We start from the raw sequence: 57,671 nt of genomic DNA on the forward strand, positions 1-57,671 counted from the left end.
TCAGGTTGCGAAAGATGTACCACCTCGCATAGAGGAGAGCAATGAGACTGTCGAGGTAGCTTATGACACCATCGACTGGAACGGAGCGGGCCGCGAGTTAGGAGAGGGAATCTATGAAGCCTACGAACCGCAATCCATTAAGATTCACCGTGCAAAACCGCACCCGACACCGCTCGTCCAGTCCGCTGCTATGGCCTCCATTGCGCCACCGAAGCCTACTTACAAGCCACTCTTGCCGAAGCGCGTCATCACAGATGGTCTGTTATCTGATGCACAACTTGAGACAGTTATCTTCGCAGGCAACGCTCACGAGCAGTTCCTCGCAGGTTGGTATCAAATTGACGGCACCCTCGATGAAATGAAGCCAGCGTCAGAACAGACTGAAGGAGCAGTACGGATGCGGCGCGGCTATTTCAATGGTGACGGGACAGGAGTGGGTAAAGGCCGCCAAATTAGCGGATTTCTCCTCGATAATTGGCTTAGAGGGCGTAAAAGGGCAATCTGGATCTCCAAGAATGAGAGCCTCCTCGAAGATGCTCGGCGTGACTGGTCAGCCCTCGGTGGCGATGAGAACCAGATCGTGCCGCAGTCGAAGTTTAAGCTAGGGGAGGCGATCGCCCTCTCCGAAGGTATCCTGTTCACCACCTACGCCACCCTGCGAACCAATGGCAGGGAGGGAAAGGCATCGCGGCTGGAGCAGATTGTAAGCTGGCTCGGTAAAGGAAGTGACGCGCCCATTGTCTTCGATGAGAGTCACGCGATGGCAAATGCAGCCAGTGAGAAGGGAGGGCGGGGAGTCAGGAAAGCATCCCAGCAGGGAATTGCGGGACTGCGGCTGCAACGGGCACTACCCAACGCCCGCATCCTCTACGTTTCTGCAACGGGAGCCACTAAGCTAGAGAACTTGAGCTACCTGGAGCGACTAGGACTTTGGGGAACGACAGATATGCCATTCCGCAGCAGAGAGCAGTTCTTGAGCCAAGTGGGTATGGGTGGAGTTGCTGCCCTCGAAGCGGTGTCGCGGGATCTCAAGGCACTTGGAATGTACGTGGCCCGCTCGCTTTCCTTTGAGGGGGTGCGATACGAGATCATCGAACACGAACTCACTCCAGAGCAGGAGGCAATCTATGACCAGTACGCCGATGCCTATCAGATTATCCACCAGCACATTGGCGAAGCGTTAGCTGCCACCAACGTACTCTCCGAATCGGGTAAGGCGCGTAATGGGCAGGCAAAATCCGCAGCCTATTCTGCCTTTGAGGGAGCCAAGCAAAGGTTCTTTAATCACCTCCTCACCTCGATGAAGTGTCCCTCCCTGATAAAGGCGATTGAGCGGGACTTAGCCCAAGGACACGCGGCGGTGGTGCAACTGGTCTCCACCGATGAGGCACTGCTCGACCGGCGCTTGGCAGAGATACCGACCTCCCAATGGAGTGACCTCCAGGTGGACGTGACTCCCCGAGAGTGCCTCTTTGATTACCTGCGCCATGCCTTCCCCGTCCAGCTTCATGAGGTCTGGACTGACGATGAGGGGGTGGAGCGGACGCGCCCTGTAGTTGATGCAGATGGAAATCCTGTCTTGAGCCGAGAGGCGGTACGCCAGCGCGATGAGCTAATCGAACGGCTGGCACTTCTCCCACCAATCCCTTCCGCATTGGATGAACTGATCCAGCACTTCGGGCACGAGGAGGTGGCAGAAGTAACGGGGCGCAGTAAGCGCATCATCCGCGAAGTTCGCTCTGGAAGCGACCGGCTCGTCCTCCAGCGGCGTAGTGCTACTGCCAACCTCGCTGAGACGGATGCCTTCCAGAGTGACCGCAAACGCATCCTTGTCTTCTCCCAAGCAGGTGGGACAGGGCGCAGCTACCATGCCGATTTGAGTGCTGCCAATCAGCGGTTGCGCCGCCATTACCTGCTACAAGCCGGGTGGCAGGCTGATGTAGCGGTACAAGGACTCGGACGCACTAACCGGAGTAATCAGAAGCAACCACCCGTCTTTTGCGTCATGTCAACCAACGTCAAGGGAGAGAAACGCTTTACCAGTACCATTGCACGCCGCCTCGACTCCCTCGGTGCCCTCACCAAAGGGGAGAGGAAGACCGGAGGGCAGGGGCTGTTCCGAGATGAAGATAACCTAGAGTCCCTCTACGCCAAAGCTGCCCTGCGCCAACTATATGGAGCGATCTACCAAGGGCAGGTTGAGGGCTGTTCCCTGGAGCGGTTCCAGACAATCACGGGTCTGGCGATCGCTACCGAGGAGGGGAACTTCAAGGATGATCTACCGCCGATGTCCCAGTTCCTTAACCGTTGCCTGGCAATGCGGCTTGATGACCAACGACGGCTCTTTGATGAGCTGGAGGTGCGGATAGCCACCAAGGTTGAGGAAGCGATTGAGGGTGGGGTCTATGAAGTTGGTGTCGAAACCTTGCGAGCAGAGAGCTTTAGTATCCTTGAACGAATGGAGATCTACCGCCATCCAACTACAGGGGCGATTAGCTATGCGGTCAAGATTGAGCGCAAGCAGAAGGCTCAGATACTCAGTGGCACGACAGCTATCGAGAGGGCGATTACCCAAGGAGGCATCCTCGCCATCAACGAACGCTCTGAACGCGCTGCCGTAGTGCTGCCCACTAACAGCCGTATGGCAGACAGTGGCGCTCTTATCCGTCGTGTCAACCTGGTACGCCCTAGTAGCAATGAGAAGGTGTCAAGGCAGGACTACGAACGCTCTCACTGGCGTGAAGCACGGCAGGATGAGTTCTTAGCGATTTGGAATGAGGAGGTGGGCGAAATACCCGAATATGTCACTGATACCTTCTATCTCATCACCGGCTTATTGTTACCGATCTGGAACAAACTCGACCCGAGCCACATGAAGATCTACCGCTTGCAAACTGATGCAGGAGAACGGCTGCTCGGACGCATGGTGCCGCCAGAGGTCATGCAATCGGTCGCTGAAACCTTTGGCATGACTTGCCAGCTCACTGCACGAGAAATCTTCCACGCAGCGTGGGAGCGTCAGGAATCGGTACGGCTCACCCAGAAGCTCAGTTTGCGGAGTTGTACCGTCGCAGGGCAACGCCGCCTTGAGATTGTTGGATTCCTCGGTCATAGCGAATACCAGTGGCTCAAGTCAGTGGGTGCATTCGGCGAATACATCCAACACCGACTGAGGGCTTTCGTGCCTGCCAATGAGGAGGCAATCAAGGTAATAGAGCAGGTTCGGCAAGCGGGATAGGACAGGAGAGAGGAGCAGCATCGCTCCCTCCTACCGTCCTTTTTTGCCGCTAGCGCGGTGTTGCTCTACATCGAAAAGGAGCAGAAACCATGCACGTCCGACAGACTATTGAAGCGTTTGGCATACCCTACGTTGAGTATGGTCATGATGAACCAGAAGTAGAGCAGCGCATCTGTATTGAGTTCACACCGCGCACCCACCACCTTGATGATTACGGGATTCCAGAACCCGCCTTCAAATTCTGCGATGAGGTAGCCATGAGACAACAGTATGACCACTGTGGGTCGAACAACATCGACTTCTCAGAGGAACTCGATATCTTCCGCATCTGCGCGATGGAACTCGTTGAGTACCGTAGCCAAAGAGGAGTACTCACCGACGCTCCCTACTGGCGCTATGGCATTCGCTATGCGCGGGGAACGCGAGAGCTGATCTGGTTCGAGGAAGATGAGTTAGTGCGACCCGTGCCGCCATCGGAAGGGGAGTTTTAAGACATCACGAGCGATGAGGATGGATCACTTGATGCTTATGGATAGAAATCGCTATATAGCAAAAAATGGGTTATTTAGGACGCTTTCAATTTTCAAACTCTTATCAGTCAAGGGTTTCAGCGATTGATTGTCCTAACCACCCCGATCTTTGCTATAGGCATCCATATCTATAGTTAATTTTATCCCCTAGTGTAAAAGGAAGACTGGCAATTCTAAGAAGTGCAAGGAGGGACGATCGCTCTTTCTCAACCCGTAAATCCCCGATCCACCAAAACGCGCATGACCCATTCGGAGAGGGTTAGCTGTTCGTTTTGAGCAGCCTCTTTCATCTTCTCTTTAAGTTCGTCTGGGACGCGGATCGTGATTATAGACGTGCGAGTCCCTAACCCCTTGCAATCCACATACTGATTCTTGCCCAAGGGGTTGCCCACATGGCCTTTAGGCGCACCTCTTTTTTTCTCCGTCATCTTTCCTCGCAGGAACTCTTGAATCCAATTTTAGCAAAGTCCATCGTTAGCCAGAGAAGACAAGGTAAAATAATGGCACAGGATACGCAGTGAGGTTTGAGGTTTTTTTAATGCCAAGACAGAGAAAGGTTCAAGAAGTAGTACCAGTGCCAGAAGATGTGCAGGTCGTTGAAGTAGAGTCTGTTCCCACAGAGGTGGTTGTTGAAGAAGTGGGCGAACTCGTGGCTGAAGAGCCACAAGAGCTTTCAGAACAGGAGCAACAGGAACGAGACCGGCTCGAACAGCAGATCGTCAATTCATTTTACCAGGCGGGGATGGCACTGCGGGAGCTGCGAGATAAGCGGCTGTTCCGTAGCACCCACAAATCCTTTGAAGAGTATGCCAAGGCTATCCTCGGATTCACGCGCATCCGCCTCTATCAACTCATGGGTGCTGCTCGGGTCTATGAGAATATCCGACGAAATGTTAACGCGCCGTTAACATCACTGCCCACCACCGAGTATCAGTGCCGCCCCCTCGTGAAACTGAGCGAAAAAGAGCAGATTAAGGCGTGGCAGATCGCCCTGGAGCGAGCGGGAGAGAAGACTCCAACTTCGGTAGCGGTGAGGCAGGCTGTTCTGGAGATTGAGCAGCGGGCAGCTAAGAAAAAACCAATACCGTTTGCGGTCAATGATGTCGTGCGTATTCGCGTCAAAGAGAATCCAGAGTTAGCTGGACTGGGCGGACATCTCGCCGTTGTCAAAGAAGTCAAGTCATTTAGCTGCGTCATTGAATCCGCTTTAGGTGAACGGGTCGTACACCCGCAACATTTGGAAAGTGCCGGTCTCAAACCCGAAGTAGAAGAGGAAACTCGCCAGATCGTCCACCGACTTGCCAATCTCCACGAACAGCGTTTAGAGGATGCTTTGGTCGGGTACTTGCTCCGATATTACGCCATCAGAGAACTGTTAACCGCCGATGAGGAGGAGGTGCTAAAGGTATTAGAGGGACAGGGCAATAGCATGGTGAGGGCTGATGAGAAGACGGAAGAGGGCGAGATTGAGCGGTAACTGAGTACCTTTCGTGGCCAATTAAGAGGCCAATTATGTCCGATTATGTCCAATTAGATCGCTCCTAGTGGATACGGACTACACTCAACGACTCCATTGCACTCCAGGCGCGTTGACGGATGCTAGCGCATCGCTGGGATAGCCATAGCATACCGGAGCAAACCTATGACCCAGTTCATTCCCTGGCACCTCAAATACCGACCCCAAGTCCTCAAGGATCTCTACGGGCAGGAGATCGTGCAGAAGAGCCTGTCCAAACTGATTAGTTCGGGCAAGATGCCTCACGCCTTACTTTTCTCTGGGCCGCGAGGGACAGGTAAGACCTCCACCGCCCGCATTGTTGCGAAGTCTCTCAACTGCCAGGACGGGCCGACACTGTCTCCTTGCGGGGAGTGTCCAGCCTGTAAAGCCATTGAACTAGGCAACAGCTTTGATGTCATCGAAATTGATGCTGCATCCAATAACGGAGTCGATCAGATCCGTGAGTTGATTGCTAGTTCGATGCTCTCCCCCATCCAAGGCTGCTTCCGCACCTTCGTCCTCGATGAAGTTCATATGCTGACGGCGCAGGCGCAGAATGCGTTTCTTAAGACTTTGGAAGAACCAGCACCGAATACCCTATTCGTGTTGGCGACGACGGAGGAACACCGATTACTCGACACCATCACCAGCCGCTGCCTGCACCTGCGGTTCAAACCGATGAGCGCAGGCGATATCGAAGCGAGTCTCACTGACATTGCCCACCGTGAGAGGATTGCCGTAGAAGATGGCGTGTTGCGCGCTATTGCTGCCAGCAGCAGGGGCGGGATGCGCGATGCCATTCAACTCCTCTACCAACTGTCCACCACCAGATCTGAAGGCAAACCAGTCGGCATTGCTCAGGTGTACGAAGCCCTCGGCGACCTCTCCCCGCAACAACTGCAACTCATCGCCCAAGCGATCGCTGGTAAGGATGCTTACAAAGTAGTTGCCTACGCCCAGAAGATTCGCGAACGGAACATGGAGATCTATCGTTGCTTCGAGTCACTCCTCGCCCTCTGGGGGGACTTGATTGCATTGAAGCTGGGATGTTCTAGTGACAAGTATCAGGGCAACAGTTCCTTGCAAGGAACAGACCTCGTAAACCTTGCCGGAAACTTTGAGTTAGAGTACCTCAAGCAGAGCCTCCACTATCTCGAAGATGCAGAGCGGCGCATGGCTACCTCGCACAATAGCAGCCTGTGGTTTCTGACCACCCTGTTGGCACTACTCTGATTGGGGAAATGACACTAGCAATGCTCTACTTAATCACAGGATCGGATCGCTTCCGCGTCCAGGAAGCCACCACCGCCATTCTCAAACAACACCAGGCGCAACGGCAAACCTTCGGAGAGGGGGAATTGAGTGACGCAGTTGCAACGGCGATGACACCCGCCCTCTTTGGCAAGATCGCTGCCGTCTGTACCGCGAAGTCCCTGAAACCAGAGTCCGAGAAGCTGCTGAAGCACGCCAGTCCAGACTTGCCCAATCCGCTCATCTTGGAAGTGGAATCCCTCGACGGGCGGACGAAACTAGCCAAGGCTCTTAAGGCTAAAGCGCAGTGCTATCAATTCGACCTAATTCCCAACTGGGATCGGAAGACACTCTCTGCCGAGGTACTGCGCCGCTCTCGTTTGTTGGGGCTTACCCTGACATCGGATTGTCTCAACTATCTCGTTGAAGCTGTCGGCAACAATCTGGGGCGGATGCAGCAGGAACTCGAACTGCTCGCCACCTATTCTCCTACCATTACCCTCGAAACGCTCCAGGTGCTAGTACCGAACCTCGCCCAGAGTGCATTCCAGATGGCGGACTCACTGCGGACAGGGGATGCTGCCAGCACGATTGAAATCTGTCGAGGGCTTATAGAACGCGGCATCCATCCCCTCGAAATCCTTGGTGCGCTCGCCGCTCAGTTTGAACGCTGGCTCAAGGTCAGAGCGGCACTGGATGCAGGGAAAGCTGACCGCCATGAAATTGCCACCTTCGCCGGAATCGCCAATCCCAATCAGATTTATTACCTGAGCCAAGAGGTTGCGGGCTTAGAATTCGAGTACCTATCGGGGTTCCTAGTCGCCCTGCACGACCTCCAACACCACTGCAAGCGCGGGCTGGAGCGGGAGCGCCTGCCTCTGAAACTCGCAGTGCTGGCGAGCTTCAGAGGCTCCTGATTTCCCCAATCATCTCGCCCCCTAGCGGTGGCATTGCCACAGAGAGCGACAAACCGCCCATAACCATTAATACAGTCGCATAGGGGTAGAAGAAGGTTATGTTATCAGTCTTTGTAAACGGAGCCTGTAGTGGCAATCCGTCCGTTGGCGCATGGGGCTTTATCCTCCAACGCCAAGAACAGACGCTCTTGGAGTACTTCGGCGTTGCTGAGGAAGAAAAGACTACCAGCAACCGCATGGAACTGGTCGCCGTCATCGAAGGAGTAAAGTCAGTCCTCGATTTCCGTACCGACGTTCCCATTCGCGTCTTCAGTGAATCGGGATATCTCAGGAAGACCGTCACCGGTAAGTGGGCGAGAAAGAAGAACGGAGATCTGTGGGAGCGGTTCGAGTGTCTCACTGAGAACCACAACATTGAGTGGAAGTGGGTCGAAAAGCGAGCGAGTTGTGAGCCACACAAGCGAGCCAATTCGCTAACCAAGCTCGCGCTCGAAAGGCGTGAGGCTCTTGAGTCCGCCAAGCGCGTTCAGTTCGACCGCACCGCGCTCATTGCTCCCACACTCCACTTCCTCGCTACCCGCAAAGGTGGGTATGCCAAAGGTGCCCAGCACGAGATCTGGTTTCCAAGCAACCACGTCCTCACCCTGCGCCGCATCGGTGAGACATCGGCCTGCCTGCGAGCCAAGTTAGATGGCGAACGATGGAAGCCGCTCCCGGTCAATCTCAATGTATCGGCGAGTTCCCTTGAACCGACCCTCACCGGAGAGGAGGTGGCTCACTTCCTTGCTGTTGCCAAAAAGCTGGTCATCAAATAGCAAAAGTTCGAGTGAGCGCACAACTTCAGCCGCGTTCGCTCACCATTTCACCTCGCTAGGAGTCGGCGGACGCTTCAATGACTCCACTCATGTTCACATCACAAAGATAGAGGTTTTTAGATATGTTTGAGCAGATAGTTTTAGAAGTATTTCTCTTCTTCGCAATCTTCTCCTTTCTGTGCTGTCTTCAGTATCGTCCAGCACCACAGGAAACGCCAAAGCCAATCGAGCAGCAGATTAAGGAGGCGTTCGCTCTGATGGACGAAACAGCAATCACTCCTGCTGACGCTCCTGTCGTAGAGAGCCAGCCACCAACAGTCGAAACTAACCCAGATATCCAAGACCACTCTTCTGCACCAACTCGCCAGAAATCCACCGGACGGGCGACTAAAAAGGTTGGCAAATCAACCAGCACGGCACATCTGGCAGCCATTGAAGGGATCGATCTCGATAGATTGCCCCTGCGCCCCGCCCGCAAAGTGTGTCAGGCGGTTGGTTTGCCTCAAAAGGTTAGCGGCAAGAACCTGCCCGTCGCCACCCTGCGGCGGAACATCCAAGCTCGGTTACAGGAAGAGCCAGGATTGGTACAGGTTGTCGCAGAGGTGCTGTCGGCTTGAAGGTAGCTGATAGTCACGAGGTTGTTGAAAGGGTTGTTGTTCTTTAGGGGAGTGCTTGTTTGGGCATTCCCCTATTTTTTGTGCGCCAGCTAGGGCGCGAATCTAAAGGGTGAAAGTCCCAAACGGGCTGAAGTGAACTGGTCCGTATAGCCGAATCCAGGGTGTTGTCAGTCGCGATGCGGAATCTGAAAAGGAGGAGTGCGAAAGCCTGGCCGAACACACAGAAACCCGATAATCATTCCCGGGAGTGTTGGCGACTCAGCGATGGATGAGGAAGCCTGCGTTCACTCTGAACACCTAGAGTCTGGGCGACGAAGTCTCGTCGTCCGGTATTGGTGGGGGATGTAGGCTTGCTTATTTTCGTATCGGGAGCTGAATGCCCCCTATGAGCGCAATACCACGAGCATAATCTCTACTTGTCCCCGACGTACGTTGTGGAACCTCGTTATCTGCTGGTGCCTTATCTTGTCGGATGAGCGAGGGGTCGTCAAACACTGCGGAACCTATTGCTCCCAACCCTCCGAACATTGACCCTAGTGCAGGAATTGATACATCAAAACAAGAAACAACAACGTAAGCATTCACACCCGCCACACCTGCACCTGCAACTGCGAGTAAGGCCCGACCAATTCCTTTTATAAGAATACCAAACGAGTTATCCTCATGTCTCAGAATGAGTCCTGTATCGCTCAGGTTAGAACTGCTTTGGGCATTTGCATGCTCTTTGATTTGAGATGATAACCTTTCGATATTTCCTCGTGTTTCTGTACCAAAATTTTCTAACGTAATTTCACTACTGGGTTGTATTTGAACCCGATTTATGAAATCGATCGCAAGAGCATTAGGTAAAGTGTGACCAGGGTAAATTACGGGGTGCATACCAGTAACCAATTCATGCTCGAACGCCAAGAAATTTGGTTCACCAATGTTCTTCATACCCTCTCGGACTTTGTCTAGAGGACACTTGCGCACAAGGGTATCAGCAGATTTCCAGAAGCGGTTTGAAGCCGACAACTTTTCAAGAGCTATGTGAAGCGTATTGGCAGCTTCACCTATTTCGCCAGCATTTAAGTATTTCTGGGTTTTTTCATAGTCTTCTACCAAATTCGCACCATCAGTAAGACCTTCAATCGTCTCAACCTCAACATCAATCGTCTCAATATCTGACATAACGACCACCTGACATTATTTTGATAAACACTTGGGGAGTCTACTCTATTTTAGTGTGTTTTCTTCGGAACGAGCTTGGGTAAAGTTCCCCTCTCTTTCAGCGCGTCCCGGCTAGCGCCGCCCTCATGGACGAACCATCATCATCGAGGTTTATCCATGACACAAACGATCCAACCGACACACCCCAACACCTTCCGCGTCGGCATCAATCCGAAGCTCCTGGAAAAGGCCAGGAATTTCTTCAATGCCAGCCTCACGGACATCTTGAACGAGTTGCTCCAGAATGCGCGACGTGCGGGGTCCACCCATGTGGCGATCGCCTTCAACCCGACAACTATGACGATGACCGTCGAAGATAACGGGAGCGGCATCTTCCGCCACGGCATAGCCATCGACTTAGGCGGCAGTGGTTGGGATGGCGCGATGCAGGCGAGTGAAGACCCCGCAGGCTGCGGGTTATTCTCCCTGGCAAGTCGCACCTGCATCATTGAATCCTGGGGCAAGAAGATCGCCCTCAACGAGCGCAAGTTCTGCGGACAGGAGGACGTGGCGATCGCGCAGGGTGATGACATCCAAGGGACTCGGATCTCCTTTTCCCTGACGGAGCAGGAGGCCAGGAACTATCAAGCGATCGCCCAATCGTGCGCCCTCTACTATCCGCTTCCCGTACTGGTCGATGGGACGGAACTCCCTCGTCAGTCGTTTCTCAAAGACTCGCTCCACCAACACTTGTGGGCAGGGCTTACCCTCGGTGTGGTCGAACATCACTGGAAGAATCAAATCAACTTCCACGGACTGGTCATCGATACACACTTACCCAAGGTGGAGTGGCACTGGAAGCGCACCCTCACTGTATGGATTGACGTTAGCGATTGCCCCGACCTGCAACTGGTGCTCCCCGCCCGCAAGGAGGTTGTCAGAAACCAATTCTTTGAAGATATCCAAAGAGAATGTCACCAAGCTATCTACCAGTACATCGCCCTCCAATGCGGCAACGGAATCCCTCACCAACTGCCCTATCAGGATTGGCTGCGGGCGAAAGAGTTGGGCATTGAACTGCCCGAAGCGGCACGAACCCTCAGCGCATACGCCCCAAGAACGGCAAACCCAGATGATCGGGAGTCAGCGGAAGAGGTATCAGTGGCAGAGCGCGCCATCGTCTTCGATGTCGATTTAGAACCACTGGATGCCCAAGCCTTCTGGCGCGGCTTTGAGAATGCCGGGCTGCCGTACTGCCTCGTCGCTGCTTGGGATAAATACCGAGGGTACTCCTGGTACGAGCAACTTCCGAAACTCTCTGACGTTACGTTTCAGATCCAGCTCGGCGAGCGGGTATTGACTCCCGAAGAGGCAGCCACTGAAGCTGGACACCTAAGACCAGATGGGATCATCGTCACAGCAACTATCGCCCATTCAGACGGCACTAGCGAAACAATCTCGTTCACTACCGATGTAGCCTTCTATGTTGAAGAGGTATTCTACTGGTCTGAAATGGAATGTGTGACACTTTTCGTAACCAAGGGCAGCACCATTGAGGTGGAGTGCCTAGTAGAACTGCTCAAGCAGAGTTTCTTCTATCCGTCCGACGACAGTAGCTCAGATAGCTGGACGACCCAGGAAGAGGATTTCACGGAAGAGGCGACTTCAAGAGCGCACAAAATCCTCTCCTGCGAGGAGGTGGCTCGCCAAGAGCGCATCCGTCTGGTGGTTGACCGCCACCTGCGCTGGCTCTTACCGCGAGACAGAGAGACGGCGATTCGCGTAATGGCAGATGGAGGGGTGGCGGTTGAGTTTCGGGAATAATGTTAACGGCGCGTTAACATTACGAGCAGGCAAGCTGCCAGTTAGAGGGAGCAGCGAGCGAGGGTAGGAGGAAACCGTTTGGTGCAATCCGTCTTTATGTCATAATCGACGGCAGACATACCCGTAATCCCGTCTGCTTAGTGCCATGCCCAAACAGCCCCCCTCTCTTCCTGACAACTACGAAGCCTTTGTTCGAGGGCTTAAAGAGCGCATTCACACCGCTCAAATTAAAGCGGCTCTCGCGGTGAATAAGGAGTTGGTAATGCTGTACTGGCAACTAGGGAGAGACATCCTCCAGCGCCAGGAGCAAGAAGGGTGGGGGGCTAAGGTCATCGACCAACTATCGAAAGACCTCAAACGGGAGTTTCCAGATAACACAGGGTTCTCTCCCAGAAATCTTAAGTATATGCGGGCATTTGCCGAGGCTTGGCGGGATGAAGCAATTGTGCAACAACTTGTTGCACAAATTCCCTGGGGACATAATGTACGGCTGCTCGACATGGTTAAGTCTCCAGAGGAACGCCTCTGGTACGCCCAGCAAACGATAGAGAACGGCTGGAGCCGCAACGTCCTGATCTTGCAGATCGAAACTGGTCTTATCCACCGCTCAGGTCAGGCTGTTACCAACTTCTCGCGGACTCTGCCAAGTCCCCAGTCCGACCTGGCTCAAAGTCTCCTGAAAGACCCCTATAACCTCGAATTCCTCACCATTAGCAAAGATGCCCAAGAGCGAGAACTAGAACGGGCGTTGGTGAACCATATCCGAGATTTTCTCCTCGAACTCGGCATGGGGTTCGCCTTCCTCGGCAATCAATATCCGATAGAAGTAGATGGCAGGGAATTCCGACTGGATTTGCTCTTCTACCACGTCAAACTTCACTCCTACATCGTTGTAGAACTCAAAATGGGCGAGTTTGAGCCAGAACACTCCGGCAAGATGAACTTCTACGTGGCCGCCGTCGATAACATTCTCCGTTCTCCGAACGATAACCGCACCATCGGCATCATCCTGTGCAGGAGCAAGAGCAAGACAATAGTCGAGTATTCCCTCCAAGGGATGGAAGGGCCCATTGGTGTCTCAGCCTTTACACTACCTGCTCCCCTAAATGAAAACCTCCCCACTGTCGAACAGCTTGAAATGGAGCTAAACGCTGTTGAGATGCCGCCCGAAGGAGACTCTTCACCCATCGAGCCATAAACAGAGGTAGTGCTCGTTGCTACATTCAAGAGAGACAAAAGAGGAACTCATTATGGCCATAGAAAAACACATCGCTCTATTGGAAGATATATTGGATGAATGGAAAGATAGAATTGGAAATGATTATTTAGGGTATAAAAACCACGTCTATCGCGTGATTCATTTCTGTTTTGCCTTGCACGACTGTGACATCGAAGACCGAGAGAAGATCATCATTGCTGGCTGTTTTCATGACCTTGGAATCTGGGTGGACAACACCGTTGATTACCTTCCTCCCTCTATTGCTCTGGTAAAAGAGTATCTAAAGCAAAGGAATCTAGAACATTGGAGTCCTGAAATCGAGCTGATGATCGATATGCACCACAAGCTCAGAAAGTATCAGGGCGATCGCTACCCACTGGTTGAGGTGCTCCGCAGAGGCGACTTGGTGGACTTCTCGTTAGGGATAATCAAATCGGGACTGCCTACCTCCTACATCAAGAGCGTCAAAGAGCATTTTCCGAACGCAGGCTTTCATAAGCGACTTCTGCAACTAGCGCTCGGATGGTTTGCTAAGCATCCACTGAGTCCGCCACCATTTATGAAATGGTAGCGCCCGCCATCACGGACTAACTCGGCTAGCGCCGCTCCAGCGCGACATTATGCCGATTAGGATCATGCACAAAACAATACCCGATCCCCTCAAGCTCCTCCTCTCTAAACTGAAGGCGATGGGAGCTACCAAGATTGTCATCGAATACTACGGCGAGGGCGACAGCGGGGACATTGACCCTCCTGAATATGACCCGCCCACTCTCGCAAGGCATATCTCCGCGCAGGAGGAGAACCTACTCAGCCGATTCGTTGGGGAGCGGCTCGAACCTGGCTGGGAGATCGACAGTGGCAGTGAAGGGTGGGTCACCTTTGACTTCACCAACGAGCGGATCGTCCACGTCCACAATTCCCGATATACCGAGTATGATACGACCAAGCTGTGTTGGGATTTCAGCGGGGATGCGGTCGAGAACGATGCTGACATTGAAGAAGAAAGCGATCTAAAGCCGGAAATGCCCATCATCCAACTCCCCTCGACTGTCCATGACTTGAGTAACCTTCTCAATCGAACTGAGACGCAGCGCACCCTGCTACAATTCTGGCTCGACTTCCCCGAAGTAGAGAGCCTGACCTTTCAAGGTAACTTTGAGTACGATGACGAGGGCGGATATGTCAGGTGCATCTCCCTCGCCGATATCTCGTTTGTCAGCGATGAGGCGATGGGGACACTCAGAACAAGGCTGAACCACAGCAATACAGACAGCGATGAGAATCCCGATTGGGAAGAGCTAATCTTCCAGAGTTGCCTACCCGATATCGAAGAGGCTCTCTGGTGCGAGAAACTGGTGCGGCCCGCCCATCTTGAACGGGAGATTACTGCCGTTAACGCCAAGATCCGAGATGCGGTACTGTCAGTAGCCAGAGAGCTGGGAGGACGGGCATGATTGGACTGAGTACAACAGCGATCGGGCAGCGCCCGCTATCTGAATGCCTCGCCATCTATGAGAAACTCAAAGCAGAACTCTCGCTCGACTACCTCGAACTCGCGGTAGGGACCCGCTGTGACCTCTCGCTTATCCCGCCTGACATTCCGCTCGCCCTCCACGACCGCTGCTTGTACGATGGTTCCTACAAAATCCCGTTCTCCATCGCAGAGCCTGAAAGCTGGGAAGAATATCGACAGCGCATCATCGGGCGAGACGTGCGGATCTTCTCGGTACACCCGCCTCGGCGGGGTGAGCTGTCTCTCGACGGGCTTAAACGCCACTGCGATGCTCTTGAAGCGTTGCTTGGGATCCCCGTCTGTCTGGAGGTAATGCCCGCCCCTAATTACTGGCTCTCTGCCGAGGATTTCCGCAACCAGCCCGATGCTCTGTCAGACATCCCTCTGCTGCTCGATATTTCCCACATAAATCTCTGGACAAAGGGACGAGAAGCAGAGGTCAAAGGCTGGGTTGAACGGCTGCTGCCGCAGGCGCACCGCGAAGCGGATCCCTGCGGGATCGCCATTCACCTCTCCCACAATAATGGGCGCACCGACTCTCACGACATCATCCCTTCAGGCATCTGGTTTGAAAAGTATGTAGCAGAATGGAACGCCCGCGGCCTCTTCATCACCTATGAATCCCTGCCGGAAGCATTCGCCAAGTACGAGCGGATGGACAAGCAGCAGTGGAAGAAAAGGAAAGCGCAAAGAAGCGAATAGACCTCGTTTTGACTGCTATTTCCAGGGGCCGGGAGCCTCCCAGGTTGTAACAACTGAATTACGGTCTAAGATGGGGGCAATGAATTCAGCGATCGCCTTCACGACTTCAGGCAGAGAGGTAGCTGTCGATTCTTCGATTACTCTCTTAAAGAAAGCGTTCCATTGTGTTACTTTGAGAGGGTTGTTGGCGAATGTTCCGGTAAGTCCGAGAGGAAGGTTCGTCAACGGTGAACTGCCCCGCCTCTTGAAGGTTGCTTCTATTGCTAACTTAAGCGATTCACACTCGAAGTTAAAGTGCCGCAAGAGATAATAGATGTCGAAGTAGTCCTTCATGCGGGTGTTCTGCATTCCGTGGATGGCCATCGCGTGGAGCTTTTCAGCGATCACCGTCTCCATTCGATAGGCTCTTAGTCTGGGAGCCGGTTGGTCAAGAAGAGTCGGATAAATAACTTCTTCCGCTGGCGGTACTACAGCATCGCCAATACCAATATCGACCTGCAAAGGAAGCCGTGCGGTTCCTAGGTATGCCGTGAGCGTAACTCTGGCTCCGACATATTCATCAAGGGACTTGATCTCTTGAGACTTCACAGATGCTTCGTCAAATCGAAGGCCATCATCTTCGACCTCGAGATGGCAGATATCCCTGAAGGTTTCAGCTAATGCGCTGAGCGAGGAATTGCCAAAACCAAGAAGGTCGAGGTCACGAGTACTTCGATGGGGCATCTCGCTCCACAGGGCAAATAGGGAAGCCCCCTTGAGAACAAACCGAGAAGAATGCTTGGAGCATGATAGACGGTAGAGAAGCCGTTCGACTCCATAGCGGGAGAGGATTAAATTGAACTGCATTCCTCGCTCCCGAGCCAGATTCAAAAGTCTGGCGTGGACTGATGCGGCGACGTTCCTTCCCTCACTCATACTTGAATGGCCTCAACATACGGTCGAATCACGTTAGTGATCCGGCAAATTTCTGAGTATCTCCACAGAGCATCCACATTCATGCGCCGACCAACCCACGCTTCCTTGAGTGCTTCAAGTGCGACATCGAGGCCGATCTTGTTTCGGTACTTGAAACAGTCAGCAATCGTCTTTTCGAGGGAATAGATAGCGACTCTACGTCCTTCGATCTGATGGTACTCAATCCCTGCGCTCAGTGCTGCACCAGAAGCTCGCATGATGTGGAGTGGTGGATAGGTTAGGCGGGGTTTGCGGGCTCTCACGTCAATAGTGATCCATACTTGATGTGGACTCTGGGTTCCAATCCCGTGAAACTGAAGTGCTGAGAGCAGAGACACGACAGCGTGAGGGATGCTCACCGAAACTTCAACCAGAGAATGATGCTCAGAAACTTCGAGTGATGGTAGTTGATACAGTCCCCAACCTGTGCGTTCAAGCATCCCCTTTCCGACCAGTTCCAGAAGCACCGTTCTCGGCGCATTAACATCGCGGGGTCGAATAACCCCGAGTTTCTTTGCCTTTGAGATAATGTGCTTCTCGTAATTCATCCTTCTATAATACAATATGTTGCTAGTTATTTACAAGTATCAACATATTGTATTACTTCCTGCTTCCTATGTAACGAACATCTTGAATTTACTCACCTTAACCTTATGTATCAACTCTCAGACCGCGACAAGGCGACCATCTTTGCCGCCCTACGCCACTGGCAGGCCACAGTGAACGCTGACGAACGGAATGCGTTCCCTCACTTTGCCGAGGACATCGAGCCTCTCTCGGATGAGGAGATAGATGCCCTCTGCGAACTGATGAACACAGAGACGGTTGCTTTGAGCCAATAGACAAGGCTAGCGCCACTATCTCTGACCTTCTCGGAGTCAGATACCGTGATTTATACAGCAAGCTACTTCGAGCCACATAACCACCACGGCTCACGTATTTCAATCTCTCGCTCCGAACCGCACAAGATAGCAGTGGATGAGAAACTCGCTATCTTCGTGCCGGAGCAGAGAATTCTGTCTGACTACAAACGCGGGAGCATTGACATAGAAGGCTACATCAATCGCTATCGAGAACAGATGCGCCGCTCATTTCCACATATCCGTGCTTGGTTGGACAGCCTCGACCCCAGTGTTGATATGACACTCCTGTGTTGGGAGAAACCCGGTCAATTCTGCCATCGAAATCTGGCGATCGCTTTTGTTGAACGTTACCGGCTGGATTGCTTCGGCGGACGGGACATTGCCCATTGAGGCACTGGTGGAGGATGCGGATAGATATTACGTTCCGCATCTGCTTCCTAAGAACTCGCTAGCGCGAGAGGACTCGAGCAAATCACTTGGAGGACTCTCATGTCTCAGAACAACAAGACCACAGCTAACATCATCAACTCCGTTACCTTAGTGGGGCGGGCTGGAAGCAACCCTGAAACCCGCTACTTTGAATCGGGCAGCATTGTTACGAAAGTCAATGTGGCAGTACGCCGACCAGGGAAGAATCAAGACCCTGATTGGTTCCCCGTCGAAGCATGGGGCAAACAAGCTGAGGTTCTGGCTAACTATGTCACTAAGGGCGACCAAGTTGGCGTTATTGGTGAACTGCGCTTCGACCGCTGGACGGACAAGAGCACTCAACAGGAACGGATCAAGCCGGTCGTCCGTGCCATTCGCATCGAACTGTTAGGAAACAGCAAGGGTACTACTGCTGAAGCTCTTCAGGGACAAAACCAAAATTCACCCAACATGGATAGCCTGGAGGACATTCCGTTCTAGCGCGTACCACAGAGGCGGGGGCAATCGTCCTCGCCCTTACCCGAACTAGCGTTCGCATAAGTTGCATACACCTAGGAGACATTCATGAATTACGCACATTTCAAAGCTCGCGTTCGCACCGTTGAAGAAGGCAAAGAAGGGCTCCTCACGGGCTTGCTGACAATCCAGTACTTGAATGGCACTGAGGCAAATGGTGCAGTGGCAGGAGCTGTCACTTTGCCCTATGAAACCTCGGGGCGAGCAGCCGAAACCATTCGAGATCGCTGCGCTGAAAACTACCTTCTTGTGGAGGGCGCATTGCGAGTCGAACCACCAACCACCGATGCTCCCAACCATAGCGTGTCACTGAAGATATTTAGTGCCGCACCAATGGAACCTCTGCCAGTGAAGGCGGTGGCTATGGCGGCTTAAGGAATCACAGCTCTTTCCCTACCAAGAGAAAGGGCTGTTTTTTAATTAATTTCTGACTAATAGTGAACATCTCTATGTATCTCTAAACAAAATTTCTCACCACTTGTACTTTTTACGCGGAAGATGGGAATAATTAGAGTAGGGTTGTTGCTTTGAGGGGATGTTTTGCTGACGAAGAGAGTGCCAATGAATCTTGAAAATGGACAGATAGTCCGAGTTCGTTCTCGTCAATATATTGTCGAGGAAGCTATTCCCCCCACCATTCTAGGGGGAGATACTTTGGTAAGACTCTCCTGCTTAGAAGACGATGCACAAGGACAACAACTTGAAGTGTTTTGGGAACGAGAGGTTGATGCCAATCTGGTAGGAGCTTCATCTTGGGAGTCTGTGACTCAGAAAGGTTTCGACGATCCTCGCTATTTCTCGGCATACCTGCACACCCTCAGATGGAACTGCGTTACCTCTACAGACCCAAAACTCTTTCAAGCCCCTTACCGAGCAGGGATTGAGGTCAAATCGTACCAGCTTGAACCGCTCCGCAAGGCACTGCTCCAACCGAGGGTATCGCTCTTCATAGCTGACGATGTTGGGCTAGGAAAAACCATCGAAGCGGGACTGATCCTGCGTGAAATGCTCATGCGGCAGAAGATTAAGCGTGTGGTGATTTCCTGCCCTCCCTCTGTAGTACGCCAGTGGCAAGAGGAAATGGAGAGTCGGTTTGGTCTTCTGTTCCAAGTCTTTGATCGCGATTATGTCGCTGCCAGAAGGCGGGAACGGGGCTACGGGATTAACCCTTGGACGACTCATACCCGCTTCATTATCTCTCATGCGCTCCTTCGAGATGAATCCTATGCAGCACCGCTTCGCGATTGGTTAGGGGACTTCAATTCTACTTCGATGCTCATTTTGGATGAGGCGCACAATGCTGCCCCTGCCAGTGGCTCTCGCTACGCCATTGACTCACAACTTACCCGCACCGTGCGAGACCTAGCCCCCCGCTTTGAACATAAGCTTTTCCTCTCGGCAACGCCTCACAATGGGCATTCTAATAGTTTTGCCGCCCTGCTTGAAATTCTTGACCCCCAACGGTTTTGTAGAGGAGTACCAGTAACATCAAAGCAACTGTTGGATGCAGTAATGGTACGGCGGCTGAAGCAGGATCTACGAGAGATCGGCGATGCCGACTTCCCCGAACGTCAGATTATCCCCATCATCATTGATGGACTCCATCAAGATGCCCCCGAGCTAAAACTCGCTCGATTACTCCAAGAGTATCGAGGCTGTCGTGAGGAACGCTTGAAAAATGCAACGAAGTCTACCCAGGCAGCAGCGATGCTGGTCATGACTTCGCTCCAGAAGCGTCTCCTCTCTTCAATTGAAGCATTTGCCCGTACACTGAGCGTACACAGGAAGGCGATCGAACGACAGGCTGATAAGCAACGGAGCAAAGCGAGCCGCAACCTCTCGCTTCTCAAGGAGTCTCCAGGGTGCGATGATGATCGCGCCGAACTCTCAGAAAAAGAGGTAGAAGCCGAAGAAGATTCCCAGATGGCGGCGGCCACCCAGTTGTCTGCCGAAGCTGTATCGGAGCGCGAGCTAGAACTTCTTGACGAGATGGCGAGGATTGCAGGATTGACGCGACATCAGCCCGATAGCCGTGTCAAGGAATTGGTTGAATGGGTTCGTGTCAATCTTTGTCCCGATCTGGGCAAGGGAGGTGCGGTGTGGAATACTCGTCGAGTGGTCATCTTTACCGAGTACACCGACACCAAACGCTATCTTGAAGAGCAGTTAGGGCAAGCGATCGCATACTCCGACAGGGAGAATGACCGGATTGATACTTTTACCGGCGGAATGGGAGATGAACGCCGTGAATTGATTAAAGCAGCATTTAATGCTGATCCAGAACACCATCCACTCCGCATTTTGATCGCCACCGATGCAGCACGAGAAGGAGTGAACCTTCAGAACCACTGTGCTGACCTCTTTCACTTCGATGTGCCCTGGAATCCGAGCCGTATGGAGCAACGCAACGGCCGCATTGACAGGAAACTTCAGCGCCAGTCGGTGGTGCGGTGCTACTATTTTCACCTACGACAACGTCCTGAAGATCGGGTGATTGATGTGCTGGTCAAAAAGACCGCAACCATTCAGCAAGAACTGGGAAGCCTCTCGCCGGTCATTGAGAAAAACGTCGGAAAACTCCTCGATCGCGGCATTCGTGCCAATGAGGAGCAGAGTCTCGTAGCTGCTATCCAGGGAGCAGATAACGCTAATGAAGAATCACAACTGCGCGGTCGTTTCATTCAGGAAGAGCTTGAAGCCGTTCGCATCCGTAAGGAAAAGCTCATTGAGCAGCAGACACTACTTGAAGCGATGCTCCATGACTCCAAGCTTTGGCTGGGTCTGGACGATCGCCATTTTCGAGATGCCCTCTCCGCCTCTCTAGAGATTTTGGGCGTAAAACCCCTTGAACCGCTAGACGCACAGGAGACAGTCAAGGATATAGAGCGTGCCAGGTGGGTATTGCCTGCACTCCACGAACGAGCCGGAGCAGATCCGACGTGGGCGACCACGCTCGACACCCTTAGAGTGCCTCGCAAGAAAGGCCAGAAGCTGTGGGATTGGCGTAAGGAAACAGGGATCCGCCCAGTGGTCTTCCGCGACCCAGGAACCCTTGATGGCAAGGTTGTCCACCTTCACTTGGAACACCGCCTCGTGCAACGTCTTTTGGGACGCTTTCTCTCTCAAGGGTTTCTCCATCACGAACTGACCCGCGCCTGTGTCTGTCTTACCGACGACCCCATTCCCAAGGTGATCGTCCTAGGGCGGCTCTCCCTCTACGGTGAACGAGCTTCACGACTCCACGACGAAGTGGTTGCTGTGGCCGCCCAGTGGCTCAACCCGGAAGCACGAGGACGAGGGAAACTACGCCCGTTGAGCGAGACAGAAAAAGCGGACGTTCTCCAAGAATTGGAACATTGCCTTGCCACCCCCCGACTCCGAGAAGTCCCGAACTCCCTCCTAGAACGATGTAAGGAGTACGCTGCCAGAGATGTCGCAGATCTGCTCTCCCATCTTGAACGTCGCGCCCAGACTCTCGCAGAGAGAGCAACCCGAAAGCTGACCGAGCGGGGTGAGAAAGAGGCGGTTCAAATGAAGAAGCTGCTTGAAGAGCAGAGAGCGCGGATTCTCAAGCATGAAGCCAAGTATGAATCCCATTACTACCAACTCGAACTGTTTCCGAGCGAGGAACTCCGGCAGCTTGAAGCTGATCGCCGCCACTGGCGAGTTCGGGTAAAACAGTTGGAAGAGGAGATTGAAACAGAACCAGGGCGAATCCAACAAACTTACGAAGTCAAGGCTAACCGCATCGAACCAGTCGGTCTCATCTACCTCTGGCCAGTGTCGAATTAGGGAGGAAATATGACATTCGATCCAGAAATCTATTGGCATAAAGAATGGCTAGGACTTCTCCAGCCAGTCGGATTGGTCGTTTCACCCCTTGCTCTGGTTAAGGCACAGGCGGTTGTGGATCGCTCACGAGCCGTCGAGTTGCAGCAAAACCTGGAGGGTTTAGTCTGTGCTGAATCATTAGGCGGAAGGATTGAGGAGAGGACGGCGTGGATTCAGGATTTTCCTGTATTTGCCGAGCAAATTTTGGGATGGATGCCAGAAGACTTAGTGGGAACAGCAGGGCAAGAAGAGCTTCCCGAAGGGCTAGAAGTTGTACTTCCTGACTACGGTGAGACCTTGCGCCCTACCTATGCCGTTCGAGAGCCAGATAGCGGACGCTGGCTGATGCTGATTCAATCAGTTGACCCCGGATTGCCCTTGGATGAAATTGACCCAGAGACTGAGAGGGGAAACGGCTGGAAAGCAAGGCTACAAGCTAAGTTTGAACGGTTATTGCGAGAGACACAGATTCCTATTGGGCTGTTATGGAATGGAGTTGAGCTTCGGCTGGTGTATGCTCCCCGTGGAGAATCATCGGGACATCTCACGTTTCCTGTGCAGGCGATGACTGAGGTTGCAGGTCGCCTCATCTTAGGTGCCCTTGATATGTTAGTGGGCGCAGACCGCTTGTTTAATGTACCGAGCGATCGCCGCTTGCCAAAGATTTTAAGTGACAGTCGGGACTATCAGGCTGAGGTTTCAACTAAACTGGCAAGTCAGGTACTCGATGCTTTGTGGGAACTGCTTAGAGGTTTTCAGTCGGCAGATGCCGCCGTTAATGGGGCATTGCTTCAGGGGTTGGCGAAACAGGAACCGCAACACATCTATGGTGGTTTGATTACTACCCTCATGCGGTTAGTATTTCTCCTCTATGCTGAAGATGAGGGGTTGATGCCTGATGATGAGGTGTACCAGCAGAACTATGCAGTATCAGGGCTGTATGAGCGTCTGCGTGAGGATGTGGGCAACTATCCCGATACGATGGATCAGCGATATGGAGCATGGACGTGGTTGCTGAGTTTATTTCGTTTGGTCTATGACGGGGGAGGGTATGTACCCGAATATCTGCCAGCACGACACGGACAGCTTTTTGAGCCAGATGAGTATCCGTTTTTGGAGGGGAGAAGTCGTGGGAGCCATTTCCATCCCGGTGAGCCGGTGGAATCCCCGCGCATACCCGATGGTGTAATCTACCGCGTACTGGACAAGCTGCTCATGTTAGATGGGGAGCGGCTTTCCTATCGTGCGCTTGATGTAGAGCAGATTGGCTCGGTATATGAAGCGATCATGGGCTTTGAGGTGAAGGTGGCGCAAGGCTTATCCATTGCGGTACGCCCCAAGGATGTGGTGGTCAATGTCGAGCAAATTTTAGCAGAGAAGCCAACAGAGCGAGCGAAGCGACTACAAGAGGAAGCAGAGTGCAAGTTGAGCAGCAAAGAGAGTTCGGCACTCAAAGATGCCAAAACACCCCTAGAACTGGTGGCTGCCCTCGATCGCAAGGTATCATCGCGCACCCCGAACCTGTTGCCAGTCGGTTCACTGTTCCTACAGCCGGGAGAGGAACGGAGGCGTACTGGCTCCCACTACACGCCTCGAAAGTTGACCCAGCCTATTGTAGAGACAACTCTGCGTCCCGTATTTGAGGGTTTAGGAGCGCATCCTACCGCAGAGCAGCTTTTGGATCTCAAGGTATGCGATTTAGCGATGGGTTCGGGGGCATTTTTGGTGGAAGCCTGTCGACAGTTGGCTGAGAAGGTGGTGGAAGCTTGGACGCGGGACGATAAAAGTAAGGATTTACCTGACGATGTTGAGCCACTCTTAGCTGCACGAAGGTTAGTAGCCCAACGATGTTTATATGGCGTAGATAAGAATCCCTTTGCGGTGAATCTAGCCAAGCTCTCCCTTTGGCTGGTGACTCTGGCGAAGGATCGACCCTTTACCTTTGTGGATCATGCTCTAAAATGTGGAGATTCCCTTGTTGGGGTAACACAGGCAGAGATAGGTTCCTTCGGCAAAATATACACGCAAGATCTGGCTCTGTATGGACTCTTGAAACCAAGCATTGATCGTGCCAGCAAGTATCGCCGAGGGATTCAAGAGCGCGATGCGAGAACGGATGAGGAGGCTGAAGAGAAGGTTCAACAACTTAAAATAGTCAATGAAGAACTTGAAGATGCGCGACTAATTGGGGATACAATCACCGCTTCTTTTTTTGATGGTACAAGTAAGAAAGAACGTGAGGAGAAGCGAAAGGAATATGCGATTCTTGTAGCCAAGTGGCGTGAGGGGGTAGTTGAAGGGAAAAAGATTGAAAAGATTTCTGCAAGCCTAAGAGATGGTGGTAGGCCAGTTGTCCCCTTTAACTGGGAGATTGAGTTTCCAGAGGTGTTTGATAGGGAAAATCCAGGATTTAATGCGATTGTAGGAAATCCGCCCTTCGCTGGCAAAAATACTGCTATTAACAGCAATCCGGTCGGTTATTTGGATTGGCTTAAGGAAATTCACCCAGAATCTCATGGAAATTCGGATTTAGTTGCTCATTTTTTCAGACGGGCATTTAATATCCTTCGTAAATCCGGCACGTTTGGCTTAATTGCGACCAATACTATTGCCCAAGGTGATACCCGAGCTTCAGGATTACGCTTTATCTGTAACAACGGTGGAAGTATCTACAACGCCCAGAAGCGGTTAAAGTGGCCAGGTTTAGCAGCAGTGGTAGTGAGTGTGGTGAATATTTACAAAGGAAATTATTCGGGAACGAGAACTCTGGATAGTCGTTTGGTGCCAAATATCAGTGCCTTTCTCTTTCCCAAGGGCGGTAATGAGAATCCACAGATCTTGTTAGCCAATAGTGGCAAGAGTTTTCAAGGTAGCATTGTCTTGGGAATGGGTTTCACGTTTGATGATACCAACCCAGAGGCGACACCTATCGCTGAAATGCACCGGTTAACCGAGAAAGATACTGGGAATGCTGAACGAATTTTTCCCTACATCGGTGGCGAGGAAGTTAACAGTAGCCCCACTCATTCCCATCATCGCTATGTGATTAATTTTGGGGAGATGAGTGAGGATGAGGCACGGAAATATCCTGATTTAATGACGATCGTTGAGAAGAAGGTTAAGCCTCAGAGACTAGCGCAAAAACGAGAAATTCGGGCAAGATATTGGTGGCGATTTGGAGAAACCACACCTGCACTGTTTAGAGCCATCGCCCAATGCGATCGGGTGTTGGTTATTTCTCGGGTTGGTCAACATGGATCATTTACCTTCTTATCAAGTGGACTGGTTTATTCTGAGTCATTGGTGGTCTTTCCGTTGAATACTTACGCCGCTTTTTGTGCAATCCAATCTCAAAATCACGAAATCTGGGCCCGCTTCTTCGGCTCATCCATGAAAGATGATCTCCGCTACACCCCCACTGACTGTTTTGAAACCTACCCCTTCCCCGAAAACTGGGAAACCGACCCCACCCTCGAAGCGATCGGCAAAACCTACTACGAATATCGCGCTGCCCTCATGGTACAAAATAACCAAGGATTAACCGACACCTACAACCGTTTCCATGACCCCGCCGAACGCGCCTCTGATATTCTCAAACTCCGCGACCTCCATGCTCAGATGGATCGCGCCGTTCTCGATGCCTACGGCTGGTCAGACATCGACACTACCTGCGGCTTCGCCCTCGACTACCTCGACACCGACGAGGATAACCTTCCTCCCGAAGCCCAAGAACGCATCGCCTCCGGCGACCTCTTCTTCCCCACCGCCGACGAAGCCTGCGCCTTTGACAGTATCGCCCGCACCAGCAAACGGAAACTCCCCTGGCGCTACAAATGGCCCGAAGCCACCCACGATGAAGTCCTCGCCCGCCTCCTCGACCTCAACCAAAAACGCCATCAGGAGGAAATTTTAGGAGGAAAACACGCCCAAAAGAAGGAAAATGCCAAAGTAACGCAAAAACGCAAAGGCAAAAAAGCACAGGTTGACTCACCCCAACTACCGCTCTTTCCCTCCCAGGAACTACCATGAAATTAAACCAGAATAAAAATGAGGAGGCGAGCTATGCCCTTACAGTTAACCATTACCTACCCTGATACATTTCCTGATGCTTTAGGTAGCACTAAAGAGCAATTTGAACAGGAGGCTAAATGGGCAATGTCAGTCAAACTTTTTCAAATGAAGCGGCTTTCATCGGGCATGGCTGCTAGTTTATTAGGGGTAAACAGAACTGCCTTTCTAATGAAACTTGCTGATTACAATATTCCGCTCATTGACCTAACAGAAGAAGAATTATTATCTGATTTAGCAAATGCCTAAAACCGAGAAAATTGTAATCAACACATCCCCCTTAATTGCGCTAGTTGCTGCTTGGGGTGATTTAAGTATTTTATCATCATTAAAAGAATATGCTTAGTCACAAGATTAGATTGAGTCAAGTTGTCACTGATTTTGCTCTCAAACAAGCAGGGGAGGAAGAATAAATGACAACACCCGCAGAAGTTCGTGAACAATTAGTTGAAGCTCTCCAGCTCGACCTGGTTGGCCCCACCCCCGAAGATGCCCTTCACGCCGAAGAAACCATCCCCCAGGCACCTTCCCTCTGGTATCTCACCGGTTTTCTCGTCCCCTATGAAGCTTCCCTCAGCCAGCGTTCCGATGATACAGGTGATGACGACCTCGATGAAGTAAGCCGCACCTCATCGGGAGACGATGAAACAACACCAGAGGCTGCTTCCGCCCGCAAAGCCCTATTCCCCTCTTCAATTGGTTTAAGCTTTCTCGTACCCCAGGAGACAACCGCTCTCAACATCTGCGTCGATTGGGGAGACTATGCTCCAGTGCCTCAGGAGGGAGAGGAGAACATCGCTGAAACCCGCCTGCAAACACTTACATCCACACCCTGGCAACGAAGCCCGCGTCAGTCTTGTCTGCGAGTGCCTCTGGGTCAAAATACCACGCACCTTGATGTACCAGAGAGTGATGGACTCCAACTCGTCCTGTCAGTGCGGAAAGTCAATGCCAATACGAAACTGCCACCGGGAACTAAAGCTGTCTCCCTCTTCCTAGTTAATTCCCGCCAGCCAGCCCCAGATAGTGAGCGAGACATCGCCTACATCTTTCAAACCAAACTCACGGTGCAAACTGAAGCTTGGTTTGTCCCCCGTCCTGATTTGCGAGGACAGACTCTCGATGATGACGATGAGCGTATCGCTGACCTCCAGTATCGGAACGACTATGAGTTTGCTGTCGGTCATAACGTCTCAGCCGTTGCCATTGAAGATGGAAATGGACAATGTAAGGAGATCCGTAGCGCCTGGATACCTTCGGCTGAGGTTGAAAAGGTCATCCCCTCAGATATTGAAGAGGTCGAACTTGGTATGGAAGCCTTAAGTGAGGCGACCGATGGGGCAGCAGTGCGGCAGATGGTGGGACCAATGGTCATCGCCTACGCTGCCTGGATTGGAGAGCAACGCACCAAAATTCCCCAAGAGCCAACCTGTAGAGTTCAAGTGACAGAGGAACTCCTTCACCGAGCACACAATGTCAAAGAGCGCATCACCGCCGGACTTAACGCCCTTGATGAACCCGATGTCTTGGAAGCGTTCCGCATCACCAACCGAGCGATCGCCACTTCAATTCGCCAGCGAAGCTGCCACGAGCGGGATGACTTAAGCCCTGATGAAGTTGCCCCTCCCCAGTGGCGGCCGTTTCAGCTTGCGTTCCTGCTCATGAATATCGTCGGGCTGGCCAACCCTACCCACGATGAGCGCAAACTCGTGGATCTCCTCTTCTTCCCTACAGGTGGGGGTAAAACGGAAGCCTATCTCGGACTGGCAGCCTTTACGATGGTTCTGCGGCGGCTGCGTCACCCTGGCATTCAGTCAGCAGGGTTGAGCGTCCTCATGCGCTATACCCTCCGACTCCTGACCCTCGACCAGCTTGGACGAGCAGCAACCTTAATCTGCGCCCTAGAACTTGAGCGACAGAAAGATGTCGAGAAGCTCGGGCGCTGGCCCTTTGAGATTGGACTCTGGGTGGGACAGACCGCAACCCCGAATCGCATGGGCAAGAAAGGCGACAAGGACGACAATACAGCTCGGGCGCGTACCCTCGCCTACACCAACGGCAAGACCCAAATCTCCCCCATTCCCCTGGAGAACTGTCCCTGGTGCGGCGAGAAGTTTACCAAGAACTCCTTCCAACTGCTGCCCAACCCAGACCAGCCTACTGACCTGAGCATCATCTGCGTCAACCGGAAACGAAGAAAAGATGGCAAACCGGCCTGTTCCTTTCGAGGCGATCGCCCTCTACCTATCCTCACCGTTGACGACCCAATTTACCGGCGACTCCCTGCCTTCATCATCGCCACCGTGGATAAATTTGCCAACCTCCCGTGGGTTGGGGAAACTGGCGCACTCTTTGGGCGCGTGCATCGTTACAACGAGAATGGCTTTTACGGGCCAGCAGCGGTCAATGGGGGAGGAAGACCCCTCGATACGCCACTCCCGCCCCCAGACTTAATTATTCAGGATGAACTTCACCTCATCTCCGGCCCCTTGGGGACGATGGTAGGTCTCTACGAAACGGCGATCGATTACCTCTGCTCCTACGAAGTCAACGGTGTGCGAGTGAGTCCCAAGATCGTGGCTTCCACCGCAACAGTACGGCGGGCTACCAGCCAGATTCGTGCGCTCTTCGGAAGGAGTGCCGTTGAAGTGTTTCCGCCACCAGGTCCAAATCGGCACGATTCCTTCTTTGCTAAGACTGTTCCCGTTACTGAGCGGCATGGCCGCCGCTATGTGGGCATTGCAGCACAGGGTCGAAGCCTCAAGGTTGTCCTGATGCGTTCCTATCTTGCCCTCCTTGGTGCAGCCCAGAAAGCCTGGAAAGAAGCAGGAGGGGACAAGAATCCTCAGAACCCCGCAGACCCTTACATGACCCTTGTTGGCTACTTTAACTCCCTCAGAGAACTAGGAGGTAGCCGCCGCATTGTGGAGGACGAAGTGAAATCGCGCCTTGAGTCCTACTCATTGCGCCGCCGTGAAAATGAGACGAAAGGACTCTTTAATAACAGAACCATTGCCGATGAACCGCTTGAGCTAACCTCACGGGTGAGTACTGGTGAGGTAGCAGAAGCCAAGAGCCGCCTAGCCCAGACCTATAACCCGAAAGAGCGGCTGGATGTGGTGTTAGCCACCAACATGATCTCCGTGGGACTCGATATTACCCGCCTCGGATTGATGGTTGTCTTAGGGCAACCCAAGACGGTGGCTGAATACATTCAAGCCACCAGCCGGGTGGGACGGGATGATAGACGGCCCGGGTTAGTAGTCACACTCCTCAACGTTCACCGTCCCCGCGATCGCTCACACTATGAGCGATTTCAGGCCTGGCACAATACCTTCTATCGAGCAGTGGAGGCGACGAGCGTGACCCCTTTCTCCCCTCGGGCTATAGATAGAGGGCTCGTCGCGGTTACGGTAGCTCTTGCACGACTCGGATGCTTAGAACTGACCGCACCACTGAACGCCGTCAATATAATTGAGCATCGGGACGAACTCAATTTTGTAGTCGAGGCGATCTCCGAGCGAGCCGAGGCTCAGAATCTTGATAAAGAGTCCTCAGAAGAACTTCGACACAAAATTAGGAAACAAACGCTCGAACTGCTCGATAATTGGATGTATCTCGCTAAGGAGAAGGGAAGTTTGCAGTATCAGCGAGAAGTGGGACAGGCACCGCCGCTTCTGTTTGACCCTCTCGATCCCGATCTCGAGAAACAACCAGCCGTAGCTCGCCAATTCAAAGCTCAGAGAAGTTTACGAGATGTGGAGCCAACGGTGAACCTTTGGGTACATAATCCCGATGGGTTTGAAGTTGAGGAGGAAGAAGAAGTATGAGAGCAAAAGGACAGCAGCCACCGACAGGAGAGATCCGCCAGAGTCAGATCATTTCGACCTACGGACCAGGGTCGATGGTCGATCTACCGGATAAGTCCGTGATTATTGGCGGACTCAACCATTGGCTTTTTGGTGAGCAAAAAAAACGAATCTTTGAAGAACGACTAGAAGAACGGGTGAGCCAACTTCTCGGGGTGTCACCGATTGCTCTCTATGAGCCTCCTGCTAGCAACCAAGAGGTAATGAGCGGGCGCACTGGCATCCGCACCTTCATGTTTCCGGCTTGGTTTGTGGCGCAGGTTGAGGATAGATGGAGATCACCGACAGGAAAGGAGTACCGCACCCGGCCTCTCCTACCTTGGAATCGTTTGGTCAGTGGGAAATACCTCGACCGAGATCGTAAAAAGCGCCCAGTAGTTCCCATTCGTTTTGTCCAAGCCTGCGTCAACGGACACATTAGTGATGTCGAATGGTACGCCTTCGTCCATCAAGACTTCCAAACGAGCTGTCGCGGCCAACTCTGGCTGGATGAAGGTGGGACGGGAAGCGATTTTGCCGATATCTTCGTTCGTTGCGAAGCTTGTGGAACTCGCCGCCCACTCTCAGACGCGACGATCCCGAATGCTAAGTCTCTCGGCCCGTGTCAGGGAATGCGCCCCTGGCTCGGTCCCAATGCCAGGGAAAAATGTGTGAACCCAGATACGGGCAAGACCCCACAAAACCGACTCCTAGTCCGTTCGGCGAGCAATGCCTACTTTTCTCAAATCTTGAACGTCATCTCCTTACCCAATGCCGATGAAAGACTGCGGGATGCGGTGAACAAGGTGTATGAAGATTATCTGCAGTACGCGGAAGATATAGAGGAACTTTGCCGAGAACGCCGTAAGGAACGAGTGGCCAATGCACTTGAGGGATTCAGTGATGCTGCTGTCTGGGAAGAAGTTGAACGCCGTAAAAGTGGACGACCGAAGCAAGATAAAACGATCAAGCAGATTGAGATAGAAACTCTGCTATCTCAACCTGATGCCATCGGGGAAGATAAGCCAGAAGGTGATTTCTACGCCCGCAACCGAGACCTCAAGGGATTGGAGAAAGAGCTTAAGGAAAGAGTAGAGCGGATAGTTCTCGTACACCGCCTGCGGGAGGTGAGCGCCTTGGTTGGGTTTACGCGGTTTGAGCCAGCGATTCCTGACATTGATGGGGAACTGAAGCTTAATGTCACTCCCGCAGCCCTCGACCTCGATCTGAGTTGGGTTCCAGCAATTGAGAATAAAGGGGAGGGGATATTCCTCTCCTTTCGACCGGAGGCGATCGCCTCTTGGCTTGCCCGAGAATCGGTGAAGGAGCGAGGCCGAGCGTTGCATAAGGGATTTGAAGTCTGGCTTAAGTGTAAGGGAATTGCGCCCAACCAGTTTGGATTCCCCGGACTCCCCTACATCATGCTCCATTCCCTCTCCCATCTCCTGATTACCGCGCTTTCCCTAGAATGTGGTTATTCAGCGAGTGCGATTCGAGAACGGATTTACGCTGGTGCTTCTGGCTATGGCATCCTCCTCTATACTGGGTCGTCAGGGTCTGAGGGGACCCTGGGAGGACTCGTACAGGAGGGAAGGAGGATAGAGGAGCACTTAGCAAGTGCCTTGGATATGGGGAAGCTCTGCTCCAACGATCCAGTCTGTGCCGGACACAAACCAGATGAGACATACGAAGAGCGATTTCTCCACGGAGCCGCCTGTCACGGTTGCCTCCTCATCGCCGAGACCTGTTGTGAACGGAGAAATGAGTTTCTCGATCGCGCTCTCGTCGTGGAAACCGTAGAAGGTTTGGATGCTGCCTTCTTTCCCACCTCAGGCTTATGACATCTCCTTTTCTGAGCCTGAGTAGACCGGCGCTAGTTAACCTGGCGATCGCACTAGAACAAGGTCGCCTGATGCTTCCCACTACGGTCAGTGCTCTTAGTGGTTCAGTCCCCCCTGAACTCTGCGGGGCAATAGAGTCGGAAATCAACTATCTCTATGACAGTGGAGCCAAGGCCGCCCATATCGCCTATACGCTGAGGATGATGGCAGCGGAACGGTATGCTGCTCAAGGAGAACGGGATAAAGTCGATCTCGTCTGGACAGGGCACGCAATTCCAGGCTCTGAGAGTCGTGATACGAGTGTCGTTGTCCGTGAACTGTTTGCGTCAGCTCTGAAAAATGTCCTGATCTCCAGCTATGCCCTTGATAAGGGCATAAAGGCTCGGCATCTCTTTCAGGTGCTCGCGGACAAGATGGACGCAGATCCATCACTTAGGGTGAAAATGTATCTCAATGTAGATCGGCCATACAGAGATGAGAGGCCAGACTCAGTCCTCCTCAGGGAATTTGCAGAGGGATTTCGCAACGAGATCTGGCCTGGAGAGCGACTGCCCGAAGTATTTCATGATCCGCGCTCACTAACGACTACTACACAACATACACGAGCTTGCCTCCATGCTAAATGTATAGCGGTAGATGATGAAAAGCTCCTGGTAACCTCAGCCAACTTTACTGAAGCGGCGCACGAGCGAAACATCGAGGCGGGCATTCTACTTGCTGACCCGTGGGCGGCACGGGCAGTGCGGATTCAGTTTGAGAATCTGGTTGCCAAACGAATTCTGCGGCGGGTTCCAGGATTGTGATCACTAGGAAAAATAGATCTTACAACGTTTCTCATTAACATGAAGTACACTTTTATGGCTGAAACCCTTATCCTGCAACGATCTGTGTGTACTTCACCATTTCGTGACATCAAAAAAATACCAAAGAACTCCATTCCCCGTCGATGCTAACCTGCCTAAGACCGGATCCAAAGCCGAAAGAAAATTTGACTAAAAGGACAAAAGGTCTGAACTAGCCTCCTCGTGGAGGAAATGATTTGTGATGCTAAAATATATTTACCAAATTGGTAAACTAAATTATAGTTCCATATAAAAGTCGCCTAGAAAATTGTAGAGGTAGCAGTGTGAGTCGGGAGCTTATCAGCAAAGCAACACGCAACGAGTTTCGAGAAGTGCTAGTCGGATTCACTCTTCGTCAAATTGAGCTAATTTTTGAGGGAGCAAATATACAGGCGAATCTTAAATACGCCCCTCAAGTTGGGGGTCAGAGAAGGTCTCTTGTTGAACAATATTATTCAACTATTAATTTTTGCTCAGAAGAAGATGTTAATAGGTTAATTAAAGCCTATGGTGAAGTTGTGTTTCAGTTAGAACGCCCAACTAACAATAATGGCGTGAGCCAAGAAGTAATCGAAAACATCAAGCGGCGAATGGAACTAGACGGGTATCGTTATGAATCTGGTCGTTTTAATTGCATCTCTGGTAGAGAACTCTCACTTCTTCAATCCGTTAGATCTCATGCAGTCAAACTCGACATGGAGGGGTTGCATATCCAAGTAGAGCGGCTGTTGAGAGCGGCTGATACAGATCCGCCGTTGGCGATCGGAACGGTAAAAGAGCTAGTTGAAACGGTTTGTAAGACAATTTTGGAAGACAAAGGAAAAGGGATTGAATCCACCAATAAAGATCTCCCTGCTCTCATTAAGCTTGTTCGAAAAGAGCTCTCTCTTCTATCAGAGGATATTCCTGAATCAGCAAAAGGAGCAGATACCATTCGCTGTCTCCTTAGCAATCTCGGCCAGATTGTTCAAGGGTTAGCAGAGTTACGAAACCTATACGGCACCGGCCACGGTCGATCGGCCCGTTCAAAGGGAATCAGTTCTCGTCATGCAAAGTTGGCAGTAGGTGCGGGGGTATCGCTGGCAACGTTTCTTTTGGAAACTCATCTGGAACGCTCTGAAAATTCCAGCGACGTCTCAAATGAGGTTAATTAGGGGAAGTAACTATGACCAGATTGATTCACCGAAGACGTTTATCTTTAGCTACGATGGCATAATCGATCCAAATGCTCAAGGGCTTAACCGTATATATGATGAGGTAACCAGTTAGATCTCAGCAACATTATCGGCTATACCCAAGATCAGATCCGAATCCACAAGGAATTTTAGCTAGACTGAGAAAAGGTCTGAACTAGGCTTCTCATCGCAACAATAGTTTATACTAGTAGCAAAATATTTACCAAAATGGTAAACTAAAATATAGTTACATGAATGGACATTACCTTCGCTGACGGCAAACTTCAGAAGCTATGCGAGCAGCAATCGGTCGCCCAACAGAAACTGGGTCGAACCTGCGCTCGTAAACTTCGCTCTCGTCTCGCTGACCTTGCTGCTGCCGGGTCGGTAAGGGAGCTGGTGTCAGGGCGGCCGCATCCCTTGAAAGGAGATCGCGCTGGGGAGTTTGCTGTAGATCTAGAAGGTGGGAAACGACTCGTCTTCAAGCCAGCTAATACTCCTATCCCTATAAATGAGGATCGAAGTATTGATTGGTCGAAGGTCACTCGCGTCTGTATCGTTTTTATAGGGGACTACCATGACTGAAATTACACGCCCCTTCACCCCTGATTGGGTCTCTCCTCCTGGTGATACCATTCTGGATCTACTGGAGGAACGCGATTGGACGCAGGCCCAACTGTCAGAGCGTCTGGGGTACACGACAAAACACATAAGCCAACTGATTAACGGCAAAGCACCGATTAATGAGGAGACTGCGCTTAAGTTAGAGCGGGTACTAGGAAGTACCGCTGGATTCTGGCTTAACCGGGAGGCTCAGTACCGCGCTCAACTTGCCAAGATTGAGGAGCAAGAGCGTTTGCAAACCTGGACTCCCTGGTTAGATGAACTTCCAGTCAAGGAGCTGATGCAGCAAGGAGTAATCCCAAAGCGTCGAATTGATGCTAAGAGTAAACCTGGCATTGTCAGGGAACTACTACACTTCTTTGGTGTGGCATCACCAGATGACTGGCAAACCTTTTACGTTGGGATGGAGTGTGCCTTTCGTCGGACGCGAGAGGCTCAAAGTGATGTGGGAGCGATCGCAGCCTGGATTCGGCAAGGGGAAATTCTTTCGGAGCGGCTCGACTGCCCGAAGTACAGTAAGCCAAAATTCGAGAAAGCGGTGCGAGAGATTCGCACGCTCACGGTGCTAGACCCCGAAGAGTTCGGTCCAGCGATGCGGAAGCTCTGCTGGGAAGCGGGAGTGGTATTTGTGATTGTCCCGTCAATTCCAAGGGCGCACGTGAGCGGGATGGCTCGGTGGTTAAATCTCCACAAGGCACTGATTCAGCTATCGCTCTACGGCAAACAGAACGACCGCTTCTGGTTTACCTTCTTCCACGAGGCAGCTCACATTCTTCTTCACGACAAGAAGGATATCTTCCTAGATGAGTGGGATGGGGGAGCAGTAGTGCAGTCAAAGCAGGAGGAAGAAGCAAACTGCTGGGCACGGGAGTTTTTAATTCCGCCGCAGTACGAGGTAGAACTACCCAAGTTGAAGTCGAAGGATGCTGTAATTGACTTTGCCAAGCGGATTGGAATTCATCCCGGCATGGTGGTAGGACGGCTTCAGCACGATAAAGTGATTGCTCCTACTTGGATGAATGGTTTGAAGGTAAGTTTTCGGTTCATAGACGGTAAATAAAGGTATGAAAAGGCACGCATCTCAACTAGAAGAATTCAGGAGGTAATGAATGGCAAGAGCGATCGCTGCTCGCAATCAAGGAGATGACTATCAAGCACGTTGGTTCTGGTGCCAAGCTTGTCGTCTCTTTGGTACTCATACAAAAGTTGTTCGCGTTGCTTATGAAGCCAACAATGTGAAGTCTTTTGACGATATCGTCGTGTATTTTGATGGCATGATTGATGAAGAGGGAAATAACCTTCACGCAGAGTATTTTCAGGTAAAGTTCCATGTTACCTCAGCCGGAGCGTTAACCTGGAAGAGTCTGATAGATCCGAGCTTCATTAATGCCACATCAGTTTCCCTTCTTCAGCGATTAAAATATGCCCAAGAGAAGTATGCTCCCAATGGAACGGAATCTCATTTTATTCTATATTCGCCTTGGCAGATACATCCTGACGACCTACTAGCAGGAATTCGTTCTGAAACTGATGGCAAGTTGGACTGGCATCGGTTGTCCGATGGGGGAGCAAGATCAAAATTTGGTAAGATTCGTAGCGCCTGGCGAGAACATTTGGGAATAGAAACAGATGAAGAGCTCCGCACTATTCTTCGTCCTCTAAGGATTCGCCAAGGACGAACCCTGGCGGAACTAGGCGAATCCTTAAACGATAAACTTTGCCGAGCGGGGTTACAGGCGGTTGATGAGGGATGCCTCTGTCATCCTTACGATGACTTGATCCGCAAGCTTCTGCAGTGTGGGAGAACGGAGTTTACACGAGCCGAGATTATAGACATATGTAAAAGGGAGAAACTTTGGATGGGAGAATCCACTATTGAATCCAATGATTACCAAGTAGGAATTCGTAGTTTCCTACGGTGGACAGAGAACCTAGAAGATGATACCGATGAGATGCTCGATCTACTTCGATGGTTCGATGGGCGAAATATTCGTTCTCCCGAACTCTGGCAACAACAGGTGTATCCATCAATTGAATCTTTTCTTACCACAAAACTAAGACCATCCCAGCGATGTGATCTTCATCTTCACGCTCATGGATCCATTGCGTTTGCTGTTGGATACTGTCTGGACTCGAAATCAGGAATTGATGCTGCAGTTGTTCAGTCTACTCGTTCTGGGCGTGAAATATGGCGACCTTCTCCTCATCCAGACCCCGCAAAATACCCAAGTTGGGAATTCGGTAGTGAGATTATCTCAGAAGATGGAACGGAAGTAGCACTTGCTCTCTGTGTGACTCATCAGGTTACCCCTGACGTTAAGACTTTCATTGAGCATGAAAAACTACCAGTTAGCCGCATATTGACTTGTACCCCTCCTAGTGGTCCTGGGCCTGGATCGATTTTAGATGCCGATCACGCCAAACTCCTAGCTGATCAGTTATCAGCGCATCTCAAGACAAAACGCACGAGTGTCGAGCGTCAAGGTAAGTTGCATCTTTTTGTTGCTGCGCCGAATGCGCTAGTATTTTTCATCGGCCAAGTTGCAAGAAGCTTCGGTTCGTGCATTTTTTATGAATATGCCTTTGAGGACAACTTACCCGGTGCGTATCAACCCTCTTTGAGCTTTCCACCAATTTGACTTCCAGATGAACTGATTAGCCAAGTGGTTCACCATTTGTTCTTCATTACACCACAAATCATGCAGGTATAAACGTACTATTATTGTATATAGCAAGTTCTGCTACGTGCTCATTGAACAAAAGAACAATCAAGATGAAATTACCCAGCTATTTTAATGACTTTCTCGCAGCAATTCGTCCGCAAGATAATCATGTTGAGGATTACAAAACGGGACACAAAACTTTGAGAAAAAGGCTCCAAGAGTTCGATGAGCTTTCTCCCCTCATCGTGACCACATTCTTGCAGGGGAGCTATCGACGCTCTACGGCAATTCGTCCACAAGGAGATAAACGAGCTGACGTTGACGTAATTGTTGTCACAAAGCTCAGTGAAGAAGAGTATACGCCAAAAACAGGAATGGATCTGTTTGTTCCGTTCTTAGAAAAGTTCTACAAAAATAAGTATGAAGTACAGGGACGTTCGTTTGGGATTCAATTGTCCTATGTCGATCTTGATCTTGTTATTACTTCGGCTCCATCAGAGAGTGAAGTGGGAGTTCTTAAGTCCGACAGTGTTAGTTCTGACGATACTCCTGAAACATCAAGAGCAGATGATGATTGGCGATTAAATCAGTTGTGGATATCAACAGAAGCTAGGTCTATGTTGTCATTAGAAAGACAACAATACCGCCTAGATAGTGCCAACAAGGAAAATGAATGGAAGGTATCTCCACTTCGTATTCCAGATCGCGATACACAGAATTGGCAAGATACTCATCCACTCGAACAAATCCGATGGACATGGGATAAGAACCGGAGATGCAACAAGCATTACGTCAATGTAGTTAAGGCTCTTAAATGGTGGCGCAGGGAAAACCATACGACACCCAAATATCCGAAGGGATATCCAGTTGAACATCTAATTGGAGAATGCTGTCCCGACGGAATTGGGTCAGTAGCAGAGGGAGTAACTAAGACACTAGAAGCTATTGCATACAATTATAATGCTTATGCCGCTTTGAAACGAACACCCAACCTACCAGATCGCGGCGTGCCTTCCCATAATGTTTTCAAACGAGTGTCAGGGGAAGATTTTGCAGAGTTTCATGCTCAAATCTGTGAAGCTGCTAAGATTGCACGTCAGGCTCTTGATGAGGAAGATTTACATAGAAGCGTTGAATACTGGCAACAAATTTTTGGAAAGAGATTTCCAGATGCACCGCCCAAAAGAAGCGATGGGTCACCAAGTGGTGGGTTCTCACCACGGCAAGGGCCATCTATCGTTACGGGAGGTAGGTTCGCCTAGTGAGTAACAAGGAGATACTGGATACTCTAAGAGTTGCTCGTAGAACTCTCGAAAGTCTGCCACCAGTTAAGATTCTCAGCGATTGGACATGGAGAGATGATGTTAGGCGATGGATTCTCCATTGCCAGATATGGGTCGAATCAGCTCGGAGAGAATTGATTCCAGAAGTAACAGAATGGTATGTGCTTGTTGCTTCAGAATATCCCTGGGGACACATTGAATTTTATCCCAGCAAGCGAATTGGGCTAACCCGTACTTTTCCTCATCAAAATTTTAATGGTGAGGGTAATGACAACTATCCCTGGCGGAATGGCAACCTATGCCTCAGCACAAGCTCGCGGGCTTTTGGTCGCCACAACCTCGACATTGAACCCTATGATGTTCACTGGCGGCTCCACTGGCATTTTGAGAGGGCTATTCAGTGGTTGATTTCAGGTTCACAAGGTATGCTTGCTTCTCAGGGTGAACCGTTTGAGCTTCCTCATTTCCCGGTAAAGTCGTCAGATACAGTTATTTTCTCAGAAGGGATTGAGTCCTTTGCTAAGTGGCAACTAATCTCAGATTCGGTAGGGTTGCTTGATTTAGTTCCGCTAAGTCATGACTCAGATATCTTTTTTGTCAAATCCTTTAGGTCAGCTCGTGGCCACGAATTATTCGTACCAACTTGGGGCCGGATAATGACTGAATTAAATGCTGAAAAAGTATCGGGGATATGGGTTCGTCTGAAAGCTGTTCCTGTATTGGAACCTTGGCAAGTACCATCAAATTGGAAGGAGCTAAGAGATATTTGCCGAGAACAGAAAATCGAACTAGACCACGAATTGAAGAAAATTGTCAAGCCAATTCGAGATGGTAAGCACCATCTCCTTGTGCTAGGATTTCCTATACCTTCCAAGGTGGGCGATTCCCCGTGTCAAATGCACTGGCAACCTATCAAACTTCCCGTTCTATCAATGGGTAGCAAGACAGCGAGGGGTTTCAGAACAAATGATTTGGGTTATTGGCAACGAGATCGCACTGAGATTCTACGCGGAACTATGATTTTGCCTTGGGGAGATTCCGAAAATTGGCATTCTGAACAAATATCAATCCGTGGTAAGTTTACCGACATGATAGCCAGCAGACAGGTATTGCTGATAGGAGTTGGAGCGATTGGCTCGGTAGTGGCTGAACTTTTAATTAGAGGTAATGTCCGAAGGTTAGTCCTAGTAGATTCAGACAAGCTTGAAATAGGAAATTTATCAAGACATACGTTGACTCGGGACTCTCTCAAAAAGAGTAAAGCTGCTTGTGTTGCTCAACGTCTTAATCTTGCCTCACCTCATGCAATCGTTGAATCTATCGAATGTGACTTCCCTTTTGTTGATGAAACCCATAGAGCTTCTATTCAAGAATGTGATCTGGTTCTGGATTGTACTGGCAGCGATTCTGTTCTACACCATTTAGAGCATTTCGCATGGAACAATGAAAAGGTTTTTGTTTCGCTTTCTCTTGGAATGGGTGGTAGGCGTCTTTTTTGTTTCACGGCTCTCGGTAAAAGCTTTCCGTACTCCGCCTTCTCAGACTTGGTTAAGCCTTGGTTAGAAAAAGAACGAGATGAAAATAAGGATCAACCATTACCCTGGTCAGGAATAGGATGCTGGCATCCTATTTTTCCTGCACGAGTTGATGACGTTTGGATGATGGCTTCAATTGCGGTAAAACACATAGAGTCATTAATGACATTCCATTCCATCAGAGAGAATTTTGCGGTATTTGAGCAAGTTTACGATATGAATGGTAATTTTTGTGGTGTTCATCGGGTAGAGAACAATGAGGCAGGCCACTAATCTTGAATTTGTTTCTGATGACCAAAAGTTTGGTGTAAGGATCGAATATAAAGAGGTTCTTAAAATCCTCAAAATCTGCGGTTCTGCCGGTAATACAGAAGTCGGTGGAATAGTCATTGGCCTTTATAACACAACATACAATTGTGCATTAGTAAAGGTTGTTACTAATGCACCGTCAGATTCCCTTCGAGGAAGTACCTGGTTTCATCGAGGTATATGGGGACTGCAAGAACGTCTTAACCGATTATGGTACGGAAGACAGTATTTCTATCTTGGAGAATGGCATTTTCATCCTAACCACTCAGCTCACGCTAGCTCAACAGATATTGAGCAGATGAGAGAAATTGCTATATCAGAACAGTATAACTGCCCGGAACCTATCTTGCTGATTTGCGGCGGAAACCCTAATGCTTATTGGGAATTAAATGCTTATGTGTTTCCAAGAAATCGAATGTGGGTAAAACTCAGAGAGGTCGTTGAAGTCCCGCCCAAAAGAGCAATAATACCACACCAACAAACGTAGATTTCCCGCAGTGCCCCCCCACAAAAAATGTTAACGTGCCGTTAACACCAGAGGAGAATCAGCCAACTCCTCAGTTCCGTGCCGTCGCTCCTATTAAGACTTCTCCTCAAAACGGAAACGTCTCCGGCACGGGCACTCCCTCACTCTCTACCTCAAAATCCACCACCTCAACCGGTGCCAGCATCGACAGGGAAGACACCGCGCCGATCACTTGGTCGGGACGTACTTCTAGGTACTTGTAGAGTTCGTCAAGGGTTCTGTGTCCAGATATCTCTTGGATAACCCGCAAGGGGATGCCCGCATTGCTCATCTGAGTCAAGGCGGTACGACGAAAGCTGTGGGTACTTACTCCCTCAATCCCAACGCGGCGGCAAGCTTCGCGCAAGATCCAACTAGCGGAGTCCGCTCGCAGGTGCGTATTGGGATAGCGGCCTGGGAAAAGGTATCCCTCCATGCTGGGGGGATGGTACTCTTTGAGCCGCACCCGCAGCTCCTCAATTACAGGTATCGTCCGCGTCGCCAGTTTACCTTTGGTATTGTTCTTGCGGAAACCGATCTCCGGGCGAACTTGCCCGCGCCGGTCATAGACATCAACGACCAGGAGCGTCACTGCTTCATTTACCCGACAGGCGGTGTAGAGCATCACCGCAAACAGTGCCCGGTCACGGGGAGGGTTGAGGGTGAATCCCTTGCTAAATAGCGTCTGAATCTCCCCCTGGGTAAATATCTTAGCGCGACCATAACGGTCAATCTTCATCAGCACTCACTCCCTCTGCGCTTCCCTTCCTATTGAACCGTTTGAGGGGGATAGTCAGCAAGGGGAGGGCGGATTCCAAAATTCCCGAACGCTAGCGCCCACTCTGAGGGATAATAAGAAAAACCTATCTAAACACCAAGAGGGGCACGGAAGGCCCCACTCAGAACATCGGTATACAGCATAGCTATACACTCGAAACGACAATTTCTAGTATAGCAGGTTAGCGTTCTAAGTGGACAAAGTCCGTGCCTCAGAAAAATAAGAGGCACAGAAAATGTTTGTTACGTCCCTAGTTCTTAGTATTTTCAACCGCACCCGGATGCGGCATTCAGTTCCCGCAGGTGCAAAAACTCTTGTTAAAAGCTCCCACCACCAACTGTTGGCACTCGAGAGTGGGCTACGGGTGCGGCGACATCCGTTATGGATGAAGGAATCAGGTCAAAGATGCGTTCCTCCTGCCTTATCTTTTGAGCGTACCGATGAGGAGATCTCGCGCTACGGCTTCTTCTCCGTTTCCCCCAAGCAGTGTGATGAGACCGCTCCCGCACTGTCTCGCTCTTCTCAGGAGGTGCGCTAATGAGTCGCCCCTTCCTCTCCACAACGCGCTATCGCCCCTGCCCAGTCTGCTCCGATATGCAAGGGGACTGCCGCATCACCAGCCTCGGTAACGTCCTCTGCCACTCCTACATTCTCGGTGAGAACATTGGCAAGTGGCAGTTCGTCAAACCCATCCAAGATATCTGGGGACTGTTCGTCCCGGCATCTACCTACAACCTGCGGGGAGACTCCTTTGAGGCGATCTCACGCCACATTGAGCGCGACCGCAAGAAGGATGATGCCCGCCAATTACAACACGCACTCTCGGCAAAACAACTCGAAGATGCTTTCCGTCGTTGCGGGCGGGCTTCCGGTCTGGATGCACCGCACCGCGAAAACCTTATCTCTCGCGGCTTTAGCGATGAGGAGATCTCGCGCTACGGTTTCTTCTCCGTTGCCCCCAATCAGGATGTGGTAGCTGCCGTGCCCTGGGCTTTTCCTGGTGTCAAGAACGCCCGGCGCTTTAGTGTGGCCAGCAGCGGCTTCACCGTCCCCTTCTTCAACCGCGAGGGGCAGATCCACGGCTACCAGATCCGCCTCGACAAGGTAGAAGCAAGTAAGTATCGCTGGGCGAAAGGTGAACTCTCCAGTCACATCGCCATCGGGGGAACCCTCGAACTACCTCTCACCTTCATCGATGGCGGCAGCACGAACAGGAAGCGCGTCGGGCTGGGTGAGGGCGGGCTGAAAGTGATGCTCGCCGCCAAGCGAATCCCGATACCGTTCATCGGCGCGTCCGGGGGGCATTTTGACAACAGCCCCAAGCAACTGGCATCGATGCTGGACGGAGCAGAGGAGGCAGTAATCTTTCCCGATGGCGGCGACGTACTCAACCTCGCGGTGATGCGCCGTTGGGAACGGCAGATCGATTACCTCAGTCGCCAGGGTTACACCGTCAAGGTCGCCTGGTGGGGACAGGTGCAGAAGGGAGGTAGCGATATTGATGAGGTGCCGGATGCCACCCTGCAACAGCTTGCCTATCTCGACCCCGCCCAATTCTACGACATCGCCCGCAAGGAGCAGCGCCGCGCTACCACCATCGCCGTCCAGAAGCGGCTTCACTCCCTCTCGGCTACCCCAACCCTGCGTCTAGCAGAACGCTACCTCCCCAACCTCAGTTCCTTAGTCCGGTTAGAGGGAATTGTCGCCTTACACTCTCCCAAGGGAACCGGCAAGACAGTGCAGATCAAGGGGATTAAAGAGATGGCTGAAGCACGGGGGATGAAGGTGATCTTCCCCACGCCCCGTCGTGCCTTGGGACGGGAGCAGGCAGCCAAGTGCGAGTTCGAGTGGGCGGGCGACCTACTCTTTGCGGGAGTCTCCCATCAAGCAGCCCTGGAGAACATCGCCGCCCTCGGCCTGTGTTGGGACAGCTTCTGGAAGCTCCAGGAGCGGGATTTCCACAACACCTTGGTCGTCATCGACGAAGCGGAACTGGCGATCTCGCACCTGATGTTGAGTGCTACCTGCAAGGAGAAACGCCCTCAAATCCTGCGTACCCTTGAAACCAAGCTCGCTGAACTGTTGCTCGGGGGTGGGTGTCTGCTCATCGCTGACGCTGATCTGAGTGACATTTCGCTGCGCTACTTCAGCACCCTCGCACCAACCACACCCCTACAACTAATCGTCAACGAGCCAGAGGGGAGCGTCCCCACCTGGAACGTCGAATTCTGGCGAGGCAAGAAGGATATGCTGCACGAGCAACTCCTGTCCCAGTTACAGGAACCAGTGGTGGAGGCAGATGGCACGGTGCGTCCCCGGCGCCTCGCCATCGCCACCGACTCCCAGAGCGAAGCTGAGGCAATCGAACGAGCAATCCGGCAGGCACAGCCCGACATCAACATGATCCGCATCGATAGCACCACCACCGAGACGGATTTCGGGCGCAATTTCGTTGAGCGGCCGAACGAGAGCATCACCTCGCTCCAGCCCCAAGTGCTGATTTACACCCCCTCAATGGGGGCAGGGGTGAGCATTGATGGGTCATGGTTCGACGAGGTGTACGGCTTCTTCTTCGGGGCGGTCGAACCGAGCCAAGCGCGGCAGATGCTCGGACGCAACCGCCAGCCCATACCTCGGTACGTCTGGTGTCGAGAGCGGGGCATCCTTGACGGGGAAGCCCTCTTCCTGCCCCACGAGATTAAGGAAAAGCTGTTCTGTTTTCACAAGGAGACATCTATCCTCCTCGATGTCGCCCGTGCGATTGCGGGAGACGGGGCGACCGACTCCCATTTGATGGGGGTCTATGCCCAAATCTGGGATGCCAACACCAAGACCTGGGATAACCCCCACCTCGACTGCTATAGCGACCTTATGGCTCGCAAGAACTTCGCCCTCGCCCATCTTGCCGAGCAACTGCTCCAGGAGTTGCGGGAGGAGGGGCACCAGGTGGTGGAGAAGTCCACAAACAAGCGGACGGAGCAGGGGCAGCTTATCGCTCAGATTAAGGGGGTGCTGCCAGTAGAGGTAGCAATGGCGATCTCCAGGGCGGCTGATATCCCCTTGGATGTCGCCCTGCTCCTGAACCAGCGTCCGAACCCGACCGAAGAACAGCGTCATGAAATAGCCAAGGCATTCCTTCGTTCGGAACTACCGGGGATAGAGCTAACCCCAGAGTTCATCTACAAAGCCGTTACCGCTGACCGCCGCCACTGGCTCAACGCCGTTCGGCTCTACTGGTACTGCCAGCACCCCAAGGAGGCAGCAGCCCGAGACACCCAAATCTGGCTCTCCCAGCTCGCTAAGTTTGCTTCTGGAGCGGTGTACCTGCCTGATGTCAGGACAGTTACCCTCCAGGTTAGCGTCCTGCGGCAGGTGGGACTGTTTGAGGCGATCGACACGGTGAAGGGTGAGAAGATCTACTCGGAGGACTCGCCAGAGATCCAGCGAGTTTATACCCAAGCACGGCGGCTCTACCACAAGTTGAGGCTCGCCTTCGGCATCACGGTCACCAAAAAAACCTCTCCCATCTTCGCCATCAACCGATTGTTGGAACGAGTGGGACTGCGGCTCAAGTGTTGTGGGGAGGATAAGAACCGCAAGCGGCTCTACCAGGTCGATCTGGCCTTGCTCACTGACTCCGACCGGATTGCCGTCCTCGAGAGCCTGAGCCGAAGAGCCGCCCAAATCCAAGCGGAACGAGCATTAGAGGCTCCCGCACCTTTTGCAGATAGTATTAATAACGCACAATTGTGCGGAGAAATGGATGAAAGCCAGGATAGAACGGCACTTCCCTCCGTAGCAGGCGATCTCGTCACCGCCATTGAGGGGGCGAAGGGGGAGGAGCTGAAAGGTTTGCTACAACACGCCACCGAATTAGTCCGTACTGCTGTGGTGAGTGGAAGCGCGCTCTGGGAGCGACTCAGTGAGCGAATTAAGGAGGTTGCTCGAGAGGTCTTTCCGAAAGAGTTCCAGGCGTTCGCTGAGGCGGTGGCTTGGGGGATGTAGGGATAGGCTGTGGGCAGTAACCTGCGAATTAGCCTTGAGCCTCTTCAGGGTTACGTGAAGCGTATGCTTCTCGCAGGCGGGAGAAGACAATTTCCGCGTCGATAGATGGGCCACTGTCGATTCCCTCTTGGACAAGGCGGCGAAGTTCATCAAGCTCAAGAGCTTCAACCTTTCGCTTGATCTTCCATCCCCTGAGTGCTTCACGGATCACCTCACTCGCGCTCGAATACTCCCCGCTATCAACAGCGGCGCGAATCACGGCAATCATCTCGGGTGGCAACGCCACGCTAATTTTTTCAACTGTGGACATAGGAAGCCCCACTTTAGACCTCCCTTAATGGTAGTAATTATTCCCACCAAATGCCAGTGAAAAAGGATTCCTTTTAATTCGTCTAACGGTAACATATTGTCGGAGTAAATCTACCAGCCCTCAAAAGAACTGGGCTTGTGGAATTTCAATCTGCAATCTGCAATCTAAAATCTCCAACCCTCTTCGGGTCTAGCGACCCTCGTGTCAGACAACAATACTGACCCAGGAGGGAATGAAGACCATGACCGTTGCAACCGATCTGCGCGGCGAATTTGACGGGGAGACCGTACCCTTACATTCGCTTGCCTTCTGCCAAATAATTAACCCACCTAATCTGCCATTGGCTCAACTCAAGAAATTGGGCGATAGCTGTCACTGGGGGCTGTTCGTTCCCAATGACCAGGCACAGAAGGTCAACTTCACACCCGACAACTCATTCACTTCCGTTCAAGTTACCTTCGGCGATGAGGGGAATGAGCGTGTCGTTGAGGGTTGGCTTGCCCAGCGCGTCCGCCTAGCCATCATTCACCGCAGTAATGGCATCGACGTGCAGGAGAGAGCGAGTAACGGGTGGCGCACACTTGGTGCTGCCTATCGCGGTGGTACCTTAACTGCACTGGGACTGAAAGCTGAAGCGGACAAGGAGACCTATCGCTTCCGCACCCGCTACCTGCTCCTGCTCCTCAATCAAGACAACCAACCGCTGCACGATGTCCCCTTGAGCTTGGGGCTGGGCAGGGGGCCTGGTGGAAGCATTGGGGAAGAACTCCGTGCCTTCCGTGCTGAGGTCGATCTGGCGTACCGAGAGTATGGCGGCGTATCAGGGGTGCAACTGAGTGATAGTGCGATCGCCCGGACAGCGATCTCCATCGAACTCGGTCTGCACAAGGGGAAAGCACCCTTTGTCTGCCCCAAACGCCGCTCTAAGCCTACCGTCGATTCCTCTGGGATTGCGGGAGAAGTAGCACGGCATGAGCGCATCGTCACCCTGGTGAGCGAACCGCTCCAGTCGTGGCTCATTCCCAAGGAGAGCGAGACGGGTAAGCTGATCCGCTCCCTGTTCGAGCAGTATCAGGGTTTCGGTGCGAGTGCGGTAGGCGAGGAGACCGCACCACCGGCAACCGAGACAGCCTATGAGCCATCGCTTCCTGATGATGATGAGCCAGATCCCACCTTCGACCGCGCTGCGATCACCTTTGCACCCTATACCGACGACTTCTAGGGAGGATATCGCCATGTACGCACTCAAACCCACTGAACCCGAAAAGAATGGAAAAGCACTGCCTAAACTCTGGGAGATCGGTAGTGCCCTGACGGAGCTTGAAGGGATAATCAGCGACATCTTGGATGCTGAAGACCTAACCGAAGCCCAGAAGGATGTTCGCGCTGCCTATGCCCTGAATGAATGGCTGCAAGCGGGAGCGAATTTTGATGAGAAAGCAGCTCATGTAGCTGGCTTTATCCGTCACATCGAAGCCTTAGCAGAAGCCCGTAAAGAGGAGAGCCGCAGGTTGCGAGAGTTAGCAACGCAGGCAGAAAACCGAGCTACCGCACTACGGCGTTACCTGATCAATGAGATGGTACGCACCGGACGCCTCAAAATTGAAGGCGTTTACGCCAAGCTCTCGGTACGGAAGAAGCCACCCAAGCTCATCCTCCACTGCGCCCCAGAAGAGTTGCCCGAACATTTCGTGCGGATTACCTATGAACCTTGCCTCACCGAAATTCGTAAGGTACTCAAGGAATCGGAATTGCCTTGGGCATCGTTTAGCAGCGAGGTGGAGTTTAGTTTGCAGATTCGGTAACGGAATACGGGAGATGTTAACGGCGCGTTAACATCTCCCCCCGTTCTCCTGAGAACGACGAGTATCCGCCGTTGCCCTCTTGAATCCATACCTGACTCCCCATTCGGTCGAGTCTCCGAAGCCAATCCCCATTCGCCTAGCGGCTACCAATGGCACAACGAGTAAAGATGCCATTGATCATGATCAAGGTTATTGTCGCTGGTTCGAGGACGTTCACTGACTATTCGTTACTCGAACAAAAGCTGGACTTCTACCTCCAAGCGTATCTTCTGTCAGGTGATCTTGAAATCGTGAGCGGCAAAGCTCGCGGTGCAGATACCTTGGGAGAACAGTACGCCAAAGAACGTAGCCTGTCCCTTAAGCAATTTCCCGCGAACTGGGAGCGTTTCGGTAGGGCTGCGGGTTATCGCAGGAACGAGATGATGGTTAGCTATGCAACCCACTGCATCTGTTTCTGGGATGGGACATCAAAAGGCACGGCTCACGCGATCTCCCTAGCCAAGAGACAGGGACTGGTACTCAGAGTCGTGCGCTATTAGTGGTTCTCTGATGACCCTCTTACACGAACGTACTTTTGGTGAGAATACCTCCCTGTTAAGAGCGAGCATCCTCACAACAAAATGAAACACAACCCGTACTTAAGGAGATTCCTCTATGCTGTATCTCGAAGCCGGGCGCGGCGACTGGATTGATGAACTCGAATGCAGTCCCATCTTAGTTGGATATGACCCAGTGACAGGCTGGCCGGTCTATGAGGGCGATACCTGTGAGGTGTACTACGACTGTGCCAGTTGTCCGTGGTATCCGCCCCTTGAAGATGTTCCGTTCTGAATTGTAGGTGAGGCGGCACTTCCTGTGTGCTGCCACCCTCGTCATCTCGCCTTCATTGCCACTGTTAACTAGAAAGCCCCCATGAATGCCCTAACGAATTTGCGGGCAGAGATTTTTGAGGAACTGCTTGCCCTCAAAGCGGAGCTTGGTGTGGCTGCGAAAAAGTGGAAGAAACGGTGCCCCTTTACCGAGCGGCTCCATCGTGAATCGGCAACAAAATTGGGGCGCATCATTGCCTATCGGCGAGATGATGCTTCTGTTTGCCGTATCCTTGAAGAGGTCGGCAATGCGCTCGTACTGCACAGCAGCTCTGCCATCTTCCCTGAAGCGAGAAGTGAGTCTCATACTTTCGCCTGCCGCACCTTGAACCTCTTACCGCAGGGAACTTCGGTTCAACTAAAACTATTTGCCAACTGATTTATGTCTAAAACATATCCGCGACGATAACAGTCTTGCTCCTCTTGGATAGTGGTGATGCTAGCGCATCTCTCGTCCACAATTAGATGAGGAACTGCACTATGCAGAATACAATCAGACCCCTCTATTCCCAAGACATCACCCGTTCAGGACAGCAGCATCGATTTCTCTGGCATCAGTATTCCGAACGCTGCGCTGCCATTGCTGCCCTCAATTTCGAGACCGTTTACTATTTCGCTTTTAGCCAAAAGAGCGATGCTCAAGCCTTTGCCCAAAGGATTGCAGGCCGTCACTGCAACGATGTAGCCGTGCGAGCTTCAAAGCGATTCACCCAGGGGCAGTACGACTGGGAGGTAAAGGTCTGGGGGATGCCAGAGGCGGCATTCCTCGCCTTCGTCCGCCGCGATCGCTCTGCCCATCCACCCAAGGTATCTGATATCTCTCCTGTGGACTATATCAACGCGGAGCTGAGTTTGCTTGCCGGGTAGGGCAGGAGAAGCGGTAGTGCAGGAGAAGATTTCAGAATCCCCGTCACGTGCGGGGAGTGTCAAAGATTGTTGACATCCTCACCGACCTAGATTGAGCTTACGAATTAGTTGAGTTTGTTGTCTAATTTTAGGTGAGTTATCGCGAGCCATTCTTAACCTCGCGCCAATCGGCAAGGAAAGGCAACGCACCATAACGCCCGATCAGGTATCCGCGTCCGATCGCTTCGTTCTTCCGTGGACTGAAATCTGATAGAGGATAAAGCGACGATGCCTGATCGGCACTTTTCTCAACAAACCAGACCTGATCGCGCCGGAAGAGATCGTTGTCGAGGAGCGACGTATCGTGGGTGCTGAAGATCAACTGTGCGCCCTTGGCATTCAGTGCTGGATTGTGAAACATCTCTACCAGCCTGCGCACTAACAACGGGTGCATACTGTTATCGAGTTCATCGACTACCAGCGTTGTGCCCCGGTCTAAGATATCGAGAACCGGGCCAGTGAGAAACAGTAAGTTGCGAGTCCCCGCAGACTCATCATTGAGTCCAAACACGGCGGTACCATGCTCGGTAACATGGTGGAAACGCAACTCGTGAACCTCTTGTTCCTCCTCTCGGACTTCGGTCTTGTCCGCCGCTAGATCGAAGTGAACAGCCTGTCCGGGAATTGTTCGAGTAACGACATCGATATCGGCGATGCTAATGTCAGCAGCTTTGAGAAAGTTACAGATCACTTGCCTGCCCTCTGGTCTTCGCAGCATCTCGACAGAATACTGGGGAGCCAAGGGCGTTATGTCGTTGAAGATGACGAGTTTATGCACAAACCAGTCAAATACTGGCCGCAGTTGTTCGCTGTTGAGCTGAACTGCCATCGACAGGAATAGGGAGTTAGCACGGGTTGCTCCTTCCCAAACACTTTTCTGCCCCTTCAGACCGGAGCCAAACTCATATACATCCTTATTAGTATCGGGGTCGTAGTGTCGATTAAACCACTGTTGTGGCTTAAAAGCCCTGTAAACCAACAGATACTCGCTTAGTACCCGCTGTGGTGTAAGGGTAAATCCATATTGGTAACGCACCCCTTCAAGGATAAAGGTGATCTCAAACTCGGTTGGAAGCGTGCTGGAGTCACTATCGAGGCGAAATGGCTGGACATTGAAAGTCTGTCCGGGGTGCATCACAGAGGCAGATTCGATAACCACACCCCTCATATACTGCATGGCCTTGATAAAGTTAGATTTCCCCCCTGCATTTGCTCCGTACATAACCGCGCTGCGTACTAAAAGAGGCGCAGCCTTGATACCCGACGGCATCGTGTTGAGATCCTGAAGTGTCTTGTCCTTGGCCGCAACGAGACTAAAGACTTGCTCGTCCCTGAAGGAGCGGAAGTTCTTTACACGAAAATCGAGCAGCATTTTATTCACCAGGCAGTGACAGAATATAATTAATATTTGCACAAATTATGCAGAAACACAATTTATTTTTATGTATAGCTGTGAATTAATGCCTTCAGTAACAACAAAAACGCGGTCAGGCTTCCCTGCCGCGCCATCACAATCAAAGTTTCTCCTCCTCGGACACAGAGAGCCTCTCCCTACAGCGTCCCCGTCCCCAACTTCTCCATCGCCTCCTTGGAACGCTTTACTACGTCGTAGTACCTACTCTTGCCCCCAGAGGAAGCCTGTTCGCCTTCTTGGACAGCTTCCCTAAACCAGTGGAACGCCATAGCCTCATCCTTGGCTACGCCTAGCCCTTTGGCATACATCACGCCCAAGAGATACTTCGCTTGTGAGGTATCCTCATCGATTGCTTTGGTGTTTCCCTGGTCGACCACTTCTTTGAGATAGGCAAGAGCCTTCCCGTAGTCGGCTGAGACCAGCCGTCCTTCATAGTAGATCTCTGCCAGGGCGATCTTCGCTTCGAGGCTGCCGCTCTCTGCCGCCTTGCCGAACCAATACATGATTCGCTCGCTCGCGCTGGGCTCAAAGGGCTTTCTGTGGTACATCCAGGCGAGGGCAACCTGACTGGGGATATATCCTCTCTCAGCCGCCATCTGATAGTTTTGGATCGCAACAGCTTCATCGCAGAATGGGACATTGCAGTTATCGTGGATAAATCCCAAATAGTGCAGTCCCATCAGGTTTCCCTGCTCGGCAGACTTCTTTATCCATATCCCTGCCGTCTCATTATTTTGCTGGACAACACCATCGTAGCCATAATTGTACAAAAACAGCAGTCCCACATAGACCTGTGCCTCAGCGTCCCCTTCAATCGCCTTCGGCAAGAGGAGCGTATAGGCTTTCTGATAATCTTTCTCCTTATAGGCGTTCACCCCTTCAGCCACGGGATCTTGCGGAACTTCATTGGCTTCTTCGGGTGTGGGTACGTTCGTTTGAGCTACGGGTGTTGGTGTCGCTTCCGGCGTACTTGTCGGTGCTACCTGCTCTACCTGATCTGAAGGGACTGCCGCTTGAGAACTCTCCGGCGGGTTCACTGAACATCCACTGACAGCGATCGCCAACATTCCAGCGACTATCCCTAAGACTCTTCCACTACATACGTTCATCACAACCTCCTGGCTTGTAACCTGTGTAACTGTGCAATAAAAACAAAAAACCCACTTGGGGTGAAAAAGGAGGGAGAAGCCTCCCATCCTCCTATCCGCTCAACCGTCTTGTCCCTCATGATCGAGAGGCAGATCCTCGTATTTCTTGAACGGGTCATCCTCTTCTTCCTCTAGATCCTCTTCAGCATCCCTGCCCTGTTCGATAAGGCGGGGTGCAGAGCTGTTACCGCTTCCAACAAGACGGCGTGGACTCTCCCGCTCCATCAGCCTTGCCAGATCTTGTCGGTAGTCATTGGTTTCGATGAGTGACCTAATTTCGCCGGAAGACATCTGCCCCAAGATGCGGCTGATACTCCGCAACGGATTTCGCAGTTCATCCATCAAGGCGGGCGTTATCATCGCATCAACGAAGTCTTGAGCGACTTGCTTGCCCAGTACCCTTGCTCCGTCAGCAAAACTTGCATCGTCAACAAGCTTTTCATCTTCGGCGGGCACTACCATTGCGGCGGCTCGCTTGGCAGTCGCCCACTCGCCTACCTGAGCAAGGGTTTTTTTATCCTGGATCATTTTGCGGGCTGGCTCGATCCAATCTTGCACCTCTTCGTCAGAGTAGAAGTTCTTGGTGTGGTCAATACCCAAGGCTTTAAGGGTATTGTCCAAGGAGCTTCTGGAGATGCTGTACTTGGACATGAGTTCTTTTTTGCTCAGTCCCATCACTACCTCCTAAACTAAGTGAACAACTCTATTTTCGGACTTCCTCCCCGTTCGTTGTTTTATGGAGTTTCGTTAGCGTTTCGTTAGAAAAGCTGTTGTCTTGATCTGAAAGACAACAGCCCCTTGTGAATATTCAACTGTACGGAACAGTTACTTCATTTGTAGTTTTGCCCCCCAGAATGAGGCAGTTCGTAATGTTAACGCGCCGTTAACATTTTGCGTTTCGTGTTGCCTTTACTTCCGCCTCAAAAGCCCTCGCCATGAGATTCTGGAGAAGCGGGCGGATGTTCGCTCGGTAGGCATTGACGATCGCTTCCTCCCATCCTCCTGCATTTTCAGGTTTGAATTTCTCCACAACGCGGCGGTGCTGCATGAGGAAGAGATTGGGGTCGAGCAGTTGCTCGGCAAAACTGCGAGGAAACTGCCGTATCCGCCGTCTGGCAGTGAGCCGGGGATTGAGCAGGTTGATGGTTGGGGCAGAGACAGTACCCTTATAGGGCAGAGCCTCTCGATACTGTGGCGAACTACCCGGCAGGAAATAGGCGGTTACGCCCGCCTGGGGGCTGGCAAAGGGCAAGCCGTGCATGATCTCGAAGTTGGTCACCAAGGGACGAGACAACCATTGATGTTGGTGTCCATACTCGCCTAGGTTGGGCGTGCGCACCCAATCCCCCCTCACGCCAAAGAGACTCGCTGCCCAATTCGCCGTGTAGGGGTCTTGGGTTCTGAGGATGGTCTTCCAGGTGAAGCATTCAAGAATGTCGGCTAACACCCCCTCTCCGTAGTCCTCCTTCATGCGTCCGATACCTTGTGTCGCTGCCTCAACTTTCCCTCCTTTGCTCGCAGTAAAGGTGACAAGCTGCGCCAGATTGGGAATCTTCCCCAAGAAAGAGAGTTCATCGAGGAAGAAATAGGTTTCGCTCACGACACTATCTGGTTGATTGGCGAGCATCGCCGTCAGCCGCGACATCATGGCATGGAACGGCGGAATTACAGTCTCTAACGCCTCTTGGTCAGGAACCACGACGAGGGCTTGAGAGCGCTCGAGGAAGTCGTGCAAGGTAAAGCGCCGAGAGGCTCGCTGGGAGTTAGCGGCGGCGGGAATGAGTTTGGCTACGTTTGCGTACAGGGTCATCTGCAAGCTCGAAGCCAGTTTGAGATCCCCGCTATCGAGGATGGCTTGTAGCTGGTGGGCAAGGAAAGAGTTCCCCGGACAGGCTTTCAACAGTGGGATTAGCTCCTCCATCGGAAAGAGAGTCATGATGATGGCATCGCCGAGCGTCCACGCACCGGGATAGCGCGACTGAAGTGCGATGAGAGAACCAGCCAAGATAGCTCTGGCTGCATCCGTCCAGAACGGATTAGTCTCCCGCCCTTGAGGGATGAGGGTGCAGGCAAGTTGGTAGAGGCTGTTCGGACTCCGGTGGTCTTTGGCGATGTCCCAATCCCAAGAGTCCCGGTCGGTGGGATTATAGACGATATAGGGCACTCCCCTCGCCTCAAAGATGTCGATGACATCTCCCTTGGTATCGACGCAGAAGATGCGCCGGTCATTGCCTTGGTGGAGGGTTTTAATAACACTATCGATCCTGATGTTCAGGAGGTTAGATTTCCCGGAGCGGCTCGTACCGATCTCCAGCGCGTGGCCGATCTGCTCTGCCATCGGCAGGACGTGTCCGCCCCAATAGGTAGAGCCAAGGGGGATGAGAGTACGGCGGTCAAAGGAGTGGTGGGGGATGAGCGGTTGTTCCTTGTATTCCTGCCTCCCCGGCTGTCCTCTCCAAAGCCAGTCGCTGTTTTCTTCGGTGATGGTACGGTTTCTCATGGTTCTTATGGGGTAGAAGTTCTGGAATGAAAGAACGTCCCCAAGGAGGGCTGCTGGGTGCAGCATGGGGACGCGATGGATAGATTTTGAGGAAGGGTTACTCCTCACCTGCTTCCCCTCGCAGTTGCACGAGGGCAATATTGCGCTGGGCGCACTTGATGTCCCGCTTTAGGTGAACGTCACGACAGATGAAGCTGGCAATCTGCTGAACAAATGCCGTATTAAAGCCGGGACTGGCAAGGAACTGATAGATGACGATCGCCACCAACATGACGGTGGTAAGCTGGAATGAGAACTGAAACGTGACCTTGAATGTGGTTCTAAGCACGTAACTCAATGTCCCCGAGATGACCAAGAGACTAACCGTTCCCAGAATCAGATGGACGAGGGTATAGAGGCTACTCCAGAGGGGGATCTCCTCTAACTCCCACGGCATCCACTTGCGAGCTTTAGGGTACATCCCGTAGGCGTAGAGCCACTCCTGTCGGAGTTCGAGAAGATTCTCCCAGTACTGGCAAAAATAGCTGCCGTACACCAGTCCGCAGTAACCACCCCAGACGTAGAGAACAGTGTCAAGATACGATGCCTTCATGTCCGAGACGCTCCAGACAAAGGAGGCGGCGTTAAAATTCCCCCGAAAAAGGAGGGGAAGGGATAAGCCCAGCTTGAGGATGAACGGCCAGAAGAACATCCCCACCAGCAATGCTCCTGCTAAGAGCAAATAGCTGACCAGAACAGTTATGCCTCTCATCCGATAACGAGTCGGTAGTTCGCTCAAAAAACCATAGGCAGCTTCTACTACCCAAAAAAACAGGTTCACCTAACCTCCTTCACCCTTGCGGTGCTGTATGTACATCTCCTTTGTAAAACTCAATGACCGAACAGACTAGGACAGAGCTTCGTTAGCGTTTCGGTGGGAAACTACAGGTCAATGTCAATATTCCGTTCACGGTTCTTGTGTTGCTGCCCTGGAGAGCGGGAGGGGCTACCTTTGGGCTGCTTGCTCTGGCTTGTAGTCCCCTCCCCTTTAGCGAAGCACATATCGATAATCTCCCTTGTGGTAGAACGCTTCCTTTCGGTGTCGGTAGGCTTATCGCGGTTTAGGTAACCGTCAAGGAAAGTTACATTATCGGCGATCTGTCGGTCAGTTCTGCTGTTTTCCTTGGCGCTAAAATTACCGTTTCGGATGTCCTCGAGAGTGGAGCGGTCGATCTCACCTGCCTTGTAGAGAGCTTCAGCCCGTTGTAGCCGCTCAACTTTCTTGGCCATCGCTTTCTTCTGATCCTCTTGCTGGAGGATGACAAGGTAGTATCGCCGTTGAGCAGCACTAATCTGGTGGGTAGCGTAGAGCATCTCAATGGCCACCTTAGTTTTGGGTGGCTTGCGCGTCAGTGCCTTGTAGGTCTTCAGGTCGATCTTGCCCATGATGTAAAGAAGTGGGGCTTGCCGCTTGAGCTTCTCAAGTTGCCTGCGCCTCCTATCTGTCACATACGCTTGATAGTTCGCTCGCAGACGCTTCGTGACATCGATCGCCTTGCCCAGCATCGTGCGCTCACGCTCGTCGAGGGAGGAGAGATCGGGACGGGTGTGCTTGGCTTGGGTCATCCAATAATCTCGTACCGATTGGATGCCCTGACTGTTGAGAACCCGTTGCGTTTTCCCCTCTCTCTCAATGGTCTTGGTGAAGTTCTCTTGGTAAACGCGGGCGAATTCATAGAGATGATCGGTCGCAAATCGCCCCTGTGAGTTGCGAAAGGACTCATGCAAGATGCGACCTTCGGTAATTGCAGCATCGCTCCGATGCAGTTCGGCACTGACCCGATCTACAAGCTGGTGCCAGTGGTGTGCTTTGACCTCTGGCGAACTTTTTCTCGGTATTTGGTCGGGATTGAAATTAAATTCCTTGGCGATACTCTGCCAGTAATCGAAACGCTCCGAGAGAGTAATGTCTCGTTTCTTCTCCCGCGTCTCAATGACGATGCGCTGCTTGTCCTTGGGTTTTGGCTCTAAACCGTGGTCGTGAAACTCTTCCTTGATGGTCTGCTCGATCAGTCGCGCCCGTTTGGACATCTCGATTTGGAGTTCAATGGGGACTCCCCCGATGTGAAATGTCTGCCCGCGTTCAGCGGAAACAGTCTGAAGTTTCAGGCGCTCTTCTAATTGATGCCGCAACTCGTTAGCGTGGATGCTGGCGAGAGTTTGCTGTAGCTCTTTGGTCTTGCCCTTTTGGAAGAACTGGTTGCCGTCGATGGCTCCCCAGGTGCCGTCTTGTTTCTGTCCCGAGTTGACCAGCACGATATGGGTGTGCAGTTGCGGATCGAGGGCGCGACTTGTCGTATGGGTAAAGGTGGCAAAGACTGGGGCTACTTTTTCCGTGGTTTTACCACCGCGCCCACTGCGGGTTTGGCAGAGGTGTTCAGCGGTGTAGTCCATCACCTTTTGATTGGCTGCCCGTAGGGACTCCTCAATCTCTCGCCGCTCGTCGGGCTTGCAGGTGGCATAGTAAATCGATAGGGACTTGGGAACGGATACGGTCAAGTCATAGGCGAGGACGGGGTGGACAGTTCTCTCCTCATGTTTCTCCGTAGCTCTGTATGTTCGTGTCTTAAGATCTACGCGCCGGAGTTGCTCGTCATTGGTGGGGTGAAAGCCGTGACTGACACGCTGGTAGGCTTCATCTTGGTACCCAATCGCCCTCCCCTCGATGCCAAGGGCTTGAGCACCCTTACCGTACCAACGTCCGCTGGCCTCGCCTTTCTCGCTGTAGTAGTCATCCTTGGCTACCGCCTGGGTATAGTAGGTGTAGCGTCCTGGGGTAACTTTGTGCATGGTGACAATGGTCATTGTATCTCCTGTGACTGATTAATTGAGAATAGGAATGAAAATGGCTTGCGAGTGAAAACTCACAAGCCGCGTGCCTAGAGATTGGAGTGTGGGACGTTGCACCCCTATCTCTCTTATCGTTGCCTACTAGGTCTTACTCGCCCAATAATGCTGTAGGCTGTGTCGAGCCACCTGTCGCGCACCTCATCAGGGCCTATTAGCGATTTCAACTGCTCCCAGACGGTGAGGTATCGCATATCGACCTGATTGGAAATGTTTTGGTACAGCCTGGGAAATGCGGCAAATACCACGTCAGCACCGGGCATGATGGGGTCGATGTTTAGCTCCAGTAAATCGCGCTCAATGGCGGTGGGATGACTGATAGTGGTCGGCGTAGTTGGCACTGCCCGCTGGAACTCAAAGAAGGCAGCGGCTATCTCGTCTCTGGTAGTTCTGTTCCCGACAACCTGCACGATCCGAGCTAGAATCTTGCGGTCTTGTGGATCGACTGGAAGCCAGCCACCTCGGTCGTAGGGACTCGGGTGGTAGTA

Annotated in this window: 49 protein-coding genes (1 of these 49 running past the window's edge); 36 read left to right on the forward strand and 13 right to left on the reverse strand. The window is 52.0% G+C overall.

Features of this window, described 5'->3' with window-relative positions; genetic code table 11:
* Positions 1–142 precede the first annotated feature (142 nt).
* Both IM475_RS17320 and IM475_RS17325 read left to right on the forward strand, forming a co-directional pair.
* Positions 143–3,238, forward strand: a complete 3,096-nt coding sequence (locus tag IM475_RS17320) for a strawberry notch family protein (protein WP_287728564.1) — start codon at positions 143–145, stop codon at positions 3,236–3,238.
* A gap of 89 nt (positions 3,239–3,327) precedes the next feature.
* Complete coding sequence (locus IM475_RS17325; RefSeq protein WP_287728475.1) at positions 3,328–3,729, forward strand: hypothetical protein; 402 nt, start codon at positions 3,328–3,330, stop codon at positions 3,727–3,729.
* A 245-nt stretch (positions 3,730–3,974) separates the two neighbouring features.
* On the opposite strand, the gene IM475_RS17330 is transcribed toward IM475_RS17325, so the two are convergent.
* Entirely contained in the window at positions 3,975–4,196 is a 222-nt protein-coding gene (locus IM475_RS17330) for a YlcI/YnfO family protein (RefSeq protein ID WP_287728478.1), read from the reverse strand.
* A gap of 146 nt (positions 4,197–4,342) precedes the next feature.
* Between IM475_RS17330 and IM475_RS17335 the strand changes: the two genes are divergently transcribed.
* The 5 genes from IM475_RS17335 (at position 4,343) to IM475_RS17355 (ending at position 8,866) form a co-directional block, all read left to right on the forward strand.
* Positions 4,343–5,245, forward strand: coding sequence for a hypothetical protein (locus tag IM475_RS17335; protein WP_287728480.1), 903 nt, complete (start codon positions 4,343–4,345; stop codon positions 5,243–5,245).
* Between the two features lie 165 nt (positions 5,246–5,410).
* Complete coding sequence (gene dnaX, locus IM475_RS17340; protein ID WP_287728481.1) at positions 5,411–6,499, forward strand: DNA polymerase III subunit gamma/tau; 1,089 nt, start codon at positions 5,411–5,413, stop codon at positions 6,497–6,499.
* 8 nt (positions 6,500–6,507) lie between these two features.
* On the forward strand, positions 6,508–7,434 hold the full coding sequence (holA, locus tag IM475_RS17345; RefSeq protein WP_287728483.1) for a DNA polymerase III subunit delta: 927 nt from the start codon (positions 6,508–6,510) through the stop codon (positions 7,432–7,434).
* A gap of 98 nt (positions 7,435–7,532) precedes the next feature.
* Entirely contained in the window at positions 7,533–8,249 is a 717-nt protein-coding gene (locus IM475_RS17350; protein ID WP_287728485.1) for an RNase H family protein, read from the forward strand.
* A gap of 122 nt (positions 8,250–8,371) precedes the next feature.
* Entirely contained in the window at positions 8,372–8,866 is a 495-nt protein-coding gene (locus tag IM475_RS17355; RefSeq protein ID WP_287728486.1) for a hypothetical protein, read from the forward strand.
* A gap of 354 nt (positions 8,867–9,220) precedes the next feature.
* On the opposite strand, the gene IM475_RS17360 is transcribed toward IM475_RS17355, so the two are convergent.
* A complete protein-coding gene (locus IM475_RS17360) occupies positions 9,221–10,036 on the reverse strand; it encodes a hypothetical protein (RefSeq protein WP_287728487.1) in 816 nt (271 codons plus the stop codon).
* Positions 10,037–10,192: 156 nt separating this feature from the next.
* On the opposite strand from IM475_RS17360, the gene IM475_RS17365 reads away from it, so the two are divergent.
* The 5 genes from IM475_RS17365 (at position 10,193) to IM475_RS17385 (ending at position 15,276) form a co-directional block, all read left to right on the forward strand.
* Positions 10,193–11,839 (forward strand): hypothetical protein, encoded by a 1,647-nt coding sequence (locus tag IM475_RS17365; protein WP_287728488.1) that lies wholly within the window; start codon positions 10,193–10,195, stop codon positions 11,837–11,839.
* A gap of 145 nt (positions 11,840–11,984) precedes the next feature.
* Positions 11,985–13,037, forward strand: a complete 1,053-nt coding sequence (locus IM475_RS17370) for a PDDEXK nuclease domain-containing protein (protein ID WP_287728489.1) — start codon at positions 11,985–11,987, stop codon at positions 13,035–13,037.
* 52 nt (positions 13,038–13,089) lie between these two features.
* Positions 13,090–13,629: a hypothetical protein gene (locus tag IM475_RS17375; protein ID WP_287728490.1), complete on the forward strand. Its 540-nt coding sequence runs from the start codon at positions 13,090–13,092 to the stop codon at positions 13,627–13,629.
* A 64-nt stretch (positions 13,630–13,693) separates the two neighbouring features.
* The gene (locus IM475_RS17380) at positions 13,694–14,515 is read left to right on the forward strand and encodes a hypothetical protein (protein WP_287728491.1); all 822 of its coding nucleotides are present in this window, start codon (positions 13,694–13,696) and stop codon (positions 14,513–14,515) included.
* A complete protein-coding gene (locus IM475_RS17385) occupies positions 14,512–15,276 on the forward strand; it encodes a hypothetical protein (RefSeq protein ID WP_287728493.1) in 765 nt (254 codons plus the stop codon). The genes IM475_RS17380 and IM475_RS17385 overlap by 4 nt, the downstream gene beginning before the upstream one ends.
* Before the next feature lie 15 nt (positions 15,277–15,291).
* On the opposite strand, the gene IM475_RS17390 is transcribed toward IM475_RS17385, so the two are convergent.
* Complete coding sequence (locus tag IM475_RS17390) at positions 15,292–16,122, reverse strand: nucleotidyl transferase AbiEii/AbiGii toxin family protein (RefSeq protein ID WP_287728494.1); 831 nt, start codon at positions 16,120–16,122, stop codon at positions 15,292–15,294.
* A 65-nt stretch (positions 16,123–16,187) separates the two neighbouring features.
* Positions 16,188–16,778, reverse strand: coding sequence for a type IV toxin-antitoxin system AbiEi family antitoxin domain-containing protein (locus tag IM475_RS17395; protein ID WP_287728495.1), 591 nt, complete (start codon positions 16,776–16,778; stop codon positions 16,188–16,190).
* Between the two features lie 105 nt (positions 16,779–16,883).
* On the opposite strand from IM475_RS17395, the gene IM475_RS17400 reads away from it, so the two are divergent.
* The 16 genes from IM475_RS17400 to IM475_RS17475 all read left to right on the forward strand — a co-directional run bounded on the left by IM475_RS17400 (position 16,884) and on the right by IM475_RS17475 (position 40,544).
* Entirely contained in the window at positions 16,884–17,072 is a 189-nt protein-coding gene (locus tag IM475_RS17400) for a hypothetical protein (protein ID WP_287728496.1), read from the forward strand.
* A gap of 132 nt (positions 17,073–17,204) precedes the next feature.
* Positions 17,205–17,483 carry a DUF488 family protein, N3 subclade gene (locus tag IM475_RS23185; RefSeq protein ID WP_502865764.1) on the forward strand — a complete coding sequence of 93 codons (279 nt, stop codon included), beginning with the start codon at positions 17,205–17,207 and terminating at the stop codon, positions 17,481–17,483.
* A 99-nt stretch (positions 17,484–17,582) separates the two neighbouring features.
* On the forward strand, positions 17,583–18,002 hold the full coding sequence (gene ssb / locus IM475_RS17410; RefSeq protein ID WP_287728498.1) for a single-stranded DNA-binding protein: 420 nt from the start codon (positions 17,583–17,585) through the stop codon (positions 18,000–18,002).
* An 84-nt stretch (positions 18,003–18,086) separates the two neighbouring features.
* Complete coding sequence (locus IM475_RS17415) at positions 18,087–18,413, forward strand: hypothetical protein (RefSeq protein WP_287728499.1); 327 nt, start codon at positions 18,087–18,089, stop codon at positions 18,411–18,413.
* A gap of 186 nt (positions 18,414–18,599) precedes the next feature.
* Positions 18,600–21,830, forward strand: coding sequence for a DISARM system SNF2-like helicase DrmD (gene drmD, locus IM475_RS17420; protein ID WP_287728500.1), 3,231 nt, complete (start codon positions 18,600–18,602; stop codon positions 21,828–21,830).
* Positions 21,831–21,839: 9 nt separating this feature from the next.
* Entirely contained in the window at positions 21,840–25,898 is a 4,059-nt protein-coding gene (locus IM475_RS17425) for an Eco57I restriction-modification methylase domain-containing protein (RefSeq protein ID WP_287728501.1), read from the forward strand.
* Between the two features lie 33 nt (positions 25,899–25,931).
* Positions 25,932–26,186: a UPF0175 family protein gene (locus IM475_RS17430; RefSeq protein ID WP_287728503.1), complete on the forward strand. Its 255-nt coding sequence runs from the start codon at positions 25,932–25,934 to the stop codon at positions 26,184–26,186.
* Positions 26,187–26,350: 164 nt separating this feature from the next.
* Positions 26,351–29,767, forward strand: a complete 3,417-nt coding sequence (gene drmA / locus IM475_RS17435; RefSeq protein ID WP_287728504.1) for a DISARM system helicase DrmA — start codon at positions 26,351–26,353, stop codon at positions 29,765–29,767.
* Positions 29,764–31,626, forward strand: a complete 1,863-nt coding sequence (drmB, locus tag IM475_RS17440) for an MrfA Zn-binding domain-containing protein (protein ID WP_287728505.1) — start codon at positions 29,764–29,766, stop codon at positions 31,624–31,626. Before drmA ends, drmB begins: the two co-directional genes overlap by 4 nt.
* The gene (gene drmC, locus IM475_RS17445; RefSeq protein WP_287728506.1) at positions 31,623–32,429 is read left to right on the forward strand and encodes a DISARM system phospholipase D-like protein DrmC; all 807 of its coding nucleotides are present in this window, start codon (positions 31,623–31,625) and stop codon (positions 32,427–32,429) included. Before drmB ends, drmC begins: the two co-directional genes overlap by 4 nt.
* Positions 32,430–32,752: 323 nt before the next feature.
* A complete protein-coding gene (locus IM475_RS17450; protein WP_287728508.1) occupies positions 32,753–33,622 on the forward strand; it encodes an abortive infection family protein in 870 nt (289 codons plus the stop codon).
* Between the two features lie 598 nt (positions 33,623–34,220).
* A complete protein-coding gene (locus IM475_RS17455) occupies positions 34,221–35,327 on the forward strand; it encodes a helix-turn-helix domain-containing protein (protein WP_287728510.1) in 1,107 nt (368 codons plus the stop codon).
* 49 nt (positions 35,328–35,376) lie between these two features.
* Positions 35,377–36,906, forward strand: a complete 1,530-nt coding sequence (locus tag IM475_RS17460) for an SAVED domain-containing protein (protein ID WP_287728512.1) — start codon at positions 35,377–35,379, stop codon at positions 36,904–36,906.
* A gap of 134 nt (positions 36,907–37,040) precedes the next feature.
* Positions 37,041–38,192 carry an SMODS domain-containing nucleotidyltransferase gene (locus tag IM475_RS17465; protein WP_287728514.1) on the forward strand — a complete coding sequence of 384 codons (1,152 nt, stop codon included), beginning with the start codon at positions 37,041–37,043 and terminating at the stop codon, positions 38,190–38,192.
* Between the two features lie 155 nt (positions 38,193–38,347).
* A complete protein-coding gene (locus IM475_RS17470) occupies positions 38,348–40,021 on the forward strand; it encodes a ThiF family adenylyltransferase (protein ID WP_287728516.1) in 1,674 nt (557 codons plus the stop codon).
* Complete coding sequence (locus IM475_RS17475; protein ID WP_287728517.1) at positions 40,005–40,544, forward strand: Mov34/MPN/PAD-1 family protein; 540 nt, start codon at positions 40,005–40,007, stop codon at positions 40,542–40,544. Before IM475_RS17470 ends, IM475_RS17475 begins: the two co-directional genes overlap by 17 nt.
* Before the next feature lie 106 nt (positions 40,545–40,650).
* On the opposite strand, the gene IM475_RS17480 is transcribed toward IM475_RS17475, so the two are convergent.
* Entirely contained in the window at positions 40,651–41,301 is a 651-nt protein-coding gene (locus tag IM475_RS17480) for a tyrosine-type recombinase/integrase (protein WP_287728519.1), read from the reverse strand.
* A 403-nt stretch (positions 41,302–41,704) separates the two neighbouring features.
* On the opposite strand from IM475_RS17480, the gene IM475_RS17485 reads away from it, so the two are divergent.
* Both IM475_RS17485 and IM475_RS17490 read left to right on the forward strand, forming a co-directional pair.
* On the forward strand, positions 41,705–41,878 hold the full coding sequence (locus IM475_RS17485) for a hypothetical protein (RefSeq protein ID WP_287728521.1): 174 nt from the start codon (positions 41,705–41,707) through the stop codon (positions 41,876–41,878).
* Positions 41,878–45,345 (forward strand): plasmid replication protein, CyRepA1 family, encoded by a 3,468-nt coding sequence (locus IM475_RS17490; protein WP_287728523.1) that lies wholly within the window; start codon positions 41,878–41,880, stop codon positions 45,343–45,345. Before IM475_RS17485 ends, IM475_RS17490 begins: the two co-directional genes overlap by 1 nt.
* Positions 45,346–45,373: 28 nt before the next feature.
* Here IM475_RS17490 and IM475_RS17495 read toward each other — a convergent pair whose 3' ends face one another.
* Positions 45,374–45,655: a type II toxin-antitoxin system ParD family antitoxin gene (locus IM475_RS17495; protein WP_287728524.1), complete on the reverse strand. Its 282-nt coding sequence runs from the start codon at positions 45,653–45,655 to the stop codon at positions 45,374–45,376.
* Positions 45,656–45,896: 241 nt separating this feature from the next.
* Between IM475_RS17495 and IM475_RS17500 the strand changes: the two genes are divergently transcribed.
* From IM475_RS17500 to IM475_RS17525, 6 genes are all read left to right on the forward strand, one after another.
* Positions 45,897–46,877 carry a DUF5895 domain-containing protein gene (locus IM475_RS17500; RefSeq protein ID WP_287728526.1) on the forward strand — a complete coding sequence of 327 codons (981 nt, stop codon included), beginning with the start codon at positions 45,897–45,899 and terminating at the stop codon, positions 46,875–46,877.
* A 13-nt stretch (positions 46,878–46,890) separates the two neighbouring features.
* A complete protein-coding gene (locus IM475_RS17505) occupies positions 46,891–47,460 on the forward strand; it encodes a siphovirus Gp157 family protein (RefSeq protein ID WP_287728528.1) in 570 nt (189 codons plus the stop codon).
* A 149-nt stretch (positions 47,461–47,609) separates the two neighbouring features.
* Complete coding sequence (locus IM475_RS17510) at positions 47,610–47,999, forward strand: DUF2493 domain-containing protein (RefSeq protein WP_287728530.1); 390 nt, start codon at positions 47,610–47,612, stop codon at positions 47,997–47,999.
* Positions 48,000–48,114: 115 nt separating this feature from the next.
* A complete protein-coding gene (locus IM475_RS17515; RefSeq protein ID WP_287728532.1) occupies positions 48,115–48,291 on the forward strand; it encodes a hypothetical protein in 177 nt (58 codons plus the stop codon).
* Positions 48,292–48,372: 81 nt separating this feature from the next.
* Positions 48,373–48,708, forward strand: a complete 336-nt coding sequence (locus IM475_RS17520; protein ID WP_287728533.1) for a hypothetical protein — start codon at positions 48,373–48,375, stop codon at positions 48,706–48,708.
* A 101-nt stretch (positions 48,709–48,809) separates the two neighbouring features.
* On the forward strand, positions 48,810–49,196 hold the full coding sequence (locus tag IM475_RS17525; RefSeq protein WP_287728535.1) for a hypothetical protein: 387 nt from the start codon (positions 48,810–48,812) through the stop codon (positions 49,194–49,196).
* A gap of 136 nt (positions 49,197–49,332) precedes the next feature.
* Here IM475_RS17525 and IM475_RS17530 read toward each other — a convergent pair whose 3' ends face one another.
* The 7 genes from IM475_RS17530 to IM475_RS17560 form a co-directional block, all read right to left on the reverse strand.
* Positions 49,333–50,607: an AAA family ATPase gene (locus tag IM475_RS17530; protein WP_287728537.1), complete on the reverse strand. Its 1,275-nt coding sequence runs from the start codon at positions 50,605–50,607 to the stop codon at positions 49,333–49,335.
* Between the two features lie 179 nt (positions 50,608–50,786).
* Positions 50,787–51,716, reverse strand: coding sequence for a tetratricopeptide repeat protein (locus IM475_RS17535; RefSeq protein WP_287728538.1), 930 nt, complete (start codon positions 51,714–51,716; stop codon positions 50,787–50,789).
* 141 nt (positions 51,717–51,857) lie between these two features.
* On the reverse strand, positions 51,858–52,472 hold the full coding sequence (locus tag IM475_RS17540) for a hypothetical protein (protein WP_287728539.1): 615 nt from the start codon (positions 52,470–52,472) through the stop codon (positions 51,858–51,860).
* Positions 52,473–52,680: 208 nt separating this feature from the next.
* Positions 52,681–54,297: a type IV secretory system conjugative DNA transfer family protein gene (locus IM475_RS17545; protein ID WP_287728540.1), complete on the reverse strand. Its 1,617-nt coding sequence runs from the start codon at positions 54,295–54,297 to the stop codon at positions 52,681–52,683.
* Between the two features lie 97 nt (positions 54,298–54,394).
* Positions 54,395–55,117, reverse strand: a complete 723-nt coding sequence (locus IM475_RS17550) for a hypothetical protein (protein ID WP_287728541.1) — start codon at positions 55,115–55,117, stop codon at positions 54,395–54,397.
* Positions 55,118–55,218: 101 nt separating this feature from the next.
* The gene (mobF, locus tag IM475_RS17555) at positions 55,219–57,141 is read right to left on the reverse strand and encodes a MobF family relaxase (RefSeq protein ID WP_287728543.1); all 1,923 of its coding nucleotides are present in this window, start codon (positions 57,139–57,141) and stop codon (positions 55,219–55,221) included.
* A gap of 113 nt (positions 57,142–57,254) precedes the next feature.
* Positions 57,255–57,671, reverse strand: partial view of a hypothetical protein gene (locus tag IM475_RS17560; protein WP_287728544.1) — the 3' portion only. 177 nt of this gene lie beyond the right edge of the window; 417 of the gene's 594 nt are visible here — the last part of the coding sequence; its start codon lies beyond the right edge, outside the window; its stop codon occupies positions 57,255–57,257.

Source organism: Microcystis sp. M061S2, from assembly GCF_020245605.1.
Taxonomy (GTDB): Bacteria; Cyanobacteriota; Cyanobacteriia; order Cyanobacteriales; family Microcystaceae; genus Microcystis.

Bases quoted from the DNA above. Each gene is read 5' to 3' on its own strand.
- IM475_RS17325 (WP_287728475.1), top strand. From the start codon at position 3,328: ATGCACGTCCGACAGACTATTGAAGCGTTTGGCATACCCTACGTTGAG.
- IM475_RS17330 (WP_287728478.1), bottom strand. From the start codon at position 4,196: ATGACGGAGAAAAAAAGAGGTGCGCCTAAAGGCCATGTGGGCAACCCC.
- dnaX (WP_287728481.1), top strand. From the start codon at position 5,411: ATGACCCAGTTCATTCCCTGGCACCTCAAATACCGACCCCAAGTCCTC.
- holA (WP_287728483.1), top strand. From the start codon at position 6,508: ATGACACTAGCAATGCTCTACTTAATCACAGGATCGGATCGCTTCCGC.
- IM475_RS17350 (WP_287728485.1), top strand. From the start codon at position 7,533: ATGTTATCAGTCTTTGTAAACGGAGCCTGTAGTGGCAATCCGTCCGTT.
- IM475_RS17355 (WP_287728486.1), top strand. From the start codon at position 8,372: ATGTTTGAGCAGATAGTTTTAGAAGTATTTCTCTTCTTCGCAATCTTC.
- IM475_RS17360 (WP_287728487.1), bottom strand. From the start codon at position 10,036: ATGTCAGATATTGAGACGATTGATGTTGAGGTTGAGACGATTGAAGGT.
- IM475_RS17365 (WP_287728488.1), top strand. From the start codon at position 10,193: ATGACACAAACGATCCAACCGACACACCCCAACACCTTCCGCGTCGGC.
- IM475_RS17370 (WP_287728489.1), top strand. From the start codon at position 11,985: ATGCCCAAACAGCCCCCCTCTCTTCCTGACAACTACGAAGCCTTTGTT.
- IM475_RS17375 (WP_287728490.1), top strand. From the start codon at position 13,090: ATGGCCATAGAAAAACACATCGCTCTATTGGAAGATATATTGGATGAA.
- IM475_RS17380 (WP_287728491.1), top strand. From the start codon at position 13,694: ATGCACAAAACAATACCCGATCCCCTCAAGCTCCTCCTCTCTAAACTG.
- IM475_RS17385 (WP_287728493.1), top strand. From the start codon at position 14,512: ATGATTGGACTGAGTACAACAGCGATCGGGCAGCGCCCGCTATCTGAA.
- IM475_RS17390 (WP_287728494.1), bottom strand. From the start codon at position 16,122: ATGCAGTTCAATTTAATCCTCTCCCGCTATGGAGTCGAACGGCTTCTC.
- IM475_RS17395 (WP_287728495.1), bottom strand. From the start codon at position 16,778: ATGAATTACGAGAAGCACATTATCTCAAAGGCAAAGAAACTCGGGGTT.
- IM475_RS17400 (WP_287728496.1), top strand. From the start codon at position 16,884: ATGTATCAACTCTCAGACCGCGACAAGGCGACCATCTTTGCCGCCCTA.
- ssb (WP_287728498.1), top strand. From the start codon at position 17,583: ATGTCTCAGAACAACAAGACCACAGCTAACATCATCAACTCCGTTACC.
- IM475_RS17415 (WP_287728499.1), top strand. From the start codon at position 18,087: ATGAATTACGCACATTTCAAAGCTCGCGTTCGCACCGTTGAAGAAGGC.
- drmD (WP_287728500.1), top strand. From the start codon at position 18,600: ATGAATCTTGAAAATGGACAGATAGTCCGAGTTCGTTCTCGTCAATAT.
- IM475_RS17425 (WP_287728501.1), top strand. From the start codon at position 21,840: ATGACATTCGATCCAGAAATCTATTGGCATAAAGAATGGCTAGGACTT.
- IM475_RS17430 (WP_287728503.1), top strand. From the start codon at position 25,932: ATGCCCTTACAGTTAACCATTACCTACCCTGATACATTTCCTGATGCT.
- drmA (WP_287728504.1), top strand. From the start codon at position 26,351: ATGACAACACCCGCAGAAGTTCGTGAACAATTAGTTGAAGCTCTCCAG.
- drmB (WP_287728505.1), top strand. From the start codon at position 29,764: ATGAGAGCAAAAGGACAGCAGCCACCGACAGGAGAGATCCGCCAGAGT.
- drmC (WP_287728506.1), top strand. From the start codon at position 31,623: ATGACATCTCCTTTTCTGAGCCTGAGTAGACCGGCGCTAGTTAACCTG.
- IM475_RS17455 (WP_287728510.1), top strand. From the start codon at position 34,221: ATGACTGAAATTACACGCCCCTTCACCCCTGATTGGGTCTCTCCTCCT.
- IM475_RS17460 (WP_287728512.1), top strand. From the start codon at position 35,377: ATGGCAAGAGCGATCGCTGCTCGCAATCAAGGAGATGACTATCAAGCA.
- IM475_RS17465 (WP_287728514.1), top strand. From the start codon at position 37,041: ATGAAATTACCCAGCTATTTTAATGACTTTCTCGCAGCAATTCGTCCG.
- IM475_RS17475 (WP_287728517.1), top strand. From the start codon at position 40,005: ATGAGGCAGGCCACTAATCTTGAATTTGTTTCTGATGACCAAAAGTTT.
- IM475_RS17480 (WP_287728519.1), bottom strand. From the start codon at position 41,301: ATGAAGATTGACCGTTATGGTCGCGCTAAGATATTTACCCAGGGGGAG.
- IM475_RS17490 (WP_287728523.1), top strand. From the start codon at position 41,878: ATGAGTCGCCCCTTCCTCTCCACAACGCGCTATCGCCCCTGCCCAGTC.
- IM475_RS17495 (WP_287728524.1), bottom strand. From the start codon at position 45,655: ATGTCCACAGTTGAAAAAATTAGCGTGGCGTTGCCACCCGAGATGATT.
- IM475_RS17500 (WP_287728526.1), top strand. From the start codon at position 45,897: ATGACCGTTGCAACCGATCTGCGCGGCGAATTTGACGGGGAGACCGTA.
- IM475_RS17505 (WP_287728528.1), top strand. From the start codon at position 46,891: ATGTACGCACTCAAACCCACTGAACCCGAAAAGAATGGAAAAGCACTG.
- IM475_RS17510 (WP_287728530.1), top strand. From the start codon at position 47,610: ATGGCACAACGAGTAAAGATGCCATTGATCATGATCAAGGTTATTGTC.
- IM475_RS17515 (WP_287728532.1), top strand. From the start codon at position 48,115: ATGCTGTATCTCGAAGCCGGGCGCGGCGACTGGATTGATGAACTCGAA.
- IM475_RS17520 (WP_287728533.1), top strand. From the start codon at position 48,373: ATGAATGCCCTAACGAATTTGCGGGCAGAGATTTTTGAGGAACTGCTT.
- IM475_RS17525 (WP_287728535.1), top strand. From the start codon at position 48,810: ATGCAGAATACAATCAGACCCCTCTATTCCCAAGACATCACCCGTTCA.
- IM475_RS17530 (WP_287728537.1), bottom strand. From the start codon at position 50,607: ATGCTGCTCGATTTTCGTGTAAAGAACTTCCGCTCCTTCAGGGACGAG.
- IM475_RS17535 (WP_287728538.1), bottom strand. From the start codon at position 51,716: ATGTTGGCGATCGCTGTCAGTGGATGTTCAGTGAACCCGCCGGAGAGT.
- IM475_RS17540 (WP_287728539.1), bottom strand. From the start codon at position 52,472: ATGGGACTGAGCAAAAAAGAACTCATGTCCAAGTACAGCATCTCCAGA.
- IM475_RS17545 (WP_287728540.1), bottom strand. From the start codon at position 54,297: ATGAGAAACCGTACCATCACCGAAGAAAACAGCGACTGGCTTTGGAGA.
- mobF (WP_287728543.1), bottom strand. From the start codon at position 57,141: ATGACCATTGTCACCATGCACAAAGTTACCCCAGGACGCTACACCTAC.